At 40.4% G+C, this 57671-nt stretch carries 49 protein-coding genes and 1 pseudogene; 29 read left to right on the top strand and 21 right to left on the bottom strand.

The genetic code is table 11. From position 1 onward, the window contains the following. Positions 1–110 precede the first annotated feature (110 nt). Complete coding sequence (locus HLH18_RS08090; protein ID WP_214647303.1) at positions 111–572, top strand: hypothetical protein; 462 nt, start codon at positions 111–113, stop codon at positions 570–572. A 184-nt stretch (positions 573–756) separates the two neighbouring features. Next, positions 757–1293: a hypothetical protein gene (locus HLH18_RS08095; RefSeq protein WP_250852390.1), complete on the top strand. Its 537-nt coding sequence runs from the start codon at positions 757–759 to the stop codon at positions 1291–1293. Positions 1294–1439: 146 nt separating this feature from the next. Here HLH18_RS08095 and HLH18_RS08100 read toward each other — a convergent pair whose 3' ends face one another. Next, entirely contained in the window at positions 1440–1754 is a 315-nt protein-coding gene (locus HLH18_RS08100) for a YqfO family protein (protein WP_171546429.1), read from the bottom strand. A 374-nt stretch (positions 1755–2128) separates the two neighbouring features. On the opposite strand from HLH18_RS08100, the gene HLH18_RS08105 reads away from it, so the two are divergent. After that, positions 2129–4633: an acyl-CoA dehydrogenase gene (locus HLH18_RS08105; RefSeq protein WP_171546430.1), complete on the top strand. Its 2505-nt coding sequence runs from the start codon at positions 2129–2131 to the stop codon at positions 4631–4633. A gap of 109 nt (positions 4634–4742) precedes the next feature. Here the strand turns inward: HLH18_RS08105 and HLH18_RS08110 are convergent, their stop codons facing one another. The 4 genes from HLH18_RS08110 to HLH18_RS08120 form a co-directional block, all read right to left on the bottom strand. After that, positions 4743–5369 carry an abortive infection family protein gene (locus HLH18_RS08110; protein ID WP_250852391.1) on the bottom strand — a complete coding sequence of 209 codons (627 nt, stop codon included), beginning with the start codon at positions 5367–5369 and terminating at the stop codon, positions 4743–4745. A 212-nt stretch (positions 5370–5581) separates the two neighbouring features. Further along, the gene (locus HLH18_RS16215) at positions 5582–5713 is read right to left on the bottom strand and encodes a KGW motif small protein (RefSeq protein ID WP_252151816.1); all 132 of its coding nucleotides are present in this window, start codon (positions 5711–5713) and stop codon (positions 5582–5584) included. Positions 5714–5933: 220 nt separating this feature from the next. After that, positions 5934–9764 carry a phosphoribosylformylglycinamidine synthase gene (gene purL, locus HLH18_RS08115; protein ID WP_171546431.1) on the bottom strand — a complete coding sequence of 1277 codons (3831 nt, stop codon included), beginning with the start codon at positions 9762–9764 and terminating at the stop codon, positions 5934–5936. Between the two features lie 218 nt (positions 9765–9982). Next, a complete protein-coding gene (locus HLH18_RS08120) occupies positions 9983–10120 on the bottom strand; it encodes a hypothetical protein (protein ID WP_171546432.1) in 138 nt (45 codons plus the stop codon). Between the two features lie 225 nt (positions 10121–10345). On the opposite strand from HLH18_RS08120, the gene HLH18_RS08125 reads away from it, so the two are divergent. The 3 genes from HLH18_RS08125 (at position 10346) to ruvB (ending at position 13659) form a co-directional block, all read left to right on the top strand. Further along, the gene (locus HLH18_RS08125; RefSeq protein WP_171546433.1) at positions 10346–11686 is read left to right on the top strand and encodes a deoxyguanosinetriphosphate triphosphohydrolase; all 1341 of its coding nucleotides are present in this window, start codon (positions 10346–10348) and stop codon (positions 11684–11686) included. Between the two features lie 122 nt (positions 11687–11808). Next, a complete protein-coding gene (gene ruvA, locus HLH18_RS08130) occupies positions 11809–12411 on the top strand; it encodes a Holliday junction branch migration protein RuvA (RefSeq protein ID WP_131291355.1) in 603 nt (200 codons plus the stop codon). A gap of 246 nt (positions 12412–12657) precedes the next feature. Beyond that, positions 12658–13659 (top strand): Holliday junction branch migration DNA helicase RuvB, encoded by a 1002-nt coding sequence (ruvB, locus tag HLH18_RS08135; protein WP_171546434.1) that lies wholly within the window; start codon positions 12658–12660, stop codon positions 13657–13659. Positions 13660–14009: 350 nt separating this feature from the next. Here ruvB and HLH18_RS08140 read toward each other — a convergent pair whose 3' ends face one another. Next, positions 14010–14591: a hypothetical protein gene (locus HLH18_RS08140; protein WP_171546435.1), complete on the bottom strand. Its 582-nt coding sequence runs from the start codon at positions 14589–14591 to the stop codon at positions 14010–14012. A 307-nt stretch (positions 14592–14898) separates the two neighbouring features. On the opposite strand from HLH18_RS08140, the gene HLH18_RS08145 reads away from it, so the two are divergent. The 7 genes from HLH18_RS08145 to pal all read left to right on the top strand — a co-directional run bounded on the left by HLH18_RS08145 (position 14899) and on the right by pal (position 21491). After that, positions 14899–16248: an amidohydrolase gene (locus HLH18_RS08145; protein WP_171546553.1), complete on the top strand. Its 1350-nt coding sequence runs from the start codon at positions 14899–14901 to the stop codon at positions 16246–16248. A 246-nt stretch (positions 16249–16494) separates the two neighbouring features. Next, a complete protein-coding gene (gene ybgC / locus HLH18_RS08150) occupies positions 16495–16905 on the top strand; it encodes a tol-pal system-associated acyl-CoA thioesterase (protein ID WP_067724926.1) in 411 nt (136 codons plus the stop codon). Positions 16906–16929: 24 nt separating this feature from the next. Continuing rightward, complete coding sequence (gene tolQ, locus HLH18_RS08155; RefSeq protein ID WP_131291363.1) at positions 16930–17628, top strand: protein TolQ; 699 nt, start codon at positions 16930–16932, stop codon at positions 17626–17628. Then, positions 17628–18077 (top strand): protein TolR, encoded by a 450-nt coding sequence (tolR, locus tag HLH18_RS08160; protein WP_131291366.1) that lies wholly within the window; start codon positions 17628–17630, stop codon positions 18075–18077. The genes tolQ and tolR overlap by 1 nt, the downstream gene beginning before the upstream one ends. Before the next feature lie 3 nt (positions 18078–18080). Next, complete coding sequence (gene tolA, locus HLH18_RS08165) at positions 18081–19391, top strand: cell envelope integrity protein TolA (protein WP_171546436.1); 1311 nt, start codon at positions 18081–18083, stop codon at positions 19389–19391. A 208-nt stretch (positions 19392–19599) separates the two neighbouring features. After that, complete coding sequence (gene tolB / locus HLH18_RS08170; RefSeq protein ID WP_171546554.1) at positions 19600–20883, top strand: Tol-Pal system beta propeller repeat protein TolB; 1284 nt, start codon at positions 19600–19602, stop codon at positions 20881–20883. A gap of 38 nt (positions 20884–20921) precedes the next feature. Then, complete coding sequence (pal, locus tag HLH18_RS08175; protein WP_171546437.1) at positions 20922–21491, top strand: peptidoglycan-associated lipoprotein Pal; 570 nt, start codon at positions 20922–20924, stop codon at positions 21489–21491. Between the two features lie 51 nt (positions 21492–21542). Here the strand turns inward: pal and HLH18_RS08180 are convergent, their stop codons facing one another. Then, positions 21543–21737 carry an NF038105 family protein gene (locus HLH18_RS08180; protein WP_171546438.1) on the bottom strand — a complete coding sequence of 65 codons (195 nt, stop codon included), beginning with the start codon at positions 21735–21737 and terminating at the stop codon, positions 21543–21545. Between the two features lie 187 nt (positions 21738–21924). Here HLH18_RS08180 and HLH18_RS08185 point away from each other — a divergent pair, with 187 nt between their 5' ends. The 5 genes from HLH18_RS08185 (at position 21925) to HLH18_RS08205 (ending at position 25228) form a co-directional block, all read left to right on the top strand. Then, positions 21925–22899, top strand: coding sequence for a class 1 fructose-bisphosphatase (locus HLH18_RS08185; protein ID WP_171546439.1), 975 nt, complete (start codon positions 21925–21927; stop codon positions 22897–22899). Positions 22900–22953: 54 nt separating this feature from the next. Beyond that, on the top strand, positions 22954–23730 hold the full coding sequence (locus HLH18_RS08190; protein WP_171546440.1) for a TrmH family RNA methyltransferase: 777 nt from the start codon (positions 22954–22956) through the stop codon (positions 23728–23730). A gap of 169 nt (positions 23731–23899) precedes the next feature. After that, the gene (locus HLH18_RS08195) at positions 23900–24514 is read left to right on the top strand and encodes an RNA polymerase sigma factor (RefSeq protein WP_171546555.1); all 615 of its coding nucleotides are present in this window, start codon (positions 23900–23902) and stop codon (positions 24512–24514) included. After that, a complete protein-coding gene (locus tag HLH18_RS08200) occupies positions 24511–24831 on the top strand; it encodes a hypothetical protein (RefSeq protein ID WP_131291381.1) in 321 nt (106 codons plus the stop codon). Before HLH18_RS08195 ends, HLH18_RS08200 begins: the two co-directional genes overlap by 4 nt. Further along, positions 24821–25228: a DUF3106 domain-containing protein gene (locus HLH18_RS08205; protein WP_171546441.1), complete on the top strand. Its 408-nt coding sequence runs from the start codon at positions 24821–24823 to the stop codon at positions 25226–25228. Before HLH18_RS08200 ends, HLH18_RS08205 begins: the two co-directional genes overlap by 11 nt. A gap of 56 nt (positions 25229–25284) precedes the next feature. On the opposite strand, the gene HLH18_RS08210 is transcribed toward HLH18_RS08205, so the two are convergent. The 4 genes from HLH18_RS08210 to cxpE all read right to left on the bottom strand — a co-directional run bounded on the left by HLH18_RS08210 (position 25285) and on the right by cxpE (position 31583). Further along, a complete protein-coding gene (locus HLH18_RS08210; protein WP_171546442.1) occupies positions 25285–27711 on the bottom strand; it encodes a CSLREA domain-containing protein in 2427 nt (808 codons plus the stop codon). A 16-nt stretch (positions 27712–27727) separates the two neighbouring features. Beyond that, a complete protein-coding gene (rbtA, locus tag HLH18_RS08215) occupies positions 27728–29524 on the bottom strand; it encodes a rhombotarget A (protein ID WP_171546443.1) in 1797 nt (598 codons plus the stop codon). 118 nt (positions 29525–29642) lie between these two features. Continuing rightward, a complete protein-coding gene (hda, locus tag HLH18_RS08220; RefSeq protein WP_171546444.1) occupies positions 29643–30347 on the bottom strand; it encodes a DnaA regulatory inactivator Hda in 705 nt (234 codons plus the stop codon). 15 nt (positions 30348–30362) lie between these two features. Next, a complete protein-coding gene (cxpE, locus tag HLH18_RS08225) occupies positions 30363–31583 on the bottom strand; it encodes a chloramphenicol efflux transporter CxpE (protein ID WP_171546445.1) in 1221 nt (406 codons plus the stop codon). 134 nt (positions 31584–31717) lie between these two features. Here cxpE and purM point away from each other — a divergent pair, with 134 nt between their 5' ends. Both purM and purN read left to right on the top strand, forming a co-directional pair. After that, a complete protein-coding gene (gene purM / locus HLH18_RS08230) occupies positions 31718–32785 on the top strand; it encodes a phosphoribosylformylglycinamidine cyclo-ligase (RefSeq protein WP_171529117.1) in 1068 nt (355 codons plus the stop codon). A 10-nt stretch (positions 32786–32795) separates the two neighbouring features. Continuing rightward, positions 32796–33425, top strand: a complete 630-nt coding sequence (purN, locus tag HLH18_RS08235; protein WP_171546446.1) for a phosphoribosylglycinamide formyltransferase — start codon at positions 32796–32798, stop codon at positions 33423–33425. Positions 33426–33506: 81 nt separating this feature from the next. Here the strand turns inward: purN and HLH18_RS08240 are convergent, their stop codons facing one another. Next, the gene (locus tag HLH18_RS08240; RefSeq protein WP_171546447.1) at positions 33507–34310 is read right to left on the bottom strand and encodes an alpha/beta fold hydrolase; all 804 of its coding nucleotides are present in this window, start codon (positions 34308–34310) and stop codon (positions 33507–33509) included. Then, positions 34307–35332, bottom strand: a complete 1026-nt coding sequence (sppA, locus tag HLH18_RS08245; RefSeq protein ID WP_171546448.1) for a signal peptide peptidase SppA — start codon at positions 35330–35332, stop codon at positions 34307–34309. The genes HLH18_RS08240 and sppA overlap by 4 nt, the downstream gene beginning before the upstream one ends. 130 nt (positions 35333–35462) lie before the next feature. Here sppA and HLH18_RS08250 point away from each other — a divergent pair, with 130 nt between their 5' ends. Next, positions 35463–36419, top strand: a complete 957-nt coding sequence (locus HLH18_RS08250; RefSeq protein ID WP_171546449.1) for a lysophospholipid acyltransferase family protein — start codon at positions 35463–35465, stop codon at positions 36417–36419. Here the strand turns inward: HLH18_RS08250 and HLH18_RS08255 are convergent. From HLH18_RS08255 to HLH18_RS08265, 3 genes and pseudogenes are all read right to left on the bottom strand, one after another. Further along, a pseudogene (locus HLH18_RS08255) lies at positions 36416–38842 on the bottom strand (DNA internalization-related competence protein ComEC/Rec2). The gene HLH18_RS08250 and the pseudogene HLH18_RS08255 overlap by 4 nt on opposite strands. A gap of 85 nt (positions 38843–38927) precedes the next feature. Then, a complete protein-coding gene (gene lolD / locus HLH18_RS08260; protein WP_131291405.1) occupies positions 38928–39611 on the bottom strand; it encodes a lipoprotein-releasing ABC transporter ATP-binding protein LolD in 684 nt (227 codons plus the stop codon). Next, a complete protein-coding gene (locus HLH18_RS08265; protein WP_171546450.1) occupies positions 39604–40839 on the bottom strand; it encodes a lipoprotein-releasing ABC transporter permease subunit in 1236 nt (411 codons plus the stop codon). The genes lolD and HLH18_RS08265 overlap by 8 nt, the downstream gene beginning before the upstream one ends. A gap of 23 nt (positions 40840–40862) precedes the next feature. Here HLH18_RS08265 and HLH18_RS08270 point away from each other — a divergent pair, with 23 nt between their 5' ends. Next, positions 40863–41432: a PilZ domain-containing protein gene (locus HLH18_RS08270; protein ID WP_171546451.1), complete on the top strand. Its 570-nt coding sequence runs from the start codon at positions 40863–40865 to the stop codon at positions 41430–41432. A 4-nt stretch (positions 41433–41436) separates the two neighbouring features. On the opposite strand, the gene HLH18_RS08275 is transcribed toward HLH18_RS08270, so the two are convergent. Next, complete coding sequence (locus tag HLH18_RS08275; protein WP_171546452.1) at positions 41437–42348, bottom strand: DMT family transporter; 912 nt, start codon at positions 42346–42348, stop codon at positions 41437–41439. Positions 42349–42360: 12 nt separating this feature from the next. Further along, a complete protein-coding gene (locus tag HLH18_RS08280; RefSeq protein ID WP_067863637.1) occupies positions 42361–42831 on the bottom strand; it encodes a YaiI/YqxD family protein in 471 nt (156 codons plus the stop codon). A gap of 268 nt (positions 42832–43099) precedes the next feature. On the opposite strand from HLH18_RS08280, the gene HLH18_RS08285 reads away from it, so the two are divergent. Together HLH18_RS08285 and HLH18_RS08290 are read left to right on the top strand one after the other, a co-directional pair. Beyond that, positions 43100–44032 carry a hypothetical protein gene (locus HLH18_RS08285; protein ID WP_171546453.1) on the top strand — a complete coding sequence of 311 codons (933 nt, stop codon included), beginning with the start codon at positions 43100–43102 and terminating at the stop codon, positions 44030–44032. Between the two features lie 410 nt (positions 44033–44442). Continuing rightward, the gene (locus HLH18_RS08290; protein WP_171535093.1) at positions 44443–44583 is read left to right on the top strand and encodes a hypothetical protein; all 141 of its coding nucleotides are present in this window, start codon (positions 44443–44445) and stop codon (positions 44581–44583) included. A 98-nt stretch (positions 44584–44681) separates the two neighbouring features. On the opposite strand, the gene serC is transcribed toward HLH18_RS08290, so the two are convergent. After that, positions 44682–45761: a 3-phosphoserine/phosphohydroxythreonine transaminase gene (gene serC, locus HLH18_RS08295; protein ID WP_171546454.1), complete on the bottom strand. Its 1080-nt coding sequence runs from the start codon at positions 45759–45761 to the stop codon at positions 44682–44684. 353 nt (positions 45762–46114) lie between these two features. On the opposite strand from serC, the gene HLH18_RS08300 reads away from it, so the two are divergent. From HLH18_RS08300 to gltP, 5 genes are all read left to right on the top strand, one after another. Beyond that, positions 46115–47605, top strand: coding sequence for a TolC family protein (locus HLH18_RS08300; RefSeq protein ID WP_171546455.1), 1491 nt, complete (start codon positions 46115–46117; stop codon positions 47603–47605). Between the two features lie 18 nt (positions 47606–47623). Continuing rightward, positions 47624–48805 carry an HlyD family secretion protein gene (locus tag HLH18_RS08305; RefSeq protein ID WP_171546456.1) on the top strand — a complete coding sequence of 394 codons (1182 nt, stop codon included), beginning with the start codon at positions 47624–47626 and terminating at the stop codon, positions 48803–48805. Beyond that, positions 48805–49935, top strand: a complete 1131-nt coding sequence (locus tag HLH18_RS08310) for an ABC transporter permease (protein ID WP_171546457.1) — start codon at positions 48805–48807, stop codon at positions 49933–49935. The genes HLH18_RS08305 and HLH18_RS08310 overlap by 1 nt, the downstream gene beginning before the upstream one ends. A gap of 8 nt (positions 49936–49943) precedes the next feature. Beyond that, on the top strand, positions 49944–51044 hold the full coding sequence (locus tag HLH18_RS08315) for an ABC transporter permease (RefSeq protein ID WP_171546556.1): 1101 nt from the start codon (positions 49944–49946) through the stop codon (positions 51042–51044). A gap of 267 nt (positions 51045–51311) precedes the next feature. Further along, positions 51312–52607, top strand: coding sequence for a glutamate/aspartate:proton symporter GltP (gltP, locus tag HLH18_RS08320; RefSeq protein WP_171546458.1), 1296 nt, complete (start codon positions 51312–51314; stop codon positions 52605–52607). Between the two features lie 45 nt (positions 52608–52652). On the opposite strand, the gene HLH18_RS08325 is transcribed toward gltP, so the two are convergent. Together HLH18_RS08325 and gyrA are read right to left on the bottom strand one after the other, a co-directional pair. After that, on the bottom strand, positions 52653–54152 hold the full coding sequence (locus HLH18_RS08325) for an ATP-dependent nuclease (protein ID WP_171546459.1): 1500 nt from the start codon (positions 54150–54152) through the stop codon (positions 52653–52655). Between the two features lie 361 nt (positions 54153–54513). Next, complete coding sequence (gyrA, locus tag HLH18_RS08330; RefSeq protein ID WP_171546460.1) at positions 54514–57522, bottom strand: DNA gyrase subunit A; 3009 nt, start codon at positions 57520–57522, stop codon at positions 54514–54516. Positions 57523–57671: the final 149 nt, after the last annotated feature.

Here is a 57671-nt window from a genome sequence, read left to right on the forward strand (position 1 = left end):
AGTGATGTCCTAAAAAGACTACCCACCCATAAAGTCACAGAAATTGAGGATTTGCTACCTCATCGTTGGAAACCTGAACCTCGTTAAAACATAGCAATGGGATTCAGCGGATGCTTACGATAAATCCATCATTAAAATACAATGATTTATCAGATAGCTGTAAAGTTTCCCCTGAAGGTTATGTGCCTGAACAAATTATTATTGAATATGTGCCTTGGTTAACTTATCAAGAACAGGTAAAAGTTGGATTGGCAAATACAAGAACTTTTTTTCACTTAGATGAATTATCTAGAGATAAATGGCCATCAAATGAGGTCTTAAATACCTATGCGAATAATATAGAAAGAAACAAAATGGCTACTATCGACAAGCTCCCCTCTAGTGCATGGAAACGAATTGTACTCACTCCTCTTAATGAAGTAGAAAAATATAAATATCAAGCTCCTGAAGGTAAAGGTAACCGTAGCCGAGGTAAGGAGATCCATTACATCATTTCCCTGAATCCCGATGGTAGCTACAGTATAGAAACCAAATTGTACTGGGTCTCAAAATATCACAAATTCTGGAATTAAACTTCTATAGGTAGTGCGACCAGAGATAATAAAATTATTCAAATCATAAATTATCTTAACTGGATCAAAACCAATTATGGGACAGCATTAACCTTTACACCTAAGGCAGAAATTTATAATGGTCAAACTCATTAAAACAAGCATACTTATAAATATAATAATGTTAGTTACAGGATGTGCATCTATGATGAAAAATAGCATTAGTTTCGCTATACATTATGATTCAGGAAAATTTGTCTATAAAAACAATTGGCCATTGTGTGGTAATTTTTATGATAGCGATGGAAATATGCCTGTAAAAAGAAAAACTAAATATTTAACTACAGATAACACTTGTAAAGTATCTCCTGAGGGCCATGTTCCTCAACAAATTATTATTGATTATGCCCCTTGGTTGACTTATGAAGAGCAAATACAAAAGGATATGGTGTCCCTGAAGAACTACGTTATGCTCAAGGAGAAGAGGCAGCAAAAAAAAAGACTCGCTATTATGGCAGCGCAACAGGAAGGTGTAGCAAAAATCCCAGCCACAGAATGGAAACGTATTATATTAACTCCCCCTCAAGAAGTAGAAAAATATAAGTATCAATTTCCTGAAGGTAAAGGCAACCATAGTCGAGGCAAAGAAATTCATTACCTCATTTCCCTAAATCCAGATGGTAGCTACAGTATAGAAACTAAATTGTATTGGGTCTCAAAATATCAAAAATTCTGGAATTAAACTTCTATAGGTAGTGTGACTAGAGATAATGAAATTATTCAAATCATAAATTATCTTAACTGGATAAAAACCAATTAAGGGACAGCATTAACCTTTATATCTAAGACAAGAGTTTATAATGATCAAACTCATTAAATTAAGCATAATTACTTAATGTCTACCATCTGTATAAACTCAAACGCAGGCTCTTCATAAGGATGGCTGGCCTTAAGCGCTTTAGCCACATTGGATGCTTTATCTTCAGAAATAATGGTTTCTACCCGCCACTCCTCAACATTTTCAAGTTCTCCGACTTCTCCAATAAATGGATTGGCCCCTTTCACTGGTTTAAATTGTCCTGTACCCTGAACCTGCCAGGCACAATGCTCATAGTTGCCTATACAACCTGCACCCGCTTGAAACACGGCGTTTTTGGTTGATTCCAGATGAGATTCGGGAACGTAGTAGATTAATTTAAGCATGCCTGTATTTCTCTAAATTCATTGATTGTTATAGTAATACTACATACGCACGCATCTTTCTGTATGATTTATTACTTATTCAAAAATAATAAAAATCTAAAGAGCTAGAGATACAAGTCGCTATTACTTTTCGTGACATTTCTCTTACAGTTCAATCTTTTACACTATTCAAAAAACACTCTATCTTAAAAACAAGATTTAATTTTATAAATTCAGGATGGAAGTTTTTCATTCACCTCTCTGTCTTAACAACAATATTTTTATTACACCTAAAGTCATTCTAATAAAACAGTGCGAGAAGTTATCTTGCGATTTTCAGATACCCTTTCCTGTTTATCTGACTTTGATCTGGTGTAAGCAACTGGAGAAAATAAATGCTATTCATCATCAGTGTGCTTATTCAATTTTTTACAATCTGGGCAGTTTTCTTTTTTGGATTGAGCCGTAATACCGGGGCAATTACGACAATCATTGTTGCAGTAGTCACTGCCTTTATTAGCCCATGGTCGCTGATTTTTGGTATTCCGCTCATCCTCATCAGTTTAATTGTGATGATTGATTCATTACGAATGGCATTAATTACCAAACCTACCTATAAGGCTCTGGCGAATGCCATGCCGACAATGAGCACCACTGAGCGCGAAGCTTTGGATGCCGGCACCAGCTGGTGGGAAAAAGACCTGTTTATGGGAGCACCCGACTGGTCCAAATTTGAAAGCTATCCTTATCCTACACTTTCTCCAGAAGAACAGTCTTTCTTAGATCATGAAGTTAAACAGTTGTGCAGCATGCTAAATGACTGGGATATTCATCATCACTATAAAGATTTGCCGCCTGAAGCCTGGACTTATATTCGTGAAAATGGTTTTTTAGGTCTGATTATTCCCAAAGAATATGGCGGACGTGCCTTTAGTTCATTTGCGCAAAGCCGGATTATGAGCAAAATTGCCTCTCGCTCATTGACCGCTGCCGTGAGCTGTATGGTACCCAATTCTTTAGGACCGGGCGAATTGCTTCTGCATTATGGGACTGAAGAACAAAAAAACCGATATTTACCTGGTTTGGCTAAAGGTGAAGAAATCCCCTGTTTTGGTCTTACCAGTCCTGAAGCCGGTTCCGATGCCGGTGCAATTCCGGATACTGGAGTTGTCTGTTATGGCGAATTTGAAGGTCAGCAAGTGCTTGGCCTACGCATGAATTTTTCCAAACGCTGGATTACCCTTGCTCCAATTGCAACCGTGATTGGTCTGGCTTTCAAGCTCTATGATCCAGATGGATTATTGGGTGATAAAAACAAGACGGAATATGGCATTACCTGTGCCCTGATTCCTGCCAGTCATGAGGGCGTAAAAGTGGGAGCACGGCACAATCCCGGTTCCCCTTTTATGAACGGAACAGTAGATGGCAAGGATGTATTCATTCCACTGGACTGGATTATTGGCGGTGCTGAAAATATTGGTAAAGGCTGGCGTATGCTGATGGAATGTCTGGCAGTCGGTCGTGGTATTTCCTTACCAGCATTATCAACCGCTGCAAGTGAAGTAACGTATTTGACCGTAGGTGCTTTTGCCAAAATCCGACAACAATTCAAGATTTCAGTCGGCAAATTTGAAGGTGTGCAGGAAGCGACCAGTGATATTGCCTGTGATACCTATATGCTGGAAGCTTTCCGATATTTGGTTACTTGTGGTTTGAACCAAGGTGGTAAACCCGCAGTCATGACCGCAATGGCAAAATATTATGCCACTGAAACCATGCGCCGCGTCGTCAATCACGGTATGGATGTAGTGGGTGGTCGTGCCATTCAAATGGGGCCACGCAACTTTTTAGCACTTTATTATCAAACTATTCCCGTGTCGATTACCGTTGAAGGAGCCAATATCCTCAGTCGTTCCTTAATGATTTTTGGTCAGGGTTCGATGCGTTGTCATCCTTATCTGTTTGAGGAATTGCAACTGCTACAAGCGGAAGATAAAAACACAGCCCTGAATACCTTTAACGATATGCTGTTCAAGCATTTAGGCTATACCTTTAACCGTACTGCGCGTGCCTTTGCTTATGGCTATATCGGTGGCTCATCCGATGCACCAAAAAGCGCAGATGACTTTACTCGCCCCTACTACAAGATTATTAACCGTTTAAGTACTAACTTTGCACTAACTGCCGATATGTGTTTAGGCCTGCTTGCCGGTGATATTAAACGCAAAGAAATGCTTTCTGGGCGCTTGGCAGATATTCATGCCAATCTGTTTATCAGTACTGCCATTCTTAAATATTATGAACATGGCAAAAAAACTGAGGCTGAACAGGTTCATGCAAAACTGGCCCTGGAAAAATCCCTATTTAATGCGCAGGAAGCTTTTTACGGTTTATTTGCCAACTTCTCCGTCGGCATTGCGGCTGGCTTAGTCAAATTCATTTGCTTCCCGCTCGGTCGTCCTGTCAACAAACCATGCGATGCGTTGAAACAACAGGCAGGCGAAATCATTATGCAGGACAATGCTTTCCGCGATGAACTGAAAAAACACGTGTTCTATAACACAGCTGAAGATGATGTTACGGGCCGTATGGAATCGACCTTTAACATGTTGCTTGAGTTAGAGCCGCTTTGGGACAAGTTCAAGAAAGCGGAATCGAAAGGTCAATTTAAAGGTTTAACTTTTGATGAACGTATTAGCGATGCGGTGGAGACAGGTTTTATTACTCAACAGGAAGCATCCAGTCTACTGACCTATAATGCAAAACGTTACGACAGTATGCTGACCGACGTTTTTGATTCTGAGCTTGATCAAGCTTTGGAACTGGAAAATCCTTATAATAATGAGGAAGAATCCGCACCTATGCCTGATCCGGAACAGCAGGAACCGTTAGCACCTTAAAAAATTAAGAATAAAAAACGGCTTGTTGATGCCGTTTTTTATAATCAATTAATTAATTAATTAATTAATTAGATCTATTTGCCAATATTTTTTGTAAATACAGTTTCCTCTAAGATTCTACGATTGATTCATTCCGTAATTCCCAAGTTGAAAACAAAAATACCGCCATTGTTCCAGCTAGATTAACTGCTAATTCAGCATGCCTCGAAGAAGGTTTAACATTTAATTTTCCTTGACCATGGGCATCACTAATTTTATTTCTTAATGCACCCAAGCCTTCTACAACTGATGTACACCCACCTAAAATTTGCTTGAATACAGGTTGAGTATGTTGTGAGGGAGATAGATTAAGTTGCTTCGCTGTTAATCGATATAAATGATTGAGATCAGGAGCATCACCATATACTACAGTTGCTTCATCTAAAATATGCTTACACGTGGACTCCAACAATGTCCTAGCAATAGTGATTGCACCTTCTGGATCAACTGTACGTCTTTCTAATGCTTTATTCCAAGTTGTATGAATATAACTTGAATCTAAATTTTTTATAACATTAGCAATTATTTGATCAGATGGAATACTATCGCTATTTTCTAAATATTCCAATAATGGATGAAATTCAATATAGATATAATTTCTACGCTCTGCATAATGCTCAAATTTTTGCTTAATTTGTTCCCAATATTGATCTAATGTTCTTAAGGTTTTTAAAATACTTGGAATATATTTTTTCAAGTTTTGCTCTTAAATTACTTCATTTCGTAGTCTTAAAAACTCACTTGCATCACTCTCTTCATGTGTATGAGTAGCTCTAGCAATTAAAATTTGTTGAAGTAAAGTCACTTTTTCAATTAATTCTTTCATCATTTATATCTTGTAAAGTTCTTCTTAAATATTTTCATCATACAAAAAAAACCACCTCACGGTGGCTTTTTCAATTTAAAAATTTAAGAATTTTGAAGCAAATAGCTACCTATCAAGAACAACATTTGCAACCCAACGACTGCCATAAAAAACATCCAGCCTTTTTTACGTAAAGTCGCTTTATCAACATTTGTATATGTCACAGTTTTTAGCATTGTGTCACCTCACTTAGAGATTCAATCCTGAACTTATATTGAGTGAACCATCTTTCCTCTATATTGCATCATCATTGTGCATAAAACACACAAATATTGTTTCACTCCAATATAAAAGCAAAATCCAAACCAAGTCCAGCGGGAGAAATAAAATTAAATAAAAAATATGTACAAAATAAAAAAGCCACCCGAAGGTGGCTTTTTTCAAAACACTTCAGAATTAACCAATGAACTTACGTGCATTGCGGAACATGCGTAACCATGCACCATCTTCAGTCCATTCTTCAGGTTTCCAAGAATGCTGAACTGCACGGAAGTTACGTTCAGGGTGCGGCATCATAATCGTTGCACGACCGTCCATAGACGTAACACCAGTAATCGCTTCCGGTGAGCCGTTCGGGTTCAATGGATATTGCTGTGTAGGATTACCGAAGCTGTCTACATAACGTAGGCTAACTTGATTGCCTGCATTTAACGCAGCAATTTTATCTTCAGTTGCAACAACACGACCTTCACCATGCGCAACTGCGATTGGTAAAATCGAACCTTCCATACCGTCTAACAAGATCGAGTGAGATTTTTCTACACGAACGTTAACCGCACGCGCTTCAAAAACTTCAGAAGTGTTGCGGTGGAAACGTGGCCAAGCTTCAGCACCCGGAATCAGCGGAGCCAATTGCGACAACATTTGACAACCGTTACAAATCCCTAGAGAGAAGGTTTCTTGACGATTAAAGAATTTCTCGAATTGATCACGAAGTTTAGGGTTGAATAGAACCGATTTAGCCCAACCACCACCTGCGCCCATGACGTCACCGTAAGAGAAACCACCACAAGTCACCAGACCTTCAAAGTCATCCAGGCTAATACGCCCCGCAATAAGATCACTCATGTGAACATCGACAGTGTTGAAACCAACTTTGTCGAATGCCGCAGCCATTTCAATATGACCGTTTACACCTTGTTCACGCAAGATCACCATATTTGGACGACGTGAATTAATAAACGGTGCTTCAACAGGTTCATTCAAGTCGAATGTCGGCTGTGCAATGATGCCTTTGTGATTCTTGTCTGTGATTAAAGCAAATTCAGAATCCGCAGTTTCAACGTTGTCACGTAAGCGTTGGATTTGATGCGATACTTCCGTCCAAGCCACTTGCAAGTCGCTACGCTCAAGTACCAGACCATTGATAGACAATTGATCCGTGTTGTTTACACGACCAACGATGCTAATTGCATCTTTCAATACTGATTCAGCAACTTCAGCTTGTAGTGCTTCCCAATCGCTTGCTGCGATTTGAAGTACCGCACCAATTTCTTCAGCAAATAACGCTTCAGTCGATTGATCTTCAAGTGCTACACCTAAACGTGAAGCAAACATCATTTCCGCAACAGTCGCCAGTAAACCACCATCACCGATGTCATGGTAAGCCTTCACTAAGCCACGGTTGTTCCAGTCTTGAACCAATGCGAAGAATGCTTTGAAGTCATCGAAGCTGTCTACGTCAGGCGTCACAGAACCAATGGCTTTATAAACCTGAGCCAGGATCGAACCGCCTAAACGGAACTGACCTTTAGACAAGTCAATGCGTACCAATACTGAATTTTCATTTTTCAATTCAGGTGTTAATGTTTTACGCACATCACCGACGGGTGCAAATGCTGTAATCACACCTGTCATTGGTGAAGTGACTGATTTGTCTTCGCCTTCGTCGTTCCAGGTGGTACGCATAGACAATGAGTCTTTACCGACTGGAATTGCAATACCCAAGGCTGGACACATTTCCATACCAATGGCTTTAACACCTTCAAATAGCGCTTGGTCTTCGCCTTTTTGACCAGCCGCCGCCATCCAGTTCGCAGACAATTTAATGTCGCTGATCTGTTCGATGTTGGCACACATGATGTTTGAAATCGATTCAGCCACAGCCAAACGTGCAGACGCAGCAGGATTGAGCAATGCAACAGGAGGACGTTCACCCATTGCCATTGCTTCACCTGTGTAACCTACAAGGCTGGTGGTGGTCACTGCAGCATCCGCTACGGGAACTTGCCAACGGCCCACCATTTGGTCACGTGCAACCATACCGGTAATCGAACGGTCACCAATGGTGATCAGGAACGATTTAGACGCAACGGTTGGATTTTTAAGAACACGGTAAATCGCATCTTTTAGATCAACATTTGCAGCAGTGAAGTCATCGCCTTTACGTTCAATGGTTTCATATGAACGGCTCATGCGAGGTGTACCACCCAGCATGACTTGCATTGGCATATCCACAGCCTTGTTACCAAACAATGGATCTTCAACCGTCAAGTGACGTGCTTCAGTCGCTTCACCTAACACGGCAAACGGACAGCGTTCACGCGCACAGATCGATTCAAAGAGTTCCAATGAAGATGGACGAATTGCCAATACATAACGTTCTTGCGCCTCATTCGACCAGATTTCCATTGGAGACATACCTGGCTCTAATGAAGGAATCTTACGAAGATTCAAGACTGCACCAAGTTCGTGATCGTTCACGAGTTCAGGCATTGCATTCGATACACCGCCAGCACCTACGTCATGTACAGATACGATTGGGTTGTTATCTTCAAAGCGCCAGCAAGTATCAATCACTTCTTGGCAACGGCGTTCCATTTCTGGGTTTTCACGTTGTACAGATGCGAAATCGAGGTTTTCACCGAGTTTACCGCTATCTACAGAAGATGCTGCACCACCGCCTAAGCCGATCAGCATTGCAGGACCACCCAGCACGATCAACAAGTCGCCCGGTTGGATTGGATCTTTTTCGACATGGTCTGGACGGATGTTACCGTAACCACCGGCAATCATAATTGGTTTGTGGAAACCTTTTACATCGCCATTTACATTTTGTTCGAAAGTACGGAAGTAACCATTTAAGGCAGGACGACCAAATTCGTTATTAAACGCAGCACCACCTAAAGGACCATCAATCATGATCTGGAGTGGAGATGCCATACGCGATGGTTTGCCGTAGTTGTCTTCCCAAGGTTGTTCAAACCCAGGAATATTCAAGTTAGACACGGTGAAACCGGTTAAACCTGCTTTTGGTTTACCGCCACGACCTGTTGCGCCTTCGTCACGAATTTCACCGCCTGAACCTGTCGCTGCACCGGCAAATGGTGCAATCGCTGTTGGATGGTTGTGGGTTTCCACTTTCATGAGGATATGAGCAGCTTGGCTCTTGTATTTATAAACGTGATGACCATTTTCATCCGGTTTTGGATAGAAACGTTGTGTGTCATAACCCACGATTACAGAGGCATTGTCTTTATAGGCTGACAATACATCTGCAGGAGATTCTTTATAAGTATTTTTAATCATCTGGAACAATGACAATGGCTGTTTTTCACCATCAATAGTCCATTCTGAACCGAAGATTTTATGACGGCAATGCTCAGAGTTTGCTTGTGCAAACATCATCAGCTCGATGTCGTGCGGGTTACGCCCCATCTTGGTAAATGCTGCAGTTAAGTAGTCGATTTCTTCATCTGACAATGCAAAACCAAATTCAGAGTTGGCTTTAACCAGTGCTTCTTTACCTTGACCTAAAATATCAATGCTATTTAAAGGTTTTGGTTCAGTCTCGTTAAATAAAGCAACAGCATCATCAATTTGATTGAAAACGCTTTCAGTCATGCGGTCATGCAATGCCAGTTTCACTTCATTCGATATTTCAGAAATACCCTTTAAAGTAAACAAAACACCGCGTTCAAGGCGGTGTATCGGGGTATTACAATTGGCAAAAATATCAGTCGCTTTAGAAGACCACGGAGAGATTGTCCCTAAACGCGGTGTTACAAGAACTTGAATTTCATCACTTGCCGCTTGGCGAACTTCAAAAGACGCACCGTCATTGAGTAGTTGTAATGCAGATTGATGCTGCTGCTCGTTGAGCGCTTGATCAAACAGATAAATCCATTGACTTTCAATTGATTGAACAGAACTCATTGACGCTAAACGGTTTAAGAGTTGAGTTTTCTTAAAAGAAGAGTGTGCTGGTGCACCGGCCACGATAAACATGCTGATTTTGGCTCCACGGGCAGGTCTTTTGGACCATACCGCCAATGTGACTTAGAGAGAGCGCATATTCTACTGTGTATTGGCAAAATCAGCTAGATAGAAATTCACGAATGTGGCATCTATTCATGTAAGAATAATGAAGAATACTTTAATTTTCAGTTAAAAATTTTGAATTTTACCTCTATCGGATTCTTTAGCATCTTGTTTCTAAATGTTATTTACAATTCGTAGAGTGATTGCCTAGCAAGGGTTTTCAGCAGATGAACCACCGCCTCAGCTACAATTTTAAGTGATTGCGGATCAACCTGATCAATGATGTCACCAACACCGAGATAACACAGCGAAAACTCAAGCACATTATCTTTCATTTGTTCATTAAATAGAATAATCGAGGGCTAAGTCCGCATTATTCTCAGCGTTTGAACCAGTAGGATCAATGCGATTTAAAAACATTCAGGAAACATGAAGCATCCCCTGTCTGCTTATGTTCGCTATTCACAAGACAAATCATGTCGCACCACTCTAGTCTGTTTGGCTTTTTTTTGGCATGATGATTTCAGGTCATCACTGAATAATGATAAATGGAACAAATGCGTTGGTTAGAACTACTTTCGACAGTTCGTATTGGTAGCAAAAAACAAAGTACAGAACAGGCACGTAGCCCCTTTCATAAAGATTATGACCGCATTATTTTCTCGCAAAGTTTTCGTCAACTCAACCGTAAAACCCAAGTGCATCCGCTGACACAGCACGACGGTATTCATACCCGTTTAACCCATTCGCTGGAAGTATCCTGTATTGGTCGTTCACTCGGCATGCTTGCGGCTGAAAAAATTAAAGATCAACTGCCCGTGTGGATTTCTCCTGCCGATGTCGGTGCGATTATTCAGGCAGCTTGTCTGGCGCATGATATTGGCAATCCACCTTTTGGACATGCTGGTGAATATGCCATTCGCGAATGGTTTGATGATGCTTCACATGGCAACTTTTTAGAAAAACTCACGCCTGAAGAACAAGCCGATGTACGCCAGTTTGAAGGCAATGCCCAAGGTTTACGCTTACTGACCAAAATTGACTATCATCCCAATGATGGTGGCATGCGCTTAACTTACGCAACCTTAGGGGCTTACCTAAAGTACCCATGGCTGTCCAAAACGATTGCTTCTCAAGGTGATCGCCCTGCCAGTCAACGGGCAAAGTTTGGTTGTTATCAGTCTGAAAAAAAAATTTTGAAGCAAATTGCCGAACAGCTCGGTTTAATTCAATTGGGTGAATATCACTATTGCCGTCATCCATTGACCTATTTATTGGAAGCAGCAGATGACACCTGTTATGCCCTGATTGATCTGGAAGATGGCATTATTTTAAACATGCTGTCTTATGAAGAAGTGGAGCCTATTTTCCTGAACTTAATTGGTGATTATGGCATTCCTGAAGAATTGGCCATGTTGCACACCACTTGGCAACAAAAGATTGCTGCCTTAAGGGGACGAGTGATGAAACGCTTGGTAGATGAAGTCACTACCGCATTTGCCAAACATCATCTGGAAATTTTGAGTGGTCAGCTTAAAGGCAGCTTATTGCAATATTGTTCTGAAGATATTGAACGTGGCATTGACCGAGCGAAGAACTTGGCACGTGACAAAATTTTTGAACATCCGCAAAAAGCCGGTTTGGAAATTATCGCCCATCAAAGTCTGCAAAATATTTTAGATGCCTTTATTCCTTTGACCACGCCGCATAAGACCTTAAGTTTTAAGGAACAGCGATTGATGTCGATGCTGCAACGTGCAGGGGTATATTTTGAAAGTAATCACTATGAAAATATTATGCAGGTTCTCGATATTATTTCGAAGTTTTCAGACCATCAGGCCTATAACCTGTCGCAAGAGTTACAAGGCAATAAAGCCGGCTGGATGTAAAGATTTTGCAGATATTCAGGCGAAACTCTGTGCAAAATTTAAATAAATATGCGTGTGCATTTTGCCTTTCGTGCAAATGCTCACTACTATGCAACGAACGATAGATAAGTGAAAAAATCAAAATGATTGGATGTCTCATTGGTGAAGTATTTGCTTTAGAAGCACCGACAGTACTGTTAAATGTAAATGGCGTGGGCTATGAAGTGGATACCCCGCTTTCTACATTTTGCCAATTACATAAAGGACAAAAAGTAACGCTGTGGACGCATTTAACTGTTCGTGAAGATGCACAATTGCTTTACGGCTTTTTAGATGCACAAGAGAAAACCATTTTCCGTACACTTCTTAAAGTAAACGGTGTTGGTCCTAAAATGGCGCTTGGTATTTTATCGACTTTAAGTATCGATCTGCTCATTCATACCGTTGAAAATGAAGACCTGAATACACTGGTTAAAGTTCCGGGTGTGGGTAAAAAGACTGCTGAGCGCCTCATGATTGAACTTCGTGATCGTTTTAAAGCCATGTCTTCAGGTAATGTTCCAACCAATTCAACAGCGCCACAAATTCAGTTTATGGGTAATTCAGCGGTTGCTGAAGCAGAAGCGGCTTTACAATCACTAGGTTATAAACCTTTAGAAGCTCAAAAACTGATTAATGCCGTGAAAGGTGATTACACTGAAGCCGGTGATATTATCCGTGCAGCATTAAAGTCGATGAATAAATAACTCATTATTTAAAGCTATAGATGTAAATAGATGCAATGAAAGGCAGCATGGATGCTGCCGCAGAAATATGGCATATGAACATGCCATATTTCTGCAAAGGGTTTTATTACTTTTGCCCTGTCAAAAGTAAGGCATTGCCTACGCGAAAGCAGTGAATATCTTTCATCATTCGCGGCTATGCAACTAAACATGGTATTTATGACCATAATGCGACAATCGAATTCACGAAAATAGAACTGACTTAATATGCAAGACCGTCTCATCAGTGGTTCTGAAAAACCCGAAGATCATTTTGATCGTGCCATTCGCCCGACTTCACTGGATGACTATGTTGGTCAGCCGGTGGTACGTGAGCAAATGGAGATCTTTATTGGCGCAGCACGTGGTCGTGGTGAAGCACTCGATCACACTTTAATTTTTGGTCCACCGGGTTTGGGTAAAACCACGTTGGCCAATATTATCGCGCGGGAAATGGGCGGTAATTTAAAATCGACTTCCGGTCCTGTACTTGAACGTGCCGGCGATTTGGCAGCCATGCTGACCAACCTGGAAGAAGGTGACGTTTTATTTATTGATGAAATTCACCGTCTTTCACCAGTGATTGAAGAAATTCTGTATCCGGCAATGGAAGATTACCAACTCGATATCATGATTGGTGAAGGACCGGGTGCACGTTCAATTAAACTGGATTTACCGCCATTTACTTTAGTGGCTGCAACGACGCGTGCAGGCTTACTGACCTCTCCACTGCGTGACCGTTTTGGTATTGTGCAGCGTTTAGAGTTTTATTCGGTTGAAGATTTAACCCATATTGTGTCACGTTCAGCATCATTAATGGATGTTCCCATGACCGATGATGGGGCTAAAGAAATTGCCCGTCGTGCACGTGGTACACCGCGTATTGCCAATCGTTTACTGCGTCGTGTACGTGACTATGCCCAAGTCAAAGGCACCGGTGAAGTCAATCAGGATATGGCGCAACGTGCGCTGGATATGTTGAAAGTCGATAAAGATGGTTTGGACACTTTAGACCGCCGTTACTTAAGTATGTTGCTTGAGCGTTTTGATGGCGGTCCTGCCGGAGTTGAAGCTTTGGCTGCGGCAATGGCAGAAGATTCGGGCACTTTGGAAGATGTGATTGAACCTTATCTGATTCAGCAAGGTTATACCATGCGTACTGCACGGGGCCGTATTGCCACCAATATGGCCTATTTGCAGTTTGGGATGACACCGCCAGAGCCGAAGTGATAAATGATTTAAAAACAACTTAGGTTCATTAGTATTTCATAGCTTAATTTAAGCAAGCTTTGGATACACGAGTGTGGCAGGGATGCCACACGTTACCCATACACAACAAGGATGTTGTGTATGGGTAACAAAGGCTTTTCTTGCGGACTCAAAATATATTTTGAGATCCTCATTTTGGCCTCTCAAAAGTAAGACCTTGCCTACACAAATGCATTTCAATTTTATTGAAAAATTGTGGCAATGAAATCTTATAATTTATCTAAGCGAATGCTAAAACTTTTTATAAGCACAAAATCAAAGGATATAGCTGCTGTTTGATCAACAAACTAGCACCACTAAAAATAAAAGCTCTATGATTTGGAAATCACCCTCACCTCTTCTACCAGCATCAATTCACACGCACCGCTGCCTGTATCCTCACGACTTAAAGAACTACGCCACGTCCACCCATCTGAAGACTTCACTTCCACCAACTGCCCTTTTAAATAAATTAAATCATCTTGATCAATTTGAGCCAGTTGTTTAGCGATGACTTTGCTTGCAGGAATCAAATGAGTATTGGCACTTTGCGTTTCAATTTCACGTACCGGAATGGGTGGAGCATTTTCATAACGCCAATAATACCAACGGTTACTTTGTCGAATCGACAACTGCTGATAGACCTGTGGATCAGCCATTTTGTCCCATCCCAAAGCAAAATCGACAGGGCTAATCTCAGACTCGCGTCCAAAGTTATAATTTTCTCTAGATAAAACCCGAAACTCTCCAGTATAAGGCTCTAAATTTGTCATGCTATAGCCATTAAACTGATGAATTCCCGCTGTGGTTTGATAATCAGCAGCATCTGAAATACCTTTATCCGGTTTCAGCCAATATGACCACAGTGCAAATCCAATGGCGAAAATGATGAGATATTTCAAAAAACGGTTCATTTTAAACTCGAATATTTACCCGTCATGCAATGCGCCATCCATAGATTGAATCAAATGAAATCGCTAGGCATAGATTCAAAAAGTAAATGTTATATACAAACTTTATAAACTCACTTTCACATGAAATACATAATTTTACAATGTAAAAAAGCGAATAAAGCCCTTTGAGAACAAACATTAATACTTAATATACTTTTAAAGTATAAACAAATACTTAGAGGGTTTTGGTCGAATTTAGATCTGTATGCAATCCTAGAGAGTCACTTTAACTATTTCAAACTCTTCAGGATTTTCCCAAGATATGAACATGTACAAGCAGATCTCCCTTTGTCTTCCCCTTGTCCTTTGCAGCCAACTCAGCTTTGCAGACTGGATTGATGATTCCGTTAAAAATGTAGAAGCGCATACCATTAAGCTTCGACAACATATTCATCAACACCCTGAACTTGGAAATATGGAATTCAAAACTTCTGAGCTGGTACAAAAAGAGTTGAAATCTTATAGCATTGAAGTGCGTAAAGGCTATGCCAAAACCGGTGTAATTGGTGTACTTAAAGGGGCTAAACCTGGTCCAGTGATGGCATTGCGTGCCGATATGGATGCCCTGCCGATTGAAGAAAAAACTGGACTCCCTTATGCCAGTAAAGCCAAAGCCATTTATCAAGGGGCAGAAACTCACGTGATGCACGGCTGTGGTCACGATGCCCATACCGCAATGCTACTGGGTGCCGCCAAAGCCTTAGCAGCGAATAAAGATAAAATTGCCGGTACTGTGATATTTGTATTCCAACCGGCTGAAGAAGGCGGTGCCGATATTGATAACTTTACCCAAGGTCATTTAATCGGTTCACGTAAAATGATTGCCGATGGTGCATTGAACAATCCAAAACCGGAAGTGATTTTCGGTATGCACGTGATGGCAGGCATGCCAAGTGGCAATATCTTGTATAAAGATGGCGCGATTCTGAACAGTGCCGACCACTTACGCATTCAAGTGAATGGTAAACAGGTGCATGGCTCTATGCCTTGGCTCGGTCGTGATCCAATTTATGCGTCTTCGCAAATGATCAATAACATGCAAAGTTTAGTCAGTCGTCATGCAGATTTAACCAAAGGCATGGGCGTAGTCAGTATTGGCAGTATCCGCGGTGGAACAACAGGTAATGTCATCCCTGATCAGGTAAATATGGTCGGCACCATTCGCTCTAACAGTGAAGATGTGCGTCAAGGCATTTTAAAAACTTTACCGAAAATGGTCGAACATAATGCTATAGCCAATGATGTCACTGCAAAAGTGGAAATTGCGCCATATGCGCCGGTAACCACCAATGACAAAACCTTAACCAAGCTGATGCAACCTACACTTGCCCAAGTGAATGGCGAAGATAAACTGCATGTGCTGGACAACAATGCCAGTGCAAGTGAAGACTTTGCCTATTATGGTCAGCTGATGCCATCTTTATTTGTCTTTGTGGGCGCAACACCTGCCGATCAGGACATGGCGAAAGCTGCACCTAATCATAACCCGTTATTTATCGTCGATAATGCAACTTTAAAAACCGGAGTAGAAAGCCATGTGCGCTTTATTCTGGATTATCCAAAAGTTGCCGAACAGGTACAGACTGACTGGAAAAAGATGCAAGCTGCAAAAAAATAAAGTAGATTTTTTCAAAAAAGTGAGCATCCTTTGCTCACTTTTTTTATATCTAAAGGTTGTGTTGATTGAATACAGAATAGATCTCATTTGAAACCTTGTGCCATTGGACTAAAAACTCAAACTGCTAAACTTCAATGCGTTACACAGCTTGACTCTTAGCGAAAAAAACGTCATTTTTACAGATTTTTTAACTCGCTAAAAGTACAACTAAAACCATAAAACCGAATTGAAAAATGGGACACAATCATGGCGAATAAATTCGAGTTCAACATTCGTGTATATATTGAAGACACTGACGCAGGTGGCATTGTCTATCATGCAAACCATATTCGTTTTATGGAACGTACGCGTACCGAATGGTTACGTGCGGCAGGTGTTGACCACTACTGGCACCAAAAAGATTATCACTTTGTAGTACATAAAATAAATGTGAAATATTCACGTCCAATCCTGATGGATGACCTGATTACAGTGACTGCGAGTGTTGTTTCATGTAAAGCAACATCTTTTGTATTGCAACAAAATATTTATCGTGGTGAAATCATGCTTGCATCTGGCGAAGTCGAATTGGCATGTATTAGTGTAGACGGCATGCGTCCAACACGGCTTCCTGAGGAAATACGTAATCTAATTCTAAAAGAGTTAGGACAAGACTAAAAAATTTATTGGCACATTGTAACTATGGCAACACAACTAGAATCATCTTTACACATATCAGATCTTATTTTACAAGCTAGTCCCATCGTTCAACTGGTAATGCTCGTGCTCCTGCTAGCATCTTTATACAGTTGGTATCTGATTGCCAAGTTACATATGAGTTATAAAAAAGCCCAGGCCGAAGATGAACATTTTCAAAAAATCTTCTGGTCTGGCGCTGAACTTAATACCCTATACAACAACGCGCAACTTAATTCCAAACGCACCGGTTTGGAAGATATCTTCTATCAAGGCATTGGCGAGTTTTTTAAACTCAAAAAATTCCAGGCAACCACACAACAAACCGTTGAAGGCACAGAACGTATTTTACGTGTCGGTTTAAGCCGTGACCAAGGTCTGCTTGAACAAGGCTTGGGCGCACTTGCCAGCATTGGTTCTGTTGCACCTTATATCGGCCTGTTCGGTACGGTCTGGGGCATTATGAATGCCTTTATTGGTCTGGCAGATGTCGATCAGGTCACTTTGGCAACCGTTGCTCCGGGTATTGCCGAAGCCCTCATTGCAACAGCGATTGGTCTTTTTGCTGCAATTCCAGCAGTATTGGCCTTTAACCATTACACGGCTAAAGGTGAAACCGTCTATTCAGACCGTGCATTATTTGCTGAAGAAATGGTGGCGCTATTACAACGTCAAACTGTGAGTTCTGCACAGGAAAATGACTAATGGCAATTCAGCGTTCTGGACGCTTTGAGCGTGTCAAAAAGCCCCTAAAAAGTGAGATGAACGTCGTTCCTTATATTGACGTCATGCTGGTACTTTTGGTGATTTTTATGGTCACAGCACCTATGATTACCAGTGGGATTAAAGTCGATTTACCTCAAGCCAATGGCAATCCGATTGAATCTAAAGATGCACCGACAATTGTGACACTGGATCAGGATGGTCTTTATTATTTGGAATACAAAAACCAAAAAACCGGCCCTGTTGATCTGGCTCAGTTGACGAGTCTTTTAGTCGAGGCACAAACCCAAGCCAAAAATGATAACAAGGAAATGAATGTTGTCATTAATGGTGCTACCACACGTCCTTATGGAGATGTCATGGCTTTAATGTCGAGTCTTCAAGATGCTGGTTTAACCCAAGTTAGTCTGCTAACCAAGCCTCTAGAATAAAGTATGAAAGATTTGAAAAAGCCACAATCCAAAGAAAAAACAATTGCGCTTGGATTTACCCTCGGAATCCATGCTGTGGCAATGACTGGCTTACTTTTTTTGGGCATGAGTAAACCGGTCGAGCCGCCTAAACAAATTAAAATGGTTTTGGTCACGCCTGAGGACTTGCTCCCACCCGATCCTGTACCTTTAGAACAGACAGACTCGACTGAAACGGTACATGAAAAAGTCGCGGAAAAGGTTCAACAAACGGCAAAACCGAGTATTGAACCTGCACCGGTTATTCCCGTTACCCAGCCTACTCCTACTCCTACTCCAGCACCAGCACCAGCACCAGCACCAGCAAAGCCTGATGTAAATAAAGCTGCACAGGAAACCAAGGCTGCAGCAGAAGCTCTGAAAAAAGCGGAACAGAAAGCTGCCGAACAGGCAAAGGTAGCTGAAGCCAATAAACTAAAAGCCCAAGCAGACGCACAAGCCAAGGCAAAAGCAGAGGCTGCTGAAAAAGCCCGAGCGGATGCCGCTGCAAAAGCTAAATCTGACGCGGCTGAAAAAATGAAAGCAGATGCTGCGGCGAAGGCCAAAGCCGATGCAGCGAACAAAGCTAAGGCTGATGCCGCCAATAAAGCTAAAGCTGATGCCGCTGCAAAAGCCAAGGTAGATGCTGCGAATAAAGCTAAAACTGATGCCGCCAATAAAGCCAAAGCCGATGCAGCAAATAAAGCTAAAGCGGATGCAGCGAATAAAGCTAAAGCGGATGCAGCAAATAAAGCTAAAGCGGATGCAGCGAATAAAGCTAAAGCGGATGCAGCAAATAAAGCTAAAGCGGATGCAGCAAATAAAGCCAAAGTAGATGCAGCAAATAAAGCCAAAGCTGATGCAGCGAATAAAGCCAAAGCTGATGCAGCGAATAAAGCTAAAGCGGATGCAGCTAATAAAGCCAAAGCGGATGCAGAAGCGCGTGAACGTGCTGCTGAAGAAGCCAAAGCATCATCTGCTAAACAAGCCGCTGAAGAAGCCGCGACTAAAAAAGCGGAAGCAAAGAAAATTGCCTCAACTGCAAAACGTGACTTTGAAAATAAAGTGAAACGTGCGTGGGATATTCCGAGCGGTTCATCTGGTCAAAAAGCCACTGCTCGTGTGACTTTAAGTGACAACGGCTCGGTTCAATCGGTGATTGTGAACTCAAGTGATCCGGATATGAAAGCAAGTGTTGAAGCCGCTGTACGTGCAGCAGCGCCTTACCCAATGCCTTCCGATCCAGATGCACGACGTGAAGCAAGAACCTTTACTTCAAGCTTTACTGCGAAATAAAATAAAAAGCCACATCAAATTTAATTGATGTGGCTTTTTTTGGCGTTTAAACTCAAATTTCACTAAAAATAGATACTATTTTATTCACTTTTCACAGTCTTATAACAGTTTAGTCATCATGATGTACTTCCAATAAAGCAAAATCATGCCATTATGTGACACAACCGAATTCACAATAATTTACATTTTTTAGAGTACGTAGCGGATGATGGAAATGACGCGTAAACATCTACTTTGCCTAACCATTTTGACAGCTTTAAGTCCTGTTTTAGCGACACAGTCTTATGCACAATTGCATTTAGAAATTGCTAAAGCACCAGAAGAAGCACCGAAGATTGCCATTATTCCGTTTAATAATGATCAAAACATTTATCCTATTGTCGAAAATGACTTAAACCGTTCAGGCAAATTTTCAAGTGCTTCAAAAAACCTGCCTGCAACAGCGAGTATGAATAGTCCAAATGCAGAGGCATGGAAATCTGCAGGTGTTCCGTATGTAGTTACAGGTACCGTAAAAACAACAGAAAATGGCGCGTATGAAGTTCACTATCAACTCTATGATATTGAAAAGCAGCAGTATTTATTAAATGAATTACTGACTGTTCCTGCTTCACGGATTCGCCAAGCCGGTCACATGATCAGTGATGCAATTTATCAGGCATTGACCGGTATTGCAGGTGACTTTAGCGGACGCATTGCCTATGTACTGCGCAACCCGGCGACTCCTGAACAGCGTTATACTCTTCAAATTGCAGATACGGATGGCGAACAGCCAAAAACCATTCTGACTTCTCGTGATCCAATCTTGTCCCCTGCTTGGACACCGGATGCGAAAAAAATTGCCTACGTTTCATTCGAAACCAAACGTCCGGCCATTTATGTACAGGACTTGGCTACAGGAAAACGTGAAAAACTGGCGAGCTTCCGTGGTTTAAACGGTGCACCAAGCTTCTCTCCCGATGGTAAAAGCATGTTGTTTACTGCATCTCTGCATGGCAACCCTGAAATCTATCAAATGAATCTGGAAACACGTCAGTTACAACGTATGACCAATGACAGTGCCATTGATACCGAAGCACGTTATGCCCCAGACGGTAAATCATTTATTTTTACCTCTGACCGAGGCGGTTCACCACAAATTTATACTTATAACTTTGCAAATGCTTCAAGTAAGCGCCTGACGTTCCGGGGTGCATTTAATGCACGTGGCACATTAAGTGCAGATGGTAAAAAAATCGCTCTAGTTCATCGCCCAAGTGGCAGCAATTACAAAGTAGCTATTCAGGACATCAATACCGGCATTACCAATATTCTGACCCCAACCAGTTTGGATGAATCACCAAGTTTCTCGCCAAATGGGCAAATGGTGGTCTATGCAACACGTGAAGGAAATCGTGGTTTACTGTCCATCATGTCACTTGATGGTCGTTTCCGCATGAATTTACCGAGTGAACAAGGCGAGGTTCGCGAACCTGCTTGGGCACCTAAATAACAATTTAATTTAAAGCAATGATGATCATGGAGATAAAGATGAAAGCAGTTAAATTATTGGTCCTTCCTGTTCTTGCAACAGCATTAGTGATGACTGGTTGTGCCAGCCGTAAACCTGCTGCTGAAATTCAAGCAGGTCAAAATCCAACTGAAGCAAGTACAGTAAGTACTGAGGGCTTAAGTGAAGATGCGGCTCTAAATGCGCAAAACCTGGCAGGTGCTTCTTCAAAAGGTGTAACTGCAGCAAATAAAGCATTCTTGGCAAAACGTGTGGTTCACTTTGACTATGACAGCAGCGATCTTTCTAACGAAGACTATCAAACTCTGCAAGCACATGCACAATTTCTTGTTGCCAATGCAAATTCGAAAGTGGCTTTAACCGGTCATACGGATGAACGTGGTACACGTGAATACAACATGGCTTTGGGTGAACGTCGTGCGAAAGCGGTAGAAAGCTTCCTGATTACCAATGGCGTTGCTGCAACTCAATTGGAAGCCGTAAGCTATGGTAAAGAAATGCCGATTAATGCAGATCATGATGAAAATGCATGGAAAGAAAACCGCCGCGTAGAACTGAACTACGAAGCTGTTCCACCATTATTAAAATAATGGCTTGAATAAAAAAGCGCTCAACTTATTGATTGAGCGCTTTTTTATGGTTTAAGCTTTTTCAGATTCTGTAACTTCATCTTTCGAGCTGTGCATGGATTCTATGAGATCATGCTTGTTGAATTTTTTATATTCTGGTTTTGCTTCATAAGCTTTCCACGCTTCTTTCACTTTCTCTTCAGAAATATCATCTAAACTCATAGCTTCATTTGGCGTTGGAGTCGCATCAAACTTTTGCGTTGTCATAACTGTGCTCCTATCACGATTTTTAATACCCTCTGTTCCTCAACATAGCATTTTCCACAAAACTTACAAGAGTAAAATCGCGACAAATAGTCGAGTTTAATTGTCCTTTTGCTGCGTTCTCATCTAAAATGAGTCCCCATATTCTTTTGATAATTTTTTATCATTTTCTAATTGGAGTTTTCCTGTCATGTCATACCTCACCCTTTCCCAATTTCTAGAACAAAAAACAGGGAATTTAACACCTGAACTTGCTCAAGTTATTGAAACAATTGGTAATACATGCAAAGACATTGATCAGTTATTACAAAAAGGAGCTTTGGCGGGTGTATTGGGTAGTGCGCAACACGAAAACGTACAAGGCGAAGAACAAAAGAAACTGGATGTCATTTCGAATGACTACTTGATCGATGCTTTAAAAGTTCATCCTCATGTGGGTGGTTTGGCTTCAGAAGAACTCGATGAATTTACCCCTGCACAAGAAAATGGTGAATTTCTGGTATTGTTCGATCCACTTGATGGTTCAAGCAACATTGACATCAATATGTGTGTTGGCACAATTTTCTCAATTTTGCCTGCTAAAAATGCAGTGACCAAAGCTGAGGACTTCATGCAGGCAGGTACAAACCAGGTAGCTGCGGGTTATGTATTGTATGGTCCATCGACCATGATGGCGCTTACCGTAGGTGCGGGTGTTGTATTCTTTACTTTCGACCCAGAAACTCAAGAATTTCTTTTAACGTCTAAAGATATTCAAGTGGCTGCTGATACCAAAGAATATGCTATCAATGCATCAAATCAACGTCATTGGGAAGAGCCAGTAAAACGCTATATTGGTGAACTGCAAGACGGTAAAACTTCAGTACGTGGCAAAGACTTCAACATGCGTTGGGTCGCATGTATGGTGGGTGATATTCATCGTATTCTTTGCCGCAGCGGTATTTTCTTATATCCATACGACACCAAAGACCCAAAAAAAGCCGGTCGTCTTCGTTTAATGTATGAAGCAAATCCAATGAGTATGTTGATGGAACAAGCTGGTGGTGCATCTACTACGGGTCGTGTACGTATTCTTGAGATTCAACCGACTGAACTGCATCAACGTATTCCTGTTGTCATTGGTTCTAAAAACGAAGTTGACTTAGTTACTCACTACCATAATTAATTTTTTATAGCGGAAGTAAGTGCTTACTGCTTACTTCCGTGGATTTAATCTCCCATGCCTACTATTTTTCTTGAATCAAAAGATAATCCTAAAATTAAGCACTTACGTGGCTTAATTGATCAAAACTCGTATCGTAAAAAACAAGGTCAAACTGTACTTGAAGGCACGCATTTATGTCTTTCATGGCTGGCAGAAGATCGAAAAATTAAATCTATTTTCACCACTGAACATGCTTTAGCTCACCCAGATTTCGATCTTATTGCAGAACAATACCAAGGTGCGGTATTTGTGATTAGTGAATCTTTATATAAAGATTTAAGCACATTAGGTACGACACTCGCTTGCCTGGCCATTGTTGATTTACCAAGTTCAAGCCATGCCTTAGACTTCACGGCAGATACCTTAATTTTGGAAAATATCCAGGATCCAGGCAATGTCGGCACTTTAATTCGCTCTGCGGCTGCAGCCGGTATTCAACAAATTGTGTGTACCAAAGGTTCAGCATCACTGTGGTCACCACGGGTATTACGCGCAGGCATGGGTGCACATTTTTCATTGCATACCTATGAAAATATTGCCCTAGAAGATCTTTTAGATAAATTTAAAATTCCTGTGTATGTCACCAGTTCACATGAATCAGAAAGTTTATATTCAAAAGACTTAAAGAAAGCTTGTGTATGGATCCTCGGTAACGAAGGTCAAGGGGTTTCTGATTATGCCCTTGCACATGCAGAAGCAGTTTCTATTCCGCAGCCTGGTGGACAAGAATCCTTGAATGTTGCAATTGCCGGTTCGGTCTGTTTCTTTGAAATGGTTCGTCAGCGTTTATAATCCTTTCTCTTTCGTTACTTTATTTTAACCGTCACGCGTTGATGTTTAAAAATAGATTACACTAGAAAAATAATAAGTTTTTTTGTCAACCAAACCATTATTTCCAACGTTATATATACATGAAAATGGAAATAATGGTGGGTATCCAATGACAGGATTTTCCATCTCTATGGATTCAGCACCAAAACAGTCTCACGCGGAAAATTTGAGTACTCTGAAGAGTACGGCTGAACAACGCCTGAAAATTTTCATGCAGGATGTGACTGGACGTGCCTTAGTCATGATGGAGAGTGCCACTCAAGGTCAACAAGGCATTGCGATGGATTTAGTGCAAGAAGCATTTATTTCCTTGCATAAAACATATGCCGAAAAACCGACTGATGAATGGTATCCCCTGTTTTACACCATTTTGAACCATAAACTACAAGACTGGCGTAGAAAAGAAGTCCGTCGAGCGCAACCTTTTTCATTTTTTAAAAAGGTTAGTCTCGATGACGATGATATTGAACTGAATGATATTGTCGATGAAAGTACCCCCAGTCCATTCGATTTTCTTGATCAAGCCGTGACTGCCGAAGAAATACAGGAAGCCATTTCTAAACTTCCGGTTCGGCAGCAACAAGCTTTTATGCTGCGTGCTTGGGAAGGTTTTGATACACACACCACTGCACAAATCATGGAATGCAGTGAAGGTAGTGTAAAAACGCATTATCACCGTGCTATTCAAGGTCTTAGGGACTCGTTGGCACATTTGAATCCATATTCTGGAGGGTCATCCGAATGAAACAAGATGATTTCTTAAAACAAGTTACTTCCAAACTCGATGGACTCGCACAACATCATAAAGACAAACCTGTTGTGATGAATCATGTTATTGAAGAAATTCAAGACCGGGACACTTCCCGTTACGGACTTTGGAAAATGTCAGGATTTGCACTGGCTGCGGCAATTGCAGGTTTCGTGGTCTTCCCAAATTCTATTGAAATGGCTGACAAGCCTCAGAATCAAGTTGTAGTTACTCCAAAATTATCACCCCAAATGGTTGAAGATTTGGAGATGTTAATGGTTTTAGGCGAGGACAAAGTTCCACATGGCAGCTAAAAGATTAGCATTTGCTTTTTGTGCACTCGGATTTCTACAAACCAGTTTCGCTGGTTTTGAACGTTTTTGGATTTTTTCTAAAGATGCGGACACTCAATTGACAGAAACGTGGGAAACTCTGTCAGATGCCGAACAACGCGCACTTATTCAGCGTTATCAATCACTAAAGGAATTACCTGAAGCACAAGGTACAACCTTACATCAGCGTATGGATTGGTTTACCCAATTACCCGAGCAAGAAAAGCAAAAAATGCGAGAAACCTGGCAAAAAATGAGTAGCCAAGAGCGTAAAGATTTAGGCAGCCGTATGCAAAAAGCGACCGCTGAAGAAAGACCCGCTATTCGTGATGAATACATTACTAAATATTTGCAACAGCCCAATATTACTCATCATTAATGCTCAAAATACTCAACAGTACCCATAAAAAAGCCTCTTTCGAGGCTTTTTTAGTTTTATTTCATTTTACGTCGGTACAGACCTAATCCAATAAGTGCCAATAGACCATAAATACCAAATGATCCACCACCACCACTTGAGTTGGTGTCTTTTGCTGTATTTTTCAATAACAATGTTGCTGTATTTGATATCGCGCCTTCGGCATCAAAAACTGCATAGTCGATTGGATAATCAAACTGGCTAAACGCATTTTTGACAGTAAATTCAATTTTTCCACCATAGCAGGTATCACGAATATAGGCTTCTGGACAAGGACCTTCAAATTCTGCCTTCATGCTTAAGCCTGCAGGTAATACAGCAAAGCGGATAGGAATGTCTTGACCTGCTTCATTTTTATGAAACGCTGACTTCTTCTCCGGTAAATCAGATGCGGTACCATCACCATCATCGTTGTCGTTTTCAACTGGATTTACCGTGACTGTTAAGTTTTTACTGGCATCGAGTTTATAGACATCATTTTTCGCAACAGGTGCAATATTGGTAAAGCTGACTTTTAAAATGCCTGATGACTGTTGTGCTGTGCCAGCTTTTTCTTTAATCGTGTATTTACAATATGCACTATCACCATTTTCTAACAGATTACCGCTGGTACGGTAGATCATGATACGTTTCAGATCGGCTTTCCACTCACACTTTAAATCATCCATTGAACCATTTAGTACCGGCTGACCATCTTTAACGGTCAGTACGCCAATCCCAAAAGGCTCTGCAATAATATCGTAATGCTTAGTATCTAATACTTTAATTCGATATTCTTCATTTTTACTGCCTGGAACACGCTCTTCGCCTGCAATCGCAAGCTCAAACGGATTAAAATAAATCGCACGATATTTTTGGTACTGCTTGGTGTATTTAAGCAGGTTTTCGAAGTTCGCTAACTCTTCCTTAAAATCTTCAACATCTTCTTTTTTTTCAGTACTCTCAGTAATTAGTTCTCTCAGCTCATCAATATTTTTCTGATAGTAGTCTAGCAAAGTCACCAAAGATGAATTTTTAAGATCAGTGATATCAACAGCCGCTAGGTTCATTTGCTCAACAGAACCAATATCACAACTACTTTGTAGATCGGGATTTAATTGTAAAACTGTATCATCAGCACGTTCTAGAAGTCGTTGATCATAATCACTACAACCACTGCTGTTCACATCGATTAAATCCGTCGCTGTTTGATTGTTACGTGGATAATACAGCGGCAAGAACATGTTATATGGGGATGCAGGGATCAGCTCAGAAAGTAGAGTTGAGAAACTTGTGGTCGATACATCAATATTTTTCGAGTTTTCTACTGTAGTATCTAAAGTGCTTTTCGGTAGCATACATTGATCTACGCCCGTACCTAAATTCAACGCATTTTTTGCCAAAAAAAACTTGATATTTTCTTTTGGCACACCGCTACCAGAATAGTAACGGCATGATTTACCACCCTGATTATAAGCTAGCACATTAAAAGACACTGATTTTATGCCATTATCATCGTAGAGCAAAGTACTGTACGCTTCATTTTCGACAATGGTGTTACTGGTTATTTTAATATCTGAAAAAGGACTTAATCGATTTAAGCCCTCTGTAACCATACGTAGAATACTACCATTGCTGGTGCTGGCTTTATTTTGCGCAATGGTATTGGTAATTAAATCAACTTTTGCTGAACCACAGAAATCAAAAGCACTTAAACTACTGCTTGAACCATTGTTGATAATACTGTTGCGCTCAAAATAAACGACTGGTTTGGTATCGTCCAAATTGCCGTAGCAGTCCATCGCGATCACACTGCCTTTTGCTGCAGTGTTGCCTTGAATTAAACTGCCATTAATAGATATTTTCTTTTCACTATTCAATGCAACATTATAAATTGCACCACCTGCAACCTCTGCTTTAGAATTGACAATCGCACCATTCTTGAAGATTAAATCTCCGCCAATCAGTACCGCACCACCACGACCATTTTGCCCAGCCTGAGTACCAGCATAGCCATTTTCAAGCTGAATATTATTGAGGGTAAAGCTAATTTCAGTTTTACTGGTGTTAAAAATTCGTGTACGACCTTCACCACTAATCATGGTTTTAATACCTTCCAGTGCTGGATAGGTCTGGGTTAATTTATTCTTTTCTTTAAAATTCTCACGCGATGCGCCGCTAATAATTACCATCGATTCAGGCGCTAACTCTGAATCCAATTTATATCTACCTGCTTCAAGTTGAATATAATCAGTTTGACCAAACACCGTATTGCCTGGTGTACACCCGCCATAAGCTGCATTTTTCTTTGCCGTGATAATCGCTTCACGCAATGAACAGGCACTAGCATTTTCACCATTTTCATCTGCAAATGTTGTGACATAAATAGTTCTATCTTCAGCTGCCATCAATGACATTGCAGATAAAACCATGACACAGAGCAATCCTTTTTTATAAGTGTGCATCACTTTTCCCTTTTTCTTATTTTTTAAAGCGGCGTATACCCACCAGTCCCAATACAGCAAATAAGCCGAAGAATCCGAACGCTCCACCCGAGGTTTTTACAGATTTATCTTCAAATTCATTGTTCGGTTCTTGCACCATATAGTCTTCAAGCACCATATATTTTTTGTTTTCATTGAAATGTGTCGATGACGTGACAATTTGAAGGTTAAAAATATCTGCACCATGCCAATTGCCATTTGGGGTATAAACCAAATTACCATCGATATCTAAAGTCAGGGTTCCTTTTGACTTTGTTAAAGTTTGATCGATGTAGGCACAACCATCTTGCCATTCACCGCCTGCTGGATTTTTCATGTTAAGTAAGCTTTCGCATTTTTCTTTTGGGTATAAGTCACTGTCACCCAAATATTCTAAAATGTTTAGCTTAGCAACTTCACCGACTTTTAAATCTTGTCCAATACGCGATTTAGAGCTCGGTACAATAATTTCAATTGCGCCACGGTCACACCAGCTATTATCCGTTGTTCGATTTTTATTACGTTGATCCATGGTTTCACACATCAACTGTGTGCTGTCTAATGACAAATCTAGACGACCTTTATTTAAGATCAAGGTATCAAACATATTTTTAGCACTGAGTAAAATACGCGGGCGAATATATCCCAAGAAGGTATTTTTCGGTGTGCTATATGGACACAGTAAAGCATCTGGATCTTCAATTAACGATTTACAACTGCCTTCACTACTGTTACCGGCAAAAAGTTTGCTACCATCCCAAAATTCATTTGGATATTTGGTATCGCCACTCTTACACTCACTCTCCACTAAATTGTTTTGTATTAACGTCTTATCATCTGCGTTAAATTGGCAATTCGTGCCGCTACCATTTCCCACCACAATACTGTTGGCAAGATAACCGTAGCCTTCTTGTGAATCGAATTGTACACCTGCCTGATTACCTACAATCGTCACATTATTTACAGCAATACCGTCACGAATATTAATGATATAACCACTGTTATTTAAAAATGTACTATTGCTGAGTTTATTTATATTTTTATCGTTTAGCAGAGCAACATCAGCAATCGGTTTTTCACTAAAAATATTAGCCGCATCTGAAGTGGTATTGTTATTTTTAAAGACAACACTATTCAGTGTAAAGGCCGGTCGTTGACTATACAAAATTGCGCCTGTGACGGCTGTATTGTTTTCCACAATACTGTCACTGATAGACACTTCGCTAATATAGTTTTGTGTTGCACTACTCTCACCGACATTATAAATTGCCCCCCCTAAACGTGCGTTACCACCAGAGAGTTTGACATATTGCAAGACCAAACGTTCATTGTTATAGAAAATCCCACCTTTTTCGGCACAAATACTTTTGTTACAACCTTCAAAGCTCACTTCTTTGATGGTGATCAAAGCTAAATCTTTCGGATCATGGTCAATATTAAAAATTTGATCTTTGCCTGCCATTTTAATGACAGCATTATTCAAGCCCGCAATCGCTTCTTCAGTCACGGTGGTATCATAATAAGTTTTTAAGGCCAGACTTGCTTTCACATCAACTTTAGCATTCAGGGTATAAATTTTTTGTTTGTCTAATAGAATTGTCGACAAAGCATTTTTACCACCACAACCCATGTAACCTGCTTCAGGCATACCTTTATTGACATATTCAATGGCTTCACGCAATGAACATTCACTATCATCTTTGGTGATATCATCTGTAATGGTGACGGTGATTTCTGCACTATAAGCATGTCCTGCTAGACACAGCATCCCTATGCCTATGCCCCGTTTGAGCATATCTTTCTCCTTATATTCTTTTATCTTTTTTATTCTTAAGTTGCACATTCCCTGCAACATCGAATTATTTTGCTGTACTTTGTCACAGCTAGAGTAATTACTCAAGATTTTTTATTATTTACCGATATTCATCAATTAATGCATAAATTTGTCTTAAATTGGCATGACTGATTTTTGTTTTTTCACCTTTTAACAGCTGAATTAATTGTTCTAAAGTTTGTAATAAAATAGAGGTTTGATGAGGCCCATGCAGCAACAAATAATCGATAATTTGTTGATCAATGTGAATTCCGCGACGTGTTAATACAGATATTACTAGCGCATAGCGATCTGCATATAAACTCCCTGTCGGTACTTTAACGCTCACCGCTTGAGTCAAACGTGACTGTAAATCCGGAAGTTCAAGCTTCAATTCAATGGGTGCAACACGAGAAGAGAAAACTAACTGCCCGCCACCTTCATTATTATAATTAATTAAATGAAAAACTGCTTTTTGCCAATGTGGAACACCACTAATGGCTTCGATATCATCCAATGCCACAAGATCATATTGATCTAATGAGGTAATTGCTTCAGTTGGCGCATCAAGCAATTCCAGTAATGAGACTTGAATTGCAGACTTACCTACCTCTAAATAAGAATCGCAAATGGCAGAAAGCAAGTGGCTTTTACCTGAACCCGCACCACCATACACATAAAAACGGTTTATTAAACCGGCATGAAGCTGTCGAACTGCATCAATAACATGCCCCCAACTCGGACCCGAAAAATCACTAATTCGGGCATCCAGTTGAGGTTCTATATCTAATTGCAGTTGACGCATATATGTGTTTTGACCTTAAGATTTTTTATTGTCTATCAATTCAATCTTACTCGATTTTTCAGCATCTTGCAGACATTTTGATTCTTGATTTTTCAATTCAATATCGACATCTAGCTGATCCGTTTCAATCGAAATTGATCCTGCTCCAGTATCCTGTATGATCACGGAAGAGTGTCCATATATACGGCTCTTCTCATAGCAGTCGCGTGCATGGCGTAACAGTACGACAATAATCGCTGCAACCGGTAAAGCAATCAACATTCCCAAGAAACCTGCAAGCTGTGCACCTGCCAATACTGCAAAGACCACTGCCACAGGAGATAAACCAATTTTATCACCGAGTAAGAAAGGTTGCAGAACATAACCTTCAATAGCCTGGCCAATCATGAAGACAACGCCCACCAAGACCAGTTGCATCCAATCAATACCAAACTGGAATAGTGTTGCAATGACAGCAGCTATAATCCCAACAGCAAATCCTAAATAGGGAATAATACTCGCCAGTCCCGCCACCATTCCAATAATCAGTCCCACTTCAAGACCAATCACTTGTAAGCCGACTGCGTATACCGTACCGAGCAGGAACATCACCAAAAACTGACCTTTAACAAAGGCACCTAATACGCTGTGACATTCACCTACAATGTGTAAAGTACTTTTCTCATAAGGACGAGGGATTAAACGACGGAAACTCTCGAGCATACGATCCCAATCTAATAGGAAATAGAATGCAATAATTGGAATCAGAACAACCGTTCCGCCAATTTGTATGAAATTCAGACCCGATTGAGCGACTTTTAACAACATTGCCTGAATACTATCAGCACTATAGTTGGTCTGAATATATTCCATGACCACAGTCGACATTTGCTGTGTATCGATTTCCATCGGATCGACACTAAAAGTTTGCGACACCCAAGGTAAAAAGGTGTAATTTAACCAATGAATTCCTGCTGGAATACTGTCTCGCGCATACATCAGCTGTTGCCAAACGAGGGGTACCAAATACCACATTGCCAAGGTAAGAACCACGCCAATGCCAACAAAGACAATACTAATGGACAACCAACGTGGCAAACCGATCTTATGAAGTTTATCCACCAACGGGCTAAATAAATAAGCCACCAAAAATGCGGCTATAAAAGGTAATACCACTGGTTTAAGCAGATACAAAACCCAAAGGATTAATGCAATTCCTGAGAGTATAAAAATGCGACGTAAGGTACGATCCACCATGCAAATTCGCCTTTTTTCGGTTTATTCGTTATAGAAAGTAAAATATTTGAATAAAGATAGCATTTTAGCGCATAAATAACATAAGAGTTTCGTATATTCGGGTATAATCGCGGCGCGAATGCGGAGACTTCATTATGAGCAACTCAACTTCCCCAAACACTGGTTTAAGCTATAAAGATGCGGGTGTCGACATTGAAGCGGGCGACGCACTTGTCGATCGAATCAAATCTGTCGCTAAGCGTACCTCACGTCCTGAAGTCATGGGCGGATTAGGCGGCTTCGGCGCTCTTTGTAAAATCCCTAAAGGTTATGAAGAACCTGTTCTCGTATCTGGCACAGATGGTGTTGGTACAAAATTACGTTTAGCACTCAATTTGAACCGTCATGACACGATTGGTCAAGACTTGGTTGCAATGTGTGTAAACGATCTTCTTGTATGTGGTGCTGAACCATTATTCTTCCTCGACTACTATGCAACTGGTCACTTAAATGTGGATGTCGCTGCAAATGTCGTGACAGGTATTGGTGCAGGTTGTGAGCTTGCAGGCTGTGCATTGGTTGGCGGTGAAACTGCTGAAATGCCAGGTATGTATGAAGGTGAAGATTACGACCTTGCAGGTTTCTGCGTGGGTGTAGTTGAGCAAAGCAAAATTATTGATGGAACCAAAGTTAAAGCTGGTGACGTATTGATTGGTGTGGCCTCTTCAGGTGCTCATTCAAACGGTTACTCTTTACTTCGTAAAATTTTAGACGTGAAAAACGTTGATTTAACACAAATCGTGGATGGTCGCCCACTTGCCGACGTGGCAATGGAACCTACACGCATTTACGTAAAACCATTGCTTGAACTTTGCAAACAAGTTGATGTTCACGCAATGGCACATATCACTGGTGGCGGTTTACCAGGCAACTTACCTCGCGTACTTCCAAACGGTGCTCAAGCTGTCGTGAATGAAGCATCTTGGGAATGGCCAGAATTGTTTAAACTTCTTCAACGTGAAGGCGGTGTTGAACAGTTTGAGATGTACCGCACATTTAACTGTGGCGTAGGCATGGTGATTGTTGTTGATGCGAGTGAAGCTGACAAAACTGTTGAATTGCTCACAAGTCTTGGCGAAAAAGCATGGACGATGGGTCATATCCAAGACAATGCTGAATCTGTTGCCGGTGCTGATGAAAAAATTCGCGTAATTTTTGCATAAAGAACAGCACATGATCAAAATTGCTGTCCTCGTTTCAGGCAGTGGAAGTAACTTGCAAGCCCTGATTGATGCCAATCTATCAGGTCAAATTGTTGGGGTGATTTCCAATAAGCCTGAAGCTTATGCTTTAGAACGTGCTAAAAAAGCAGGAATTCAAACTGCTGTTATTGAACATAAACAATATCCGAATCGTGAAGCTTTTGATGATGTGATGCATCAACAATTACTGGATTGGGATGTTGATTTGGTTGTTCTTGCAGGCTTTATGCGCATCTTGAGTGCCAAGTTTGTCAAAGCATGGGAAGGGAAAATGCTCAACATCCACCCTTCTCTCTTGCCAAATTACAAAGGCATGCATACTCATCAACGTGTACTCAACACGGGTGATGTACTGCATGGCTGTACAGTCCACTATGTGACTGCTGAGCTGGATGCCGGTCAGGCATTAGCTCAAGGTGTACTAAAAGTAAATTTGCATGATGATGTAACTTCTTTAGCGAACCGGGTTCATGTACTTGAACATGTCATTTACCCGCAAGTGGTGGAATGGATCTGTACAGGAACAGTTCAATATACTGAACAAGGTGTATTGTTCCGTGGTCAAGCGATGCAGGAACCGGTTCAATTTTGTAAGCTTTAAGCCGAATTTTATGCAATAAAAAACGCATCCTCGGATGCGTTTTTTATTGCTTGGTTTTCTATTCATCAACTGCCTCAGAAATTAGGCTGACTGCTGTTGAATCAATTGCTTAATTAACTCTACAGTCTCGATCGGTTTTTCAAGTGGAAACATATGACTTCCCGGAACAACCGTATAAGGAATACCAAACTTCTTTTTCGCTATTTGCGGAAAGCCGCGCCCAATAAATGGCCCTTTTTCAGCCATCACCAGCTGGACAGGCACTTGAGGTTTCGGCTGCGGCAGCCACCATAAGGATGGATTGGTTCTAAAGATATTTACCTCATCCATTTTGGAAATGGTCAGCTCCACACCGCCTCGCACCTTGTCTTCCGTTAAAGCATGATCGATATAAGCTTGGAAACAGGTTTCATCAAAATGTTGATAAAAGCCTTTAGGACGAAGCAATTCAGCTGCCTGTTCACGACTTTCCCAATGATCTCTGCGACGTAAGGATAAAGATGCCGGCGACATCTTATCTACGGCTTTCAGCTTTAAGGTTTTGGCCACGTGCAAAGCAAATGCGTCTTTGCCCATAATTAAGGGCGGATCAATCATAATCACCTGCTCAAACAGTTCAGGACGCTTTAATGCCGCCTGAAAGGTCAGTACAGAACCCAACGAATGCCCGAGTCCAATCACTGGACGACCTTGGGCTTGACGTACAATACTGTCAATGACTTGATTGGTCAGGCTTTCCCAATGGTTATCAATGGGGTAGCGTTTATCTGGCCCAAGCAATGGTACATAAATAACGTCATATTCGTCTTTCAGCAAATCAAACAGCTTTTGATAGACTTTTGATGGCACGCCATTGGCGTGCGCAAAATGGATCAATGGCTTCATTGTAATTTGGTCGTTTGTTCAGATTGCACTTGTTGTAAAAGTGAAGTCGCAAAACCTTGACCGATAGCGCTTCCGATACGTCCAAGTACCGAATCGAAAGGATTATATTCAATGGTGTAATTCACTGCTTTTTCCACTTTTAATTCACGCTTCAGCGTATTTAAACTGCCAGTACGATCTGCAATACCCAATTTCACTGCTTGATCGCCTGTCCAGAATAAACCAGAGAATATTGCTGGATCTTGAGATTTCAGCTTCTTACCACGACCCTGTTTTACTGCATTGATAAAATGTTCATGGACATTATCAAGTACGCCTTGTACATGTGCTTTTTGTGCAGGATCAACCGGTTGAGTCATGGAAAGCAATGCTTTGTTTTCACCTGAAGTCATGGTACGGTCTTCAACACCCAACTTTTTCATCAAGCCATTCACACCATAGTTCGGCATAATTACCCCAATAGACCCGACTAGGCTGGATGGATTGACAATAATTTCATCGGCAGCAGAAGCGATATAATATGCACCTGAAGCACCGGTATCACCAATCACTGCGTACAGTTTTTTACCGGTATGTGCTTTTTTCAAATATTGGATTTCTTGCCAGATTTCATCCGACTGAACCGGTGACCCCCCTGGTGAGTTAATATTTAAAACCACAGCTTTACTTTGTTTGCTTTCAAAGGCTTTCTTTAAGGCTTTGACTGTATCAGTGCTATTGACACTTTGTTTATCTGCAGCAATGGTGCCAATAATATCCACTACCGCAATATGCGAACTTGTCGTTGCCGTTGGATCAGTGGATGAGGTACTGCAACTTTTTGCCATGGCCACTAAAATAAAAAGGATATAAGCAAAAGTGAGAAATTTAAAAAAGATGCTCCAACGACGTGCACGGCGCTGCTCTTCTACCGAGGCTAAAACAGCTTTTTCTAAAATATGCCATTCTTTGCCAGTGATGTTTTGCGAGTTATGTTGTGTATTCTGAACTTCATTTTCTGGTTTTGGTGGCCAATCGGACATGGAAAATAATCCAAGGATGAGTTAAATTGAACTCATTATATACACTGAATCATACAAATCTGCCTAAACAATCTATTTTCGCCTATAATATTTGCACTTTTTGACTTTTTACATACATTGACGATAGGCAATGACTCACAATACTCCAACGGATAATACATACCGCTTACTGAAATTTGTAAGCCGCCAACCGATTCAAATTTCTAGATTTATCGCTCGAATGTTAGCTGGTCTCGTCAATTTTTTAAAAATGTCAAAAACCTCAGATACGATTCGCCTTAATCTTCAAATTGCTTTGCCAGAATTAACAGCTGAACAACATGAGCAGATTATTCCAAAGGCAATTCATAATGAGCTGACTTCATATTTTGAATTTTTTAGCATTTGGGGTGCAGATAACCATAAGAATATTGCACGTATTCATTCCATTAGCGGTGAACAACTGCTTCAAGATGCGCTCAAAGCACCTGAAGGTTTGGTACTGATTATCCCTCATTTTGGCACCTGGGAAATCATGAATGCCTACTTGGCTCAATTCACCCAAATGACCATTCTGTATAAACCGGTCAAAAATGAATCTGCTGATCAGTTTGTACGTGCAGCCCGGAGTCGTGAACAAGCTCATTTGGTGCCTACCGATGAATCCGGGGTAAGACAAATTTTTAAAGCGCTAAAACAAGGTGGTACCACGGTGATTTTGCCAGACCATACCCCGAATGTGGGTGGAGAAATGATTCCTTATTTTGGGATTCCTCTGGCCACCAGTAATTTGAGCGCCAAACTGATTCAAAAAACCAAAGCCAAAACTTTATTTTTATATGCGCTGCGTAATGATAATCATGGTTTTGATATGCACATCGAGCCTATTGATGATCGTATTTACCAAGGCAATGCCAATGATGGTACCGGTGTTATTTTCGAAGCCATCGAAAATTTAATTCGCCGTTATCCAGAACATTATCACTGGAGTTATAAGCGCTTTAAAGCCAATCCAGAGCTAGAAAATATTTATCATTTAAATACAGATGAAGCACTCAAATTGGTTGCAGAAGTTCGAGCGAAAGCGACTCAGGCTGAAATAGCTTAGGGCTTTAACCATTGTTTTGAGTCACGTTCAAATTCAATAGCCATGATGCTTTTGTGTTTGGAAAAACGAATACTGCCCTGTTCTATCGTGGTAAGGAGCGGAATTTTTAACTCTTTCAAGCAGGATTCAACAACCACGCTTGGGTGTCCATAGCTGTTATTAAAGCCTGCTGACGCCACCGCAAGTTTTGGATTCAATTGCTTTAAAAAATGATAGGCAGAGCTATGTCGACTGCCATGATGTCCCAAAACTAAAACATCGACTTTCAAGTCTGGATAATCCTGTAAAATCTGATATTCAGTTGGCCAACCGGCATCGCCCATCAGTAAAAAATTTTGATAAGGTTGGGCATTTTTTACCTGTAAATAAACCACACAGGACATTTCATTTTTTTCATCTTTAGCATTTCCCAACTGCTCTGCTTTGGGTGACAAAACGCTAAGAGCAACTTGATCGCTCCAATGCCACTTTTGACCTTGACGACAATAATCAAACTGGCTGGAATCAGTGACCTCAACCTGTTCATTTGAATATACTGTCTTGATAGGTAAATCATGTTTGATTGACTCATAAGCTCCTTTATGATCTTGATCCAAGTGGGTCAAAATCAGTTGGTTCAACTCACCCACACCATTCACCGATAAAAAAGGCAAAATGATTTGCTTGCCTACGCTAAATTTAGCTTCATCATAATTTCCACCCGTATCAATCATCAGCGTCTGTTCTTGATCACGGATAAAAATCGCTTGTCCTTGCCCGACATCCAATACTGTCAACTCAAACTCATTTTGACTTGAATCAATCATTATTAAAGGCACAAAGCATAATACCGACCAGGTTTTGGGTACCACACCACACGGTAAAAACAGAATCACTAAACCTAGGCATAAACTCAGCAACACCCAAATGTTCATCGCCATCGGTTGTAGTGTGGGTGAAAAAAGATGATCTAAACCCTGCATGAAGATAAGTAAAACTGAAATACACCCATCATTGATTTGGAAAATCAGACTTCCCAAAGGCTCAAAAATAAAATAGCACAACGCCGCGATCACATCTAAGGGAACAATCACAATACCAATCCATGGAATAGCAAATAAATTGCTCAATGGCGTAATCCAGGCTACCTGTTTAAAGAAAACCAGCATTAATGGAAATAAGGCCAGAAAGATTTTCCACTGTGATTCGATTAAAATTTTAACTTGGGTTTTAACCACCCGAACCTTGGTCTTAATTTCTTCCGTATTACTTTGCTGTTGCACAGTTTGATAAATACGTAACAGCACAAAGCATGCGCCATAGGACAGCCAGAACGCAGCCGATAAAATACTAAACGGATCAAATATTAATAAAATTGAAGCACTAAACAGCAAAATACTTAAAGGTTGAACTTTCTGTTGGAACAGTACAAATCCACTGATCAATAAGCACGTGAGCAAAGTTCTGAGGGCTGGAATTTCAAACCCCACAAAAGCACAATACAACAGCACGCAAATACAAAAAGGCAAAATCAATAGATATTGCTTTGGCCACTTTAAATAAGCTTTTGGACAATAGCGGCAAATCAGTTGATGCAAGCTCCAACATACTAATAACGCAAAAATCAGCACATGTGGTCCTGATATTGCCAGCAAATGGCTCATGCCAAAGCGCTGAAATAACTGTTCAGTTTCGGGTTTGAGTAAACTTTTATCTCCTGTTAATAAAGCCAAAAGTAGCCCTTTATGCTTTACAGGCTACTGATCAATAAAATTTCGTAGCGCTAGGCGTTGTTGTTCCATCCACAGTTGGATCTGATTTGAAAAAGAATGCTGTTGCCTTACATATCGACCATACCCCAAAGCAGAAATATCTTGCTCAGACAGCTTTTGTACCGAGATCACTTTAAAGCCCGACATAATATTTTGCTGGACATACCATTGCTCTTGATCAAAAACACCTTGCGTTGCATAGCTATGCGCCGGCAGAAGTTTCCCCTGCAAACGATAATATTGACCCAATTCAAGTACAAGTTGATGATGAGCATCTATTTCATGTTTTAAAAATGCCTGCCATTGCACAACTTCAGCATGTCGATTCACCACCTGTATTTTTTGTTGTATCGTTTGATCGCCCAATTGATTGATGTTTTTAACATGAACAACTACTTCAACTGGTTCAGCCTGCTTCTCTCGAAACTGTAAACGGTCATTGAGTTGATGATAGGCATAACTATAGCCAAGCGTAATGCCCAGGCTGAATCCTATACAGAGCTGTAAAAATTTAAACCACAAAGAGTGAGCTTGTTTTAAAATAGTGAGCTTTAAAAGCAAGAACAGAATGAAAAGAGCAATACAAGGAATCAGTAAAGACTGCAAAAATGGAAAAGTTTTTCCCATGCTCGCAATACCGATGATCCAGCCCACACAGATTAATTGAATCATTATTTTTATAAGTTTTTTTATTTTGTGCAATATTAAAGCCCACCGCAGTGAGCTTCAATCAATTTTTTAATTTGTCGATCAGTGTCTAAGCATCAATCCAGACACCATCTTGCATATGCAAAATCGAATCACCGGTTTGAGCCAATTGTTCATCATGGGTCACAATCAGCATCGCCATATTGAATTCGCTGCGTAATTCACTGAGCAGTTCAAAAATTTTCACTGCATTTTTACGGTCCAAGTTCCCCGTCGGCTCATCGGCCAGCATCAGTTCAGGCTTAGCCACCAAAGCACGCGCCAAAGCCACACGCTGACGTTCACCACCAGACAACTCGCCCGGTTTATGGGTCATACGGTGCGACAATCCGACGCGATTCAGCAAGTATTCTGCTTGCTCTTTCGACTGCTTATAGTTGGTTCCTGCCCGTAGCATCAGCGGCATTGCGACATTTTCCAAGGCGGTAAATTCAGGCAATAAATGATGGAATTGGTAAACAAAACCCAAATGCTGATTCCGTAAATAACCCCGTTCAGCTTCACCCAGATTATCAAAGCGCTTGCCGTTTAAAAAGACTTGTCCTGCTGTAGGGCAATCCAGACCACCCAACACATGCAACAAGGTACTTTTACCCGAACCACTTGAACCGACAATCGAAACAAACTCACCTGCTTTAACTTGTAAAGACAAGTCCTTGATCACTTCTACTGTGGTTTTGCCATCAGTAAAACTTTTCGAGATATTTTTCGCTTCGAGGACAATATTACTCATAACGTAAGGCCTCTGCAGGTTGAGTTTTCGCAGCACGCAAAGCTGGGTAGATAGTCGCAAGGAAGCTTAAAAGTAATGATAAACACACAATGACAACCACATCTTGCCAGCGCAAATAAGAAGGCAAGTAATTAATGAAGTAAGCATCAAACAGGTTCAGCCCAAATGTGGTATTGAGCCAGCCAATCACACTACTAATACTTGAAGCAAAAATAATCCCGAGAATGGCACCTGAAACGGTACCAATCACCCCGATGATGGTTCCTTGCACCATAAAAATTCGAGTGATGGTCGCAGGTGAAGCACCCAGGGTACGCAGGATCGCAATATCGGATTTTTTATCCGTGACCACCATCACCAGTGATGACACGATATTAAATGCCGCTACCAAAACAATCAGGAATAAAAGCAAACTGACCATAGCTTTTTCCATCTGAATGGCACTAAACAAATTACCATGGGTAAACGTCCAGTTCGATGCATAGAAATTGCTTGGCAAGTCTTTGACAATATCATCCGCTACTTCAGGTGCAAGGAAGATATCATCCAGTTTTAAACGGACACCTTGAGCACCATCGGGCAAGCGTAATAAGGTCGAGGCATCATTCAAGGCGATATAGCCCATCATTGAATCGACTTCTGCCCCAATACTGAAAATTCCGACAATTTTAAAACGCTTGAAACGGGGCACTACACCGGCTGGTGATGGGGTTGCTTCTGGAAGGACTAAAGTAATATTGTCATTTAAGCCTAAACCCAGTGAATCGGTCATTTGTTTACCTAAAACAATGCCAAATTCACCTTTTTTCAGACTATCAATACTGCCTGCAATCATGTGATCTTGGATGATCGAAACTTTCTTTTCATATGAAGGTTCAATCCCCGTGACCATGATTCCGGCCACTTGTCCTTGCGCTGTAAGCATCCCCTGTAACTGGGTAAATGGTGCTACGCCTTTAACATGCTCATGTTGTTCAACTTTTTTTGCAAGTTCAGGCCAATTTGTTAAAATTTGTGTTGAAGAAACAGTAGCTTGAGGTATCATTCCTAAGACTCGGTTTTTCAGTTCTCGGTCAAAGCCATTCATCACAGATAAGACTGTAATGAGGACGGCTACACCTAATGTGAGGCCGATCATAGAAACCAGAGCAATAAAAGAAATAAAGTGGTTACTACGCCGTGCGCGAGTATATCTCAACCCTATATACAGCGAGATTGGTTTAAACATACCATTTAGTCCGAGGAATAATTATGGAAAATTTACAGCATCAAAGCGGCAACATGGAACGTCGCGTTATGTCGCGTATAGATGCTGCCTTGCGAATTAATTATCAGATTATTTCTGATGATGTCGCATTTAATGACCCTTACGATCCTAACTTTGTACTGCCACGCTATTTTCTACTACTCGCAGAATTAGATCAATTTGATCACGCAATAAACTACGAATTAGAACAATTATCTGAAAGAGATCAACAAATTGCTCGAATCTTATCCTTATTCAATCAAAAATTAAACCTTATTACCGGTTCTTTGTACGATGCAATTGTACAATCCATGTTACCCGTCCCTGAAAACGTCAATTTTTCAGAAACCGGGTTCAGTTTCTTTAATGAGCATCCAATTCAGGAAGGAACCTATATTCATGTGACCTTAAGCCACCCTGAAAATTTCTTTCATATTGCAGCAACTGCACAAGTGGTTTATAGCCGAGCTGAAGAGAATGGTAAATTCCGTACTGGCGCCTATTTCATTACCTTACATCCACAAGATCGGGTGAAACTGAGCGAATGTATTACCGTGAGCAAGACTAAAGATTAAAAATTTAAGTGCCCGATTTAATCTTGTGGGCGAGCTTACGACTCGCCTTAAGGTCACGGTAAAAATAGACAAATAAACCAAACAATAAAATAAATGCCCCGACAAAAACCATTGCCGACAATGACTCGTTATTCAGTACCGCACCAATAAATAAAGCAATCATCGGGGTCAGTACCGTGGTTAAGGACAAAGTTGTCGCTTGGATATTTTGCACCAATTTGAAATAGCAGAACATGGCAATCAGTGAGGCCATGACCACTGCATAAAGCAGTGCCAATAACGACTTGGCATTAGGAATATGGGTGGGTGCATATTGCCAGATAAAAGGCACAATACAGATTGCAGCTACAGTTGATACGAAAATGGAACCGGTTGCCTGTGCCACAGGATCAATATTCGCATTCACTTTCTTGACCCAAAAAATCGATAAGGCATAGGTAAATACACTCAGCAACATGAGGCCAATACCAATGGGGTTGATATGTTGATTTTCACCGCCAAAACAAATAATGGCCAAGCCTGCAACTGCAATCAACATGCCCAGCCACTGTAAACGACTTAAACGCTGTTTAAAGCCAAAGCGTCCAATCAGACCCGCCATAATCGGTGCCAAACCAAACATCAGGGCAATAATGCCTGAGCTTAAATAGCTGGTTGCAATATAGGTGAAAATCTGCGATCCGATTAAACTAAACGACCCAGCCAAATAGCTATGCCAAGAGGTTTGGTCGATGGGAAATTTAATCTTTAAAATCACCAATAACACCACTGCAAGGGGTAAGGCAATAAAAAACCGTAGCACCAATGCCCACATTAAATGCAGGTCAGAAACACTCCACACAATTGCCAGTGGTGTCGTAGCCCAAATAAATACCAATAAGGCATAGGTTGAAACAATATTGGCTTTAGAGGGCATAATTGACTCGGTTTACTGTGCAGTTTTACGTTTTTGTTTTTGAATGGTTTGATCGAGTGAACTGGAGAATTCACGTTTGTCACGTTCAGAAATCGGCGGTGGCCCGCCGGTATTTACTCCAGCACCGCGTAAGGAATCCATAAAATCACGTAAATGCAGACGGGCTTTTACATTTGCCGTGGTATAAACCTCACCGCGTGGATGAATTGCAATACCACCCTTTTCAATCACCAAAGCTGCAAGCGGAATATCTTGTGTCATCACAATATCATGCTCTTTCATGCGATCTATGATTTCTTTATCGGCCGCATCCGCCCCACTCATCACCTGAATGGAGTTGATTCGAACTGAAGGAGTAATCCCGACATTTTGATTGGCGACAAAAGTGACTTCTAACTGATAACGATCTGAAGCGCGAATAATGACTTCACGTAGAATTTTAGGTAATGCATCTGCATCGACCCAAAGTTTAAATGGCAGCACAAAGCATCCATAGCAAGAAAATATTAAGACCTAGTTTAACAAATTCATATGACAAGAGGATGGATAAATCTATTGCGTCAATTCCCTACCTGATATTTGAATGAGATGCACCTGATTTTTATACATAGGTTTTCTAATACAAACAGCTCTTAGTCTGGGTATTGAGCACTTTTCTCATAATTTGATGGTTAAATTTAGCCAGATGACTTGAAATTTTAAAATAACCCTCGATTTAATATACAAATACAACCCAACATCAATTGTGAATATGAAAAATCAGAATAGACCAGAAATTATCACCATTGAAGATCAAAACTTTGGCAGCCATGTTGAACACTGGAATTTACTCACAGATAATCCAACGACAGATGTACCAAAGTGGCTTGGTCTAGCGCTGAATGCACCGGTTATGCCAATGGGTTTGTGTGCCGAAGAATGTGACATGGATGAAACCACATGGCTCATTCAAGGACCAAAGAAAGCAGCAGTACAAATAAATCAAGTGATTGCGGTTGAAAATAACAAGCCACAAGCGGTGAAAACTGCATTTCCAAGTTTCGAAGGCCCGTATAAAGTTGAGGCCAAAATTGAACGTATTATTAGCTGTAAATCCAATACTCAGGCTGTTTTACGCTTAAACCTAGGTGCAAATACCACTGTTTATGCCTTTGATACCCTCTATAGCGTGAATCATGACCACTATGAAAAAGGTCAAACCTATCTGGCTCAGTTAAATGCATGGGCGTATGAACTTGAAGCTGTTTCAGACCATGAACACTTGGTGGTCGATGATCCTGCTTCGATTAAGCACCATCGTGCTTTAAATGATATTTTAGCAGCCAATGACGGCGTTGCCCCTGCCAATTTGCAAGAGCAAATTGATGCCTGGGAGCCTCAATCGGAAGATGATAAAGAACCCGTTACCGTCGATTTCTCAAAAATGGTGGCTTATCTTTATGGCGAAAATATGGGCCAAGAAGATGAAGCCTGGTTCCAGGGTAATATTGTCGGTAAAACGTCAATGTCCTTTATGGAGCAAGACTACACGCTTTATGATGTGGCCTTAATTCATGATGACAATCAGGAAGCAACCCTGATCCGTATTGCAACAAAGAATACAGCCTATAAAGACTTCCAGATTGGGCAATTTATTCGAGGCAATCTGTGGATTCAAGTCAATATTCATTCTAAAAAACAGTAAGCTACAAACAGCAGCTCAATATTGTGATGATCAATATCACGATTTAGCTGCTTTTTTTATGTCGGTTTTTTATTATCTGGTTTCGAATGATGCTTTATATTTATCCACAGTTAAACATTATATTTAATATTTTTAAATTCAAAATAAAATACATTTATCCACAATTTTAAATTCAAAATCTTATCTTTTAAAATACGCCGCTGATTATATTTTATGGTTAATTTTTAAGCTTTTTATACAGTCCAGCCCTTGATTGATAAGAAGCTGAGAATAAGTGCGATATTTATTTCGATAAAATAAATATTTTAATTACATATTTTTATTTAGTACTTTATTTAATCAATTTTTTATGATAAAAATGCAAATTACAAATAGGAATTAACGATAAATAAATCGGAATAGAGCTTTCCATGAAAATCGTGCAAGAAGAAAATATACAACAAGTTGAACATCAACTTGGAAAACGCTTCCAGTTAGACAGCATCTCATGCTTATTTTTTGTATTAGGCATGTTTATGTCTGCCTATCTTTTACATCTCTTTATTCTTTAAGCTTATTTTAACGGCTGATTTTCAACAGACTTGTTTCAAAAAAATTATTTTTAATCAAAAAAAGCCCATCATGTGATGGGCTTTTTTCGCTTTAAGGCTTAAGCATTGCGTTTCGCAAAGTCATCCATAAAGTTCACTAAGGCTTGTACGCCTTCTAATGGTACGGCGTTATAAATACTTGCACGCATACCACCGACTGAACGGTGACCTGCCAAATTAAGAAGATGATTTTGTTCAGCTTCTTTCAGGAACAATTTATCTAGATCAGCATTTGCCAAAGTAAATGGTACGTTCATGATTGAACGGTTTTGTTCTGCAATTGGATTTGCGTAGAAATCACTCGCGTCAATATAACCATAAAGCAATTTGGCTTTTTCAAGGTTTACTTTGTGAATGGCTTCAACACCACCATTTTCAAGCAACCATTCGAATACAAGGCCAGACAAGTACCAAGCATAGGTTGATGGTGTATTTACCATTGAATCATTCTTAGCTTGCGCAGAATATTTCAAAATGCTTGGAATTTCAGGTTTCGCTTGATCAAGCAAATCATCACGAATAATCACTAGAGTTAAGCCAGCAGGACCAATATTCTTTTGCGCGCCTGCATAGATTAAGCCAAACTTAGACACATCAATCGGTGCTGAAAGAATGCTTGAAGATAAATCCGATACTAAAGGCGCATTCACTTCAGGAATACCGGCAAATTGAAGACCACAGATGGTTTCGTTATCTGCATAATGCACATAAGCAGCATCGTCAGACAAGTTCCACTGGCTTTGATCCGTAATCGCTAACTTACCGTTAATGCTTGTGCCCGCTTCCACGACATTGATGTCGCCATAGCGTTGCGCTTCTTTAAGCGCTTTTTCAGACCAGATCCCGGTATGGATATAATCAGCTTTGTTATTTTTGCCTAAAAGATTTAAAGGAATTGCAGAGAATTGAAGTGAAGCACCACCCTGCAAGAACAATACTTTATAGTTCTCTGGGATGTTCATCAATTTGCGTAAATCTGCTTCTGCTTTTTCTGCCACAGCCACATAGTCACTACTACGGTGACTCATTTCCATGATCGAAAGACCTTTGCCATGCCAATCGAGCATTTCAGCTTGGGCTTTTTCTAAAACGGCAGTCGGTAATGCAGCAGGGCCAGCACAGAAATTGTACGCGCGCATGATTTTTCCTTTCAAAGTGAAACACAATAAAATAACGGCATTTAACCACAGATAGCCTGAGCTTGCAGTAAATTATCCTGAAAATATTTCAATGCTGTCGGACATTTAAAGTCAAAAGTTCAATAAAGATCGGCTTTAATAAACCATTTTGTAATCCTTGGCACCTGGCTTAAAGGCGCAACTGCATCTTATTTCTGATCTTTTCAAAGTTGCTACTGCAATACGTTGGCATTTAAAATTTAATCACGTGATTGATATACAAATGCATATTAAACAATACAACAACTTATTGATTAGACATACAATTCAATCTATGCAATATAATTGTTACAAAGAAATTGAGCGTCTGATCGATGTCACTGCGTTTATATGCATCACCAAAGAAACTTGCACTACTCATACAACCTCATCTCCGTCTTGGAATTTGTACTGCCTGCCTAATTCTTGCCCCACAGGTTTTTGCGGAAAGCATCAGTTATGCACAAGCTGAAGAATCAGTTTTAAAGGATTCTTATAGCACCCAGGCCAATCAAGCCTTACAACAGGCTGCAAAACTTGAAGCAGAAGCCGTAAAAGGTCTAGGGCTGCCGCGGGTGGACTTAAATGTCCGTGCATACGCTTTTCATAATGAAGTGGATATTCCACTCGATTCTTTTAAAAACAATTTGGAACAAACGCTTGCTCAAGGCATTAATGACCGGATTAATCAAGAAAACCTTCCCGCCAATATTGCCGATCCTTTAAAAGAAGGACTGAATCAAACCATTCATAGCGGTGTGAGTCTATTTCCCGATTCAGCCAATGTGATTTTGGAAGACCAAGTGGTTCGTCCCACAGTTTCAGTCTTAATGCCGCTTTATACGGGTGGACTGACTTCCAGTGCCAAAGAAGTCGCCAGCATTAAGGCACAGCGCAGCCAGCTGAATACCCAGCAGCAACAAGATTTACAACGTTTTGAACTGATTCAGGCTTATTTCAACGCCCAACTGCAAAAGCAATTACTCGATTCAAGCCGTTCCAATTTTAACGCCATGCAAAGCCACTATAACAATGCGCTTAAACTGGAAAATCAGGGTTTTATTAGCAAAGGGCAACGGATGCAGTTTGAAGTGGCAAAAAACAATGCTGAACGAACTTATCAAAATGCCGAAGCCAGTCTCAGATCCAGCCTGTTTCAACTGAATAATCTTTTGCAAAGCAGCCAGATTACGGACTTGAGCACCCCACTCTTTGTAAATTCTGCCCAAAGCCAGTCTTTAAATAGCTTGCTGAAAAGCTATCAGGATCAATCCTCCCTCATTCGCAAAATGCAAATGGATACCCAACTGGCCAATGCCAATGTTAAAGTGCAAAGTGCTGCGAAAAAACCGAATCTTTTTGCTTTTGGGGAATACAGTCTGGATGAAAAGCAAAACTGGATTGTCGGTGTGGTGGCACGTTACAACCTGTTTTCAGGGGTCGATAAAAACAAAAATATTCAGGCAGCAGAATTACAACGCTATGCTTCTGAACTGATGACGGAGCGCACCAAACAGGAAATTGAAAATATTATTTATAGGTCCTATAGCGAACTGACCACCGCCCAGCAAAGTCATCAACTGTTACAGCAAAACATGAAAGCCGCTCAGGAAAACCTGCGTATTCAAACGCTGTCTTTTAAGGAAGATATGGGCATAGCTACACAAGTGATTGATGCACAAAATACTTTGAGCGGTTTAAAAAGTGAAATGGCATTGAATGCCTATAAATATGTGATGTCTCTTGCGACTTTATTGCAAAGTCATGGCTCAATCAATCAGTTTCAGAGCTACGTCAATCAGGCTCAAACCAACTATATCCGTTAATTTTTGCTGGGGAAAAACATGACTCAAGATCAAAACAAGCCTGATCAAGATGTAGAGCAGACCTCATCAGAAGGCAGTGCTACAGATACATCAGCTCAAAGCAGCAAGGCAGATACGCAAAAGACTGCCGAACAGCAAAGCAATTCAGATAATGAATTTTTCAGTTATTCAGAACAAGCTCCGACCACTGAAACTACCGAGCCAAATCCAAAAAAATCAGCTTTCATTAAACTGGTCGGCATCATCGTTTTGATTTTACTGTTGGGCTTGATTGCTTTTGGCTTATGGAAAAGTTATCAACCGACACAAGTTGAACTGCAAGGTCGAGTTGAAGCAGAAACCGTTCATATCAGTACTAAAGTGCCGAGCCGTATTGAAGAAGTCTATGTACATGATGGCGATAAAGTTAAAAAAGGTCAGCAACTGGTACATTTATTCAGTCCGGAAATTGAGGCAAAAAAACAGCAGGCATTAGCTTCTTTGCAATCTGCCCTTGCGCTGCAATCGACGGCAGATCGTGGTTCGCAACAGGAAAATATTGACACGCTATACGCCAACTGGCAAAGCCTGAAGGCGCAACAGGCATTGGCTCAAACCACCTATCAACGTGGAGCAAATTTGTTTAAAGAAGGCGTAATTTCCCGACAGCGTCGCGACGAAATGCAGGCCGCAGCGGTTTCAGCCAGTCAAATGACCGAATCTGCCTATCAACAATATAAACGTGCAAAACGTGGCAGCACGCCAGAACAAAAATCTTCAACCAATGCACAAGTGGATATTGCCAAAGCAGCAGTTAGCGAGGCCAATGCCTTGGAAGCCGAAACCCAATTGCTTTCTCCAATTAATGGCACCATTTCTAAAACTTACGGTAAAGCCTCTGAACTGGTGGCGATGGGCGTGCCTGTCGTCAGTATTATTCAGGATGATGATTTATGGGTCAGCATCAATGTCCGTGAAGATTTATATGCGCAGGTTTATAAAAGCAAAAGCATTAAAGGTTTTATTCCAGCCTTAAATCAAAGCGCCACTTTTAAAATTAAAAACATTGATGCTGAAGGTGAATTTGCCACCATTAAAACCACGCGCCAAACTGGCGGTTATGATATTCGCAGCTTTAAAGTTCATTTAACTCCAGTACAACCGATTGCAGATTTAAAAGTGGGTATGAGTGTGCTGTTTAAAATTGCAGAGCCAAAATAATGTGGTCTGGCATGCTGCGTGAACTGCGCTATTTACTGAACCATAAATGGGACTTGTGCTTGGTCACACTAGCCCCTTTATGTATGATTGTGTTGTTTAGTAGCATGTTTTCTCAGGGAAAACCTGAACATTTACCGATTGCGATTATTGACCAAGACCAAAGCGAACTCAGCCGAAATATTGAAAAATATGTCAGCCATAATTCCACTCTAGACATCGTGGCTGTTTCACAAAGCCCGGATGAAGTCGAAAAGCTGCTCAATCAAACCAAAATCTGGGGTTATATTTCTATTCCGGCTGGCGCTGAACAACGGCTGGTTCAAGCCAAAGATGCCGAGATTAGTATTGCATTTAATCAAAGCTATTTTAGTGTCGGGAATTCTATTTCATCTGCGATGATGCTCAGTACCGTAGGAGCAATGGCAGATTTCACAGGACATAATTATCTGGAAAATAAAATCCCCTATGTCGATGTTGCAACGCCGAACGTTAAAATATCACCTTTATATAATCCGAGTTTAAGTTACGAGTTCTATTTAGAACCGTTTATGATTCCTGCGATTTTGCATTTACTGCTGTGTTGTTGCGTGGCTTTTGCAGTTGGACAAGAGCTGAAATTTAACACCACCGGACAGTGGCTCAACCAATCCAGTATTTTCAAGGCATTGTTATCCAAAAATTTAACATATGTGCTGATTTTTACCGCATGGACGTGGGCATGGATGTTCTGGCTGATTGAAATACGTGGCTGGTTTGTTGCAGGTCAGTTATGGATCATTCTACTCGGACAGTTTTTCTTTTATAGTGCTTATGCCTTTATGAGTAGTACAGTGGTTTTAGCCACGCGTGACCTAGCCAAGTCTTTCGGTCTTATTGCCGTGTATGGTGGTTCATCTTTAAGTTTTGCCGGAGTCACTTTACCTTTAAACAATGCACCACTGTTTACCCAATTCTGGGCCAATATCATCCCTTATACACCTTATGCAAAATTACAAACCGAACAATGGGTAATTGGCAGCCCTGTATCCATTTCTTTCTTCCCCCTTTTAATCTTAGCTATTTATTGCCTGTTATATTTTGGCACTGCCTATTTCTTCCTGAGTAAATATTTAAAGGGAGTTAAAGCATGAAAAATAGCATTAGAAACTTCCTCCATTTTTATTTAAAAACCTTTAAAGATATTGCACGTAACGCTTCAATCTTTACCACTTTGGTACTCTCGGTATTGGTATATAGCTTTTTCTATCCGACCGCGTATAAAGCCGAACATGCCGAATCTTTACCAATTGTGATTGTGGATGAAGAACAGAGCCTGATCACCTCGACCATTATTGGTGAAGTCTCGAAAAGTCCAAATGTGAAAATCGCGGCGGTTACAGGTAATTTTGCTGAAGCGGAAATGCTGGTGAAAACCCAGCAAGCCGAAGGTATTTTGCTTTTGCCAGAAAATTTATCCAACAGTATTCACCGTGGAGAAGTCGGTGGTGTAGGCTTATATTTAAGTGCAGCCTATTTTTTAAGGACCAAACAGATTGGTTTAGGGCTTGCCACCTCCATTGAAAATGCCATTGCTGAACAGGCACAGAAATTTGGTGATATTACTCATTTCACCCCTGCACTATCTGTTCATCAAATTCCGTTATTCAATCCCTTGTCCGGTTATGGCAGTTATATTTTCCCTGCCATTGCCCCCTTAATTATTTATCAAACAATTGTTTTGGGTTTAAGCATGCTGATTGCAGGTTATCGACTGCAAAACTGGCGACCCAGCAAGACTGAATTTTTTGCGATCTTTAGCGCCATTTTAACCATTGGCTGCTTGGGTTGTTTCTATTTATTTGGGTTTACCTTCTGGTTCTATGATTATCCGCATGGTGGTAATTTCCTTGGCATGCTGATTGGCGTACCGATTTTTATCAGTTGCGTGATTGGTCTAACCATGCTGATTGCTTCATATTTGGACATGCCTGAACGTGCTGGCCATGTAATTGTCTTTACGTCTATTCCGCTGTTTTTACTCTCAGGGACAGCATGGCCACATTCAGCCATGCCCGAGTGGATGCAATGGCTGGGAAACATTTTACCCTCGACCCAAGGAATTCAAATGTTCATTCAGTTGAACCAAATGGGTGTGCCTTTAAATATCGTCATTCCGAAAATGATTTATCTGGTGACGGTTGCGGCCGTATTATTGCTTTGGGGATATTTCCGACTGACCCACGCCCATAAAAAATCATGATCTAGCATTATATTGCATAAGATTAGTAAATAAAACTTAACAAATAGATCGAATATTCAACTAAAACTGAAAGTTTTTTAGCCTATTGAACAGATTGTGAAGAAAAAATGTTAGATTGAATATACTAATCGATGCAAAATAGCCCGTTGTTCATATTTCATGAATATTTTTTATATTATTCATTCCCACGCTCCCCGTAACATGCCGATGTGATATCGACAGTGTTATAGCAGCTTTTTTATTGAAATTTGATTTTAAGGGCTTAGCATGAAAAAGATTAAGATTAGTCTTGCTTGGCAAATCGTCATTGCGCTCATTTTAGGTGTGCTTGTAGGCTCTTTTCTACACTATTCTCCCGAATATCGTGAAACTCTGATTAATAATCTGCTGAGTCCTTTGGGCGCAATCTTTATTAATTTGATTAAAATGATCGTAATTCCACTTGTAGTTTCAATGCTGATTTTAGGTATTGCCAATGCAAGTCATGGTCAAAATATAGGTAAGCTCGGTTTCAGAACCATTGTCTATTTTGAAATTATTACCACAGTTGCAATTATTGTTGGTTTGGTTGCAGCAAATGTGTTCCAGCCGGGTGCCGGTATTGATATGTCGAGTTTGACGCAAACTGACATTTCTCAATATCAGCAAACCACACAAGAAGTGAGTAGCCATTCTCATGGTCTGGTTAACACCATTTTATCTCTCATTCCTTCCAATATTTTTGGATCACTGACTGATGGGCATATGTTGCCAATCATTTTCTTCTCCGTGATCTTCGGTATTGGTTTGGGATCTTTGGCTAAAGAAACCAGAAAACCGCTGATTGATGTGTTACATGCAGTTTCTGAAACCATGTTCAAAGTGACGCATATGATTATGCTTTTTGCACCTTTTGGTGTATTTGGTCTGATTGCGGTAACCGTTGCGAACTTTGGTTTTAGCTCGCTTCTTCCATTAGTGAAGTTGGCCGTTTTGGTTTATAGCGCTATCTTCTTCTTCATCTTTGTCATTTTAGGACTTGTTGCTAAATTCTGTGGTTTCAGTATTTGGGAAATTATTAAAATTCTAAAAGATGAACTGATTCTGTCGTATTCAACTGCCAGTTCTGAAACCGTTTTACCGCGTATCATGGAAAAAATGGAAGCGTACGGTGCACCTAAGTCGATTACCAGTTTCGTTATTCCAATCGGTTATTCATTTAACCTGGATGGTTCGACCTTATATCAAAGTATTGCAGCCATCTTTATTGCGCAGCTTTACGGTATTGATTTAACCATGACTCAGCAAATCATTCTGGTTTTAACCTTGATGATTACTTCTAAAGGGATTGCGGGTGTTCCAGGTGTATCTTTCGTTGTATTGCTAGCAACCTTGGGTAGTGTGGGTATTCCACTTGAAGGCTTGGCATTTATTGCCGGTATTGACCGTATTTTAGATATGGCCCGTACTGTGTTGAATGTGATTGGTAACTCATTGGCTGTTCTTGTGATCAGTAAATGGGAAGGTCAATTTGATGCTGAAAAGCAAAAAGATTATCAAGCTGAAATGAAACAGGCTGCATAATTTATAATGTTAAAAAAAGGAAGCCGAGGCTTCCTTTTTTACGGCTTAAGCATTCATTAAATCTACTTCTTCAGTCAGACTACTTACTTTAAACTGTTCAATTAAACCTATCATTTGATTAATTGATAGTAATAATTCTTCTGAAGTGTAATTATTAGATTTCATAGTTAAATTTTCAGGATGATGAATATGGTTTCTAATGAATGTCATCAAAGTTACAGAATAAGGAGATTTTGCAACTCCATTCATTTCTTTCGTCCATATTTTATTTTTGCTTATGTGATTTTCTAATAGCCATGCTTCAAATGTATTTTCGTTATATTTTTCACTTTTGTCTTGTAAATATCCATATAACTCATTGTGTAAATCAACCGTCGGTAAATCATAAGCTTTAAAATTCAACTCTCCCCATGTTGGACTCCATGGAAATAAATAGTTTAATTTAGCTTCTTCGATATTATTTTTATGATCAGATTTCTTAAAGATATAAAGACCAATATTTTTCAAATATGGACTACTTAAAAAATAAGGTGAATGAGTTGTCACAAATACTTGCCTATGCTTTGAAATTTCCAATAGTGCTTCAAATAATTTTTGCTGTCCTTTAGGATGTAAACAAATCTCTGGCTCGTCAATAAATAGATAAAAAGGTTTAGAGATTCCTTGCTCTTCGTCAAAAGCTACTACTTCTGCATATACTTGTAAAAGAGCTAAAGCAACTGAACGTTGCATTCCATTACCCTTCTCAGTCATTGGAACTTTAATCCCATCATCAATCATAATCGAGCTGTTTTTAAAGAATGATTCTATTTTTAATTCTTCAAACTCGAATGAAATTGATGCAGATCCAAATTGAGTTTGGAATATGTTTTTTATCTTATCTTCGACCACAGATAGTTTTTGACGTAATTCCGACTCCTGAGAATTAAAAACATCATGAAACTTTTTACTAAACTCTTCATATTCATTAGTTTCTTTATGAATTTTTGCAATTTCTGATAATAAAAATCCACAAATAGTTGATGCACCAAAGGATGCTTCATCATTTGGATTTGTATCAGCCCAAATAAAATTAGTTTCAAACAATTTTTTTAAAGGACTATCTAATCCACTAACATTTTCAAAAGTCTGACTCGCATCATCCCATAACAATATAACTTTCAAATCTTCAGTTGTTCTTTTTAATTTTAAATATGTATTTCCTTTTGAACATAAATAAATTTTATTTTTAAAAACAAGCTTCTTATTCTGCTGCGAAAATGCATCAATTACGTTATCAATTTTACCTGTAAACTCTACTTCTACTGAAGCATGATTCAATTGATCACCATTAGAATTTTTATATTTAAGACTACTTATATCCTTCTTAGTTCCATTTCTTAAAAAATCTATAGCCTCTAATACTGTTGATTTACCACAATTATTTTCACCAATAAAAATGTTTAATCCACTTCCTGCCACCCCATCGGGAAGACGAAACTCTAAAAAATTAGCATCATTTTCAAATCCCTTAAAATTTTCGACTTTCAAACTCTTTATAAACATATACCCCCCAATTATTTAAATTTTATAAAATATTGAAATTTCAAAACATATTGAAATTTAATTCAAATTAATTAAAATAACAACAGGAGTCTCCCTAAGTCTTTCCCGCAAAGTATGAGCTAGGTGCAAATACAGCACGGGTGTTAGTTCTCCAAACTAATGTTAAAGATAGGGAGTTTGCCATGACTAAGAAATTAGTTAATGTTCGAGCATATCGACGCTATCGATTAGGACAATGGGAACTTGTGTGCAAACATAAACGTTCTTACCCTAATCGATAATTAGATGAGAGGGAGATTTCCTACCTATTTTATAAAAATAAAAAAAGAGCGCCTAAGCGCCCTTCTTTTTAACTCAAAACTTAGTCTTCAGAATCTCTTAAATCAGATTCATTTTCAGGTTCATCAGCAATCGTTTCATCATCAACCAAAATTTCAGAATCAATCAAAGCTTCAGCGGCAATCACGTCTTCGCCTTCAACTGCTTCAACAAACTCTTCTTCTTCAACGGCTTCTACAGAAACGACACCCACCAAGACTTCTTCATTACCTAGACGGATTAGACGAACACCTTGCGCATTACGACCTGTTGTAGCAACTTCTGAAGCACGGGTACGAACCAGCGTACCGCCATCAGAAATCAACATCAGTTCTTTGCTTTCATCAATGGATACCGCACCGACCAGTTCACCGTTACGTTCAGATGTTTTAATTGCAATTACACCTTTACCGCCACGTTTCTTGGTTGGGAAGTCACCCACTGGGGTACGTTTACCATAACCGTTGGCACATGCACAAAGCACTTCACCCGTTTCAGGTACAACCACCAATGAAACGATACGGCTGATTAATGCCGAATCTGAACCATCTTCGTCATCAGACTCGATATCAGTTTCATCATTTTCTTCAAGCTGCGCAGCTGCACCAATGGTCACACGCATACCACGTACACCTTTAGCAGAACGACCCATTGAACGAACGTCAGTTTCTGCGAAACGAATTGCTTTACCTTCATTCGAGAACAACATGATTTGCTGTTCGCCATCGGTAATTGCAACACCAATCAAGGTGTCATCGCCATTGAGTTCAATTGCACGTAAACCATTTGAACGAACATTACTAAACTGTTCAAGTTCTACACGCTTGATCGTACCGTACTCGGTTGCCATAAACACATAGAAGTTTTTACGAACCGCTTCGGCTTGCTGTGCAAAATCAACAATGATTTCATCGTCTAGATCAGTCGCTGAAAGCTCAACACCCAATTGCTTCAATTGAACGCGTAATGCATCAGACAAGTCGTCAGCACCATCTTCAAGTTCAGCAAGTGCCGCTTCTAGTTCAGCATAATGCGAATTGATGATTTCATTTTCTTGCAGTTTCGCAGCATTGGCTTTTACAAATGCCTTGAAATCAAACAAACGATCTTTAAATTTCTTCGGTGCATCAATCACAGGAAGAATCGCTGTAATCGTCTCATTGGCATCTAGCGGCAACAAGTTCACCATTGGACGACCTTTTGCCCCACGAGATGCTTGTGGCACTTCGTATACTTTCAGACGATAGACTTTACCGACATTGGTAAAGCATAAAACTGTCGCATGGTTCGATGTCACAATCAGATGCTGAATGTAATCATCAGTTTTCATTGATGTTGCAGACTTGCCACGACCACCACGACGCTGTGCAGCGTAGTCAGACAATGGTTGAGTTTTCGCATAACCTGTTTTAGAAACAGTCAGTACCATTTGCTCTTCAGGAATCAAATCTTCACGAGAGAAATCGATACGTGATTCAACAATGGCAGTTTTACGTGCATCGCCATACTGTTGCAGAATCAACGCCAATTCTTCACGAATCACATTCATCAACAAATTGAAATCGTTAAGAATCGCAGTAAGTTCAGCAATTTGCGCTAGGATTTCAGAATATTCCGCATGTAACTTGTCTTGTTCAAGACCGGTTAAACGGTGTAAACGAAGTTCCATGATCGCATTAACTTGCGTTGGTGACAGACGGTAAATATTACCTTCCAGACCAAATGGTTTTGCTGGATCTTCGCCTTCAATTTCGTCAGGACGTACCGATACTGAACCTGCTTTTTCAAGCAATGCAACGACACCACCACCTACCCATTCACCTGCTTGTAAACGCTCACGTGCTTCAGCCGGATTGGCAGAAGTTTTGATGGTTTCGATAATGGCATCAATATTTGCCAGAGCAACCGTCAAACCTTCCAAGATATGACCACGTTCACGCGCTTTGCGTAACTCGTACATGGTACGACGTGTCACCACTTCTTGACGGTGACGAATAAACGCTGCAATGATATCTTTCAAATTCATCAACTTCGGCTGACCGTTGTCCAGACAGACCATGTTAATACTGAAAGAGTTTTCAAGTTGGGTGTTCTGGAACAGGTTATTCACAATCACTTCAGCGTTTTCGCCACGCTTCAAATCAATTGCAATACGCATCCCGTCTTTATCGGATTCATCACGAAGTTCCGAGATCCCTTCAAGTTTTTTCTCTTTTACCAGCTCAGCAATACGTTCAATGGTTTTTGCTTTATTGACTTGGTAAGGAATTTCAGTGAATACGATAGTAATACGACCGTTTTTCGGATCTTCTTCGAAGTGATATTTACCACGAATATGCAAACGGCCTTTACCGGTACGGTAAGCATCCACAATTCCCGATTTACCGTAAATAATACCACCTGTAGGGAAATCTGGACCAGAAATATGCTGCATCAAACCTTCGATGCTGATATTTGGATCATTGGCATAGGCAAGGCAGGCATTCACAACTTCAGTCATGTTGTGCGGCGCCATATTGGTCGCCATACCCACTGCAATACCGGTTACACCGTTAATCAGTAAGTTAGGAACACGGGTTGGCATGACCTGAGGAATACGCTCAGAGCCATCGTAGTTGTCTTCCCATTCGACTGTATCTTTTTCCAAGTCAGCCAAAAGTTCATGCGTGAGCTTACGCATACGAACTTCGGTATAACGCATTGCCGCAGCACTATCGCCATCTACAGAACCAAAGTTACCCTGACCATCGACCAATTGATAACGCAAGCTAAATTCTTGTGCCATACGTACAATGGTTTCGTAAACAGCTGAGTCACCATGCGGGTGATATTTACCGATTACGTCACCCACCACACGGGCAGACTTTTTATACGCTTTGTTGTAGTCATTGCCTAACTCGTGCATTGCGAAAAGCACACGACGATGAACTGGTTTTAAGCCATCTCTCACGTCTGGTAATGCACGAGAAACAATAACACTCATGGCATAGTCGAGATATGAGCTTTTGAGTTCATCCTCAATGGCAATCGGTCGGATTTCCGATAGGCTCATGCATACTCCTTATTACAAACAGTATTTGGAACTGCTCGTTTTATATAATCAATCTAGCAAAAAATTAACCCAAAATAAGCTGAGTTAAAGTCTAAATACAGCCGTAAATTATAGCATAAATTCTCTCGTTTTTGTCTCTTATAAGCCAT

It is taken from the genome of Acinetobacter sp. ANC 5414 (assembly GCF_013004295.1).
GTDB lineage: Bacteria > Pseudomonadota > Gammaproteobacteria > Pseudomonadales > Moraxellaceae > Acinetobacter.

Bases quoted from the DNA above. Each gene is read 5' to 3' on its own strand.
- HLH18_RS08090 (WP_214647303.1), top strand. From the start codon at position 111: ATGCTTACGATAAATCCATCATTAAAATACAATGATTTATCAGATAGC.
- HLH18_RS08095 (WP_250852390.1), top strand. From the start codon at position 757: ATGATGAAAAATAGCATTAGTTTCGCTATACATTATGATTCAGGAAAA.
- HLH18_RS08100 (WP_171546429.1), bottom strand. From the start codon at position 1,754: ATGCTTAAATTAATCTACTACGTTCCCGAATCTCATCTGGAATCAACC.
- HLH18_RS08105 (WP_171546430.1), top strand. From the start codon at position 2,129: ATGCTATTCATCATCAGTGTGCTTATTCAATTTTTTACAATCTGGGCA.
- HLH18_RS16215 (WP_252151816.1), bottom strand. From the start codon at position 5,713: ATGCTAAAAACTGTGACATATACAAATGTTGATAAAGCGACTTTACGT.
- purL (WP_171546431.1), bottom strand. From the start codon at position 9,764: ATGTTTATCGTGGCCGGTGCACCAGCACACTCTTCTTTTAAGAAAACT.
- HLH18_RS08125 (WP_171546433.1), top strand. From the start codon at position 10,346: ATGGAACAAATGCGTTGGTTAGAACTACTTTCGACAGTTCGTATTGGT.
- ruvA (WP_131291355.1), top strand. From the start codon at position 11,809: ATGATTGGATGTCTCATTGGTGAAGTATTTGCTTTAGAAGCACCGACA.
- ruvB (WP_171546434.1), top strand. From the start codon at position 12,658: ATGCAAGACCGTCTCATCAGTGGTTCTGAAAAACCCGAAGATCATTTT.
- HLH18_RS08140 (WP_171546435.1), bottom strand. From the start codon at position 14,591: ATGAACCGTTTTTTGAAATATCTCATCATTTTCGCCATTGGATTTGCA.
- HLH18_RS08145 (WP_171546553.1), top strand. From the start codon at position 14,899: ATGTACAAGCAGATCTCCCTTTGTCTTCCCCTTGTCCTTTGCAGCCAA.
- ybgC (WP_067724926.1), top strand. From the start codon at position 16,495: ATGGCGAATAAATTCGAGTTCAACATTCGTGTATATATTGAAGACACT.
- tolQ (WP_131291363.1), top strand. From the start codon at position 16,930: ATGGCAACACAACTAGAATCATCTTTACACATATCAGATCTTATTTTA.
- tolR (WP_131291366.1), top strand. From the start codon at position 17,628: ATGGCAATTCAGCGTTCTGGACGCTTTGAGCGTGTCAAAAAGCCCCTA.
- tolA (WP_171546436.1), top strand. From the start codon at position 18,081: ATGAAAGATTTGAAAAAGCCACAATCCAAAGAAAAAACAATTGCGCTT.
- tolB (WP_171546554.1), top strand. From the start codon at position 19,600: ATGGAAATGACGCGTAAACATCTACTTTGCCTAACCATTTTGACAGCT.
- pal (WP_171546437.1), top strand. From the start codon at position 20,922: ATGAAAGCAGTTAAATTATTGGTCCTTCCTGTTCTTGCAACAGCATTA.
- HLH18_RS08180 (WP_171546438.1), bottom strand. From the start codon at position 21,737: ATGACAACGCAAAAGTTTGATGCGACTCCAACGCCAAATGAAGCTATG.
- HLH18_RS08185 (WP_171546439.1), top strand. From the start codon at position 21,925: ATGTCATACCTCACCCTTTCCCAATTTCTAGAACAAAAAACAGGGAAT.
- HLH18_RS08190 (WP_171546440.1), top strand. From the start codon at position 22,954: ATGCCTACTATTTTTCTTGAATCAAAAGATAATCCTAAAATTAAGCAC.
- HLH18_RS08195 (WP_171546555.1), top strand. From the start codon at position 23,900: ATGGATTCAGCACCAAAACAGTCTCACGCGGAAAATTTGAGTACTCTG.
- HLH18_RS08200 (WP_131291381.1), top strand. From the start codon at position 24,511: ATGAAACAAGATGATTTCTTAAAACAAGTTACTTCCAAACTCGATGGA.
- HLH18_RS08205 (WP_171546441.1), top strand. From the start codon at position 24,821: ATGGCAGCTAAAAGATTAGCATTTGCTTTTTGTGCACTCGGATTTCTA.
- HLH18_RS08210 (WP_171546442.1), bottom strand. From the start codon at position 27,711: ATGCACACTTATAAAAAAGGATTGCTCTGTGTCATGGTTTTATCTGCA.
- rbtA (WP_171546443.1), bottom strand. From the start codon at position 29,524: ATGCTCAAACGGGGCATAGGCATAGGGATGCTGTGTCTAGCAGGACAT.
- hda (WP_171546444.1), bottom strand. From the start codon at position 30,347: ATGCGTCAACTGCAATTAGATATAGAACCTCAACTGGATGCCCGAATT.
- cxpE (WP_171546445.1), bottom strand. From the start codon at position 31,583: ATGGTGGATCGTACCTTACGTCGCATTTTTATACTCTCAGGAATTGCA.
- purM (WP_171529117.1), top strand. From the start codon at position 31,718: ATGAGCAACTCAACTTCCCCAAACACTGGTTTAAGCTATAAAGATGCG.
- purN (WP_171546446.1), top strand. From the start codon at position 32,796: ATGATCAAAATTGCTGTCCTCGTTTCAGGCAGTGGAAGTAACTTGCAA.
- HLH18_RS08240 (WP_171546447.1), bottom strand. From the start codon at position 34,310: ATGAAGCCATTGATCCATTTTGCGCACGCCAATGGCGTGCCATCAAAA.
- sppA (WP_171546448.1), bottom strand. From the start codon at position 35,332: ATGTCCGATTGGCCACCAAAACCAGAAAATGAAGTTCAGAATACACAA.
- HLH18_RS08250 (WP_171546449.1), top strand. From the start codon at position 35,463: ATGACTCACAATACTCCAACGGATAATACATACCGCTTACTGAAATTT.
- lolD (WP_131291405.1), bottom strand. From the start codon at position 39,611: ATGAGTAATATTGTCCTCGAAGCGAAAAATATCTCGAAAAGTTTTACT.
- HLH18_RS08265 (WP_171546450.1), bottom strand. From the start codon at position 40,839: ATGTTTAAACCAATCTCGCTGTATATAGGGTTGAGATATACTCGCGCA.
- HLH18_RS08270 (WP_171546451.1), top strand. From the start codon at position 40,863: ATGGAAAATTTACAGCATCAAAGCGGCAACATGGAACGTCGCGTTATG.
- HLH18_RS08275 (WP_171546452.1), bottom strand. From the start codon at position 42,348: ATGCCCTCTAAAGCCAATATTGTTTCAACCTATGCCTTATTGGTATTT.
- HLH18_RS08285 (WP_171546453.1), top strand. From the start codon at position 43,100: ATGAAAAATCAGAATAGACCAGAAATTATCACCATTGAAGATCAAAAC.
- HLH18_RS08290 (WP_171535093.1), top strand. From the start codon at position 44,443: ATGAAAATCGTGCAAGAAGAAAATATACAACAAGTTGAACATCAACTT.
- serC (WP_171546454.1), bottom strand. From the start codon at position 45,761: ATGCGCGCGTACAATTTCTGTGCTGGCCCTGCTGCATTACCGACTGCC.
- HLH18_RS08300 (WP_171546455.1), top strand. From the start codon at position 46,115: ATGTCACTGCGTTTATATGCATCACCAAAGAAACTTGCACTACTCATA.
- HLH18_RS08305 (WP_171546456.1), top strand. From the start codon at position 47,624: ATGACTCAAGATCAAAACAAGCCTGATCAAGATGTAGAGCAGACCTCA.
- HLH18_RS08310 (WP_171546457.1), top strand. From the start codon at position 48,805: ATGTGGTCTGGCATGCTGCGTGAACTGCGCTATTTACTGAACCATAAA.
- gltP (WP_171546458.1), top strand. From the start codon at position 51,312: ATGAAAAAGATTAAGATTAGTCTTGCTTGGCAAATCGTCATTGCGCTC.
- HLH18_RS08325 (WP_171546459.1), bottom strand. From the start codon at position 54,152: ATGTTTATAAAGAGTTTGAAAGTCGAAAATTTTAAGGGATTTGAAAAT.
- gyrA (WP_171546460.1), bottom strand. From the start codon at position 57,522: ATGAGCCTATCGGAAATCCGACCGATTGCCATTGAGGATGAACTCAAA.